Source organism: Paracidovorax konjaci (assembly GCF_900112675.1).
In the GTDB taxonomy this organism is placed as follows: Bacteria; Pseudomonadota; Gammaproteobacteria; order Burkholderiales; family Burkholderiaceae_C; genus Paracidovorax; species Paracidovorax konjaci.
On sequence record NZ_FOMQ01000008.1, the window covers coordinates 1 to 55,228 of the forward strand.

Consider the following 55,228-nt stretch of genomic DNA (forward strand, 5'->3'; position numbering starts at 1 on the left):
AGTTTTTACCACCAGCGCAACTCTCAGCAATCTTTCTTCAACCACCCCCACCAACCAGAACCACCGCGCCTTCGTCTCCTACAGCACTCTCAGCAATTCCTCTTAGCGAAGCCCGCTAGTATACACACGAACCCATGGCCGTCAGGAAATTTCCAATTCTTTTTCCAAGGCGTCAATGAATAGCGCCGGCACATCACATCCAGTCTGCTCCAAGATCTCCTGAAAGCAGGTGGGGCTGGTGACGTTGATTTCCGTCACGCAGTCTCCGATTACGTCGACCCCGGCGAGCAGCATGCCACGCTCCAGGAGCACAGGGCCTAAACGTTGCCCTATTTCGATGTCCCGGTCGGTCAGTGGCCGCGCAACCCCTTTCCCGCCTGCGGCGAGATTTCCGCGCACTTCCGAGCCCTGCGGAATGCGGGCCAAGCAATATGGGACCGGTTGGCCTCCGATGATGAGAACACGCTTGTCCCCCTCAGAGATCTCGGGAAGGAATTTCTGGACCATGATGGTCTGGGCGCCGTCCCGATTGAGGGTTTCGATGATGCTGCCCAGATTCAGGCCGTCGGCCTTGACGCGGAAGATGCCCATCCCGCCCATGCCGTCGAGCGGCTTGAGGATGATGTCTCCGTGCTCTGCGTGAAACTTCCGCACGTCCTGCGCGTCGCGCGTGACGAGCGTGGGCCCGATCAGGTCAGGAAACTCCATGATGGCCAGCTTCTCGGGATGGTCTCGCAACGCCCGGGGCTTGTTGAATACCCGGGCCCCTTCCCGCTCCGCCTGCTCCAGCAGGTGCGTGGCATAGAAGTACTCGCTATCGAAAGGTGGGTCCTTGCGCATGAGCACTGCGCCAAAGCCAGACAACTCCGCCTCGCGCTCGCCCGCCACGGAGAACCAGGCGTCCGTCTCGCCCGTCAGATGGATGTCACGGACCCGCGCAAGCACCTTGGTGCCCTTGGCCCAGCGGATGTGCCGCGGCTCGCACACGCTAATGGTGTGTCCGCGGCGTTGGGCCTCCCGCATCATGGAGAAGGTGGTGTCTTTGTAGATCTTGAAGTGTTCGAGAGGATCCGCAACGAAAAGGAGGTTCATGGTCGTCAAGCTGCAAAGAAGGGCATCAGGCGCCGCTGGCGCGGCGGCGCCCGTACTGTTGCACAAATAGCGTGAGCACGCCGGCGACGACGCCCCAGAACGCCGAGCCCACGCCGCCGATGACGACACCGCTGAGGGTCACGAGGAAAGTGATGAGCGCTGCCTCCCGGTACGCATCGTCGCGCAGGGCCGACGTGAGCCCGGAGCCGATGGTCCCCAGCAACGCCAACCCGGCGATGGCAACGACGAGTTCCTGGGGAAAGGCCGTCAGCAACCCGGTGACGACGGCGCCGAACAGGCCAATGACGATATATAGCGCGCCGCAAGCCACCGCCGCGGTGTAGCGGCGCGAGCGGTCTTCGTGCGCCTCGGGGCCCATGCACATGGCCGCGGTGATGGCGCTGAAATTGAGCGCGAAGGCACCGAACGGGGCCAGCACCAGGGTGGCCAGGCCCGTCATGGTGACGAGGCGCGAGATGGGCAGCGGATACCCCGCGGCGCGGATGGCGGCGACGCCCGGCAGGTTTTGCGATGCCATCGTCACGATGAAAAGGGGCAGCGCCAGGCCGACGAAGGCGCCGAGGCTGAATTCCGGTGGTGTGAAAACCGGCACGGCCCACTCCAGAGGGATGGCAGACACCGCCACCTGCCCCCGCCCCGCCGTGTAGGCGACGGCCACCGCGAGCGTGGCGACGATGGCATAGCGCGAGACCAGGCGGCGCGCGAGCAGGTAGCTCACCAGCATCAGCACCACCAGCGGCAAGGCCGTCTGGGCCGCGGCGAACGCCTGCATGCCGAACCGCGCCAGGACCCCGGCCAGCAGGGCCGAGGCGATCTGCACCGGGATGCGGTCCATGGCGCGCTCGAACCAGCCCGTGGCACCGACCAGGACGATCAGACCGGCGCACAGCATGAACGCGCCGATGGCTTCGCCCATGGAATACCCGCCGGCAAGGCCCGCGGACGCCAGCACGGCCGCCCCGGGCGTGGACCACGCCACCATCACGGGCTGCCGCAGGATCAGGGAAGGCACCAGGGAGCACAGCCCCATGCCCAGGCCGAGGGCCCACATCCACGAACTGATCTGGGCATGGGTGGCGCCGAACGCCTGTGCCGCCTTGAACACCAGGGCCACGGAACTGGTGAAACCGACCAGCACGGCCAAGAAACCGGCCGTTGTCGTCGAGAGGCTGGAATCTCTGAAGAAGGAACGCATAAGGGGGCGCATTCTGTCACCCCGGCCGATCGCTACATTTTTGATAGCGAAGTATCGAATGGATCCGGCGGCATGGGGCCACTCGGGCTCAAATCTCGATCTTGGAACCCAGTTCGACCACCGAATTGCTCGGCAGATTCAGGAAACCCGCCGCGCCGCTCGCGTTGTGGTGCATCTGGGCGAAGAGCTTCTCCCGCCAGGGCGCCATGCCGCTGCCGATGGTGGGGATCACCACGTCGCGCGACAGGAAGTAGCTGGTGGTCATGGCTTCGAGTTCGCACCCGCGGCCCCGCATGAGGGCCAGCGCACCGGGCAGGTCGGGGTCGTTCTTGAAGCCGTAGTGCACCATGACCTGCCAGCAGTCGCCACCCAGCGGTTCGACCTGCAGGCGTTTGTCGAGGCCGATCCAGGGCACCTCGTGGCTGCGCACGGTGACGAAGAGGTTCTGCTGGTGCAGCACCTTGTTGTGCTTGAGGTTGTGCAGCAGCGCGTTGGGAACGGCACCGGGCTCGGCCGTGAGGAACACGGCCGTGCCCTCCACCCGCGTGGGGGGGCTCACGAACACGGCGGTGAGGAAGTCGCGCAGGTCGATGGCGTCATCGCGCAGCTTTTCGTTGAGCAGTGCCCGGCCGCGCTTCCAGGTCATCATCAGCGTGAAGACGATCGAGCCGATCATGAGCGGGAACCAGCCGCCCTGCAGCAGCTTGAGCAGGTTGGAGCCAAAGAAGGCCAAGTCGACGACGAAGAAGAAGCCGGTCGCGCCGATGCACAGCGCCAGCGGATAGCCCCAGCCGTACCGGACCACGAAGAAGGTGAGCACGGTGGTGATGAGCATGTCCAGCGTGACCGCGATGCCGTAGGCGGCTGCCAGGTTGCTGCTGGAGCGGAACATGACCACGGCCACCACGATGGCCAGGAACAGCGCCCAATTGACGAAGGGGATGTAGATCTGCCCGGTATCGCGCACGCTGGTGTGCACGATGTTCAGGCGCGGCAGATAGCCCAGCTGGATGACCTGTTTGGTCACGCTGAAGGCGCCGGTGATGAGGGCTTGCGAAGCGATGACGGTGGCCATGGTGGCGAGCACCACGAGCGGGATCAGCGCCCAGTCGGGGGCCATCATGTAGAACGGGTTCTTGACGGCTTCGGGGTCGGCCAGCAGCAGCGCGCCCTGGCCAAAGTAGTTGACCGTGAGCGCCGGCATGGCCACGCTGAACCAGGCGAGGCGGATCGGCTTCTTGCCGAAGTGGCCTAAGTCGGCGTACAGCGCCTCGGCGCCCGTCACGCACAGCACGACGGCGCCGAGGATGATGAAGCTGGTGCCAGGGTTGTTCCAGATGAAGCCGAGCGCGTAGTGCGGGCTCAGCGCTCCCAGGATCTCGGGGTGGCCCACGATGTGCGGCACGCCCAGGGCCGCGATGGAGGCGAACCATACGAGCGTGACGGGCCCGAAATAGCGCCCGATGCCGCCCGTGCCGCGCTTCTGGACGACGAACAGGCAGAACAGCACGACCAGCGTGAGCGGGATGACGGCCGTGCGGAAATGCGGCGAGACCACCTCCAGGCCCTCCACCGCGGAAAGCACCGAGATCGCGGGGGTGATGACGCCATCGCCGTAGAAGAGGGAGGTGCCGAAGATCCCGATGCCCAGCAGCGACGCCCGCAGCCGGGGTTTGTCCTTCACGGCCTGCGAGGCCAGCGCCAGCATGGCGATCAGGCCGCCCTCGCCGTTGTTGTCGGCCCGCAGCACGAGCACGACGTATTTCAACGAGACGATGGTGGTGAGTGTCCAGAAAAGGATCGAGAGAACGCCGTAGACGTTCTGGGGCGTGAAGGCCACGTGGCCCGAGCCGAACACTTCCTTGACCGCATACAGCACGCTGGTGCCGATGTCGCCGTACACGACGCCGATGGCGCCGAGGGTGAGCGCCGCAAGCGAGGATTTGGAGCTTTGCACTGCAGGGCCCGCCGGCACGGCGCCGGGCGGGGTTCCGGTATTGGGGGACCGCTATTGTGACAAGGTGTGGCTGCCACACCCAGTCGGGCCGGGCCTTGTTGCAACGCAACAACTGTCCCTGGCGCCCCGCGCTCCGCCGTGGCAGGGCGAGCGGGGCGGCTCAGTCAGTCGTAGATCTCGGCCTCGGGGTTGGTGGCTTCGAGTTCGTAGCTGGCCGCGAGCATGGCCAGGCGCGCGATCACGCCGTACATGTAGAAGCGGTTGGGGGCGCTCGCGCCGGGGCGGGCGCCGGGCTGCGGCAGGTGCGTGCTGTGTTCGAAGGCCAGCGGCACGAAGCTGGCGCCGGGGGCGTTGAGGTTCTCGTCCACGCCGCGTTCGGCATGCATGCGGTAGAAGCCGCCCACCACGTAGCGGTCCATCATGTAGACGACGGGCTCGGCCACGGCCTCGTGCACACGCTCCTGGGTCAGCACGCCTTCCTGGATGATGACGTCGCTCACCGTCTGGCCGTCCTTGATGATGGCCATCTTGTTGCGGGTCTTGCGGTTGAGCGCGTCCAGGTCCTTCGCGTCGCGCACGGTCATCACGCCCATGCCGTAGGTGCCGTTGTCGGCCTTGACGATGACGAAGGGCTTCTCGTTGATGCCGTATTCCTTGTACTTGCGCCGCACCTTGGCCAGTTGCGCGTCCACGGCCGAGCGCAGGGCCTCCACGCCGTTGCCCTCGGCGAAATCCAGGCCTTCGCCGTGGCTGAAGAGCGGATGGATGAGCCAGGGGTCGATGCCCAGCAGCTTGCCGAAGCGCTTGGAGACTTCTTCATAGCTCTGGAAATGGCGGCTCTTGCGGCGCACGCTCCAGCCCGCGTGCAGCGGCGGCAGCAGGTACTGCTCGTGCAGCTCTTCCAGGATGCCCGGCGGGCCGGCGGAGAGGTCGTTGTTGAGCAGGATGGTGCAGGGGTCGAAGTTCTTGAGGCCCAGCCGCCCTTTCGTGCGCACCACGGGCTCGAGCGTGACGGAATCGCCGTTGGGCAGCGTCACGGTGGTGGGCTTCTTGATTTCGGGGCTGATGGAGCCCACGCGCACGTTGAGCCCGGCCATGTTGAAGATGCGCTGCAGCTGGATCACGTTCGCGAGGTAGAACGTGTTGCGGCTGTGGTTCTCGGGCACGATGAGCAGGTTGCGCGCCTCGGGGCAGATCTTCTCGATCGCAGCCATGGCGGCCTGCACGGCCAGGGGCAGCATCTCGGTGGTGAGGTTGTTCCAGCCGCCCGGGAAGAGGTTGGTGTCGACCGGTGCGAGCTTGAAGCCGGCGTTGCGGATGTCGACCGATGTATAGAAAGGCGGGGTGTGCTCCATCCACTCCAGCCGGAACCAGCGCTCGATCGCGGGCATGGCGTCGAGGATGCGCTGTTCGAGCTCGTTGATCGGCCCCGTGAGGGCGGTGATGAGATGCGGAACCATGGAAGCCCTCGGAAAGCAGGGAAGGCGGCGGAGCGCCGAAAGTGGAGTCGATTGTAGGGATTTGGGGGCGCGGAGCAGGTTCGCAAGCCCTGCCCGCGGCCGCCCGCGCCGGTCACCGCCGCCAGAACGCGGGCGTGAGCAGGGCCATGAAGCTGAGGATCTCCAGCCGGCCGAGCAGCATGGCCAGCGTGCACACCCAGAGCTGGAAATCGGTCAGCACCGAATAGTTCGCGGCCGGCCCGACCAGGCCGAGGCCCGGCCCCGTGCAGTGCACGCTCGCGATCACGGCGCTGAAGGCCGTGACCACGTCGAGGTCGGTGAGCAGCAGCACCATGCTGAGCACCGTGATCGTGGCGGCGTAGACCAGCATGTAGGCCAGCACGGCGAAGATCATGCGGTTCTCGACCACCGCGTGGCCCAGCCGCACGGGCTGCACGGCGCGCGGATGCACGAGCCGCGTCATCTCGCGCCGCGCCTGCTGCAGCAGGATGAGCACGCGCACCATCTTGATCCCGCCGCCCGTGGAGCCTGCGCTCGTCGCCACGCCCGAGAGCATGAGCAGGAACACGGGCGCGAACACCGGCCAGCCGAGGTAGTCGGTGGTGGCGAAGCCCGTGGTGGTGGCGACGGACACGGTGTGGAAGAGGCCGTGCCGCAGGGCATCGAGCGGGCCGTATACGCCCTTGGCCCACAGCAGCAGCGCCACGAAGACGCCGCTGCCCAGCAGCGTGCAGACCGTGGCGCGCAGCTCGGGATCGCGCCAGCAAGTGCGCCAGTGGCCCTTGCGCAGCGCAACGAAGTAGAGCGCGAAATTGCAGCTCGCGAGCACCATGAAGACCACGGCGACCATCTCCAGCAGCGGCGACTGGAAATGCCCGAAGCTCGCGTCGTAGGGCGACAGCCCGCCCAGGCTCACGGTGGCGAACATGTGCATGAGCGCGTCGGGCATGGCCATGCCGCCGGCCCAGAAAGCCAGTGCGCAGGCCAGCGAGAACACGACATACACCCCCCACAGCCCCTTGGCGGTCTGGGTCATGCGCGGCGTGAGCTTGGTGTCCTTCACGGGCCCGGCGGCCTCGGCCTTGAAGAGCTGGCTGCCACCCACGCCCAGCAGCGGCAGCACGGCGACGGCCAGGATCAAGATGCCCATGCCGCCGATCCATTGCATGAAGGTGCGCCAGAGGTTGATCGACAGCGGCAGGCTGTCGAGCCCGGCCAGCACCGTGGAGCCGGTGGTGGTCAGCCCGGACACCGCCTCGAAATACGCGTGCGTGAATCCGATCGGCCGGTCGATGGCATGGAGCGTCAGCAGCAGCGGCAGCGACGCGAACAGCGGCAGCACGAGCCAGACCAGCGATACCAGCATCACGCCGTGGCGCGGCTGCAGTTCGCGCGCATGCCGGCGCAGGCCGTACCAGAGCGCGCCGCCGCACACGAGCGTGAACCCGAGGCATGCGGCATAGATCGGCCACAGCCCCTCGCCGCCCCACCAGGCGGCCGCCAGTGGCACGCCCAGCGCGAAGGAGAACATCGCCAGCAGCGCGCCGAACACGCGCAGCACGGGCAGCAGGTCCGGCAGGGCGTCGGAGAGCGCGGAAGGGATCGCCATGCGGATCAGAAGAACGTCGCGCTCACGCGGAAGGCCTTTTCCACCTCGCGCACCAGCCGCTTGTGCGGCAGGAAGAAGACCACGTGGTCGCCGCTCTCGATCACGGTGTGGCTGTGCGGGATGATGACCTCCGGCTCGCCCGGCGGCACCGACTGGCCCTCGCCCGCCACGGCCGACGCGCCTTCGCTGAGGCCGCGCACGATGAGGCCCATGTGCACGTCGTGCGGCAGGTGGATGTCGGCCACCTTGCGGCCGACCACGCGCGAGCTCTTGCGGTCGCCGCGCGCCACGATCTCCAGCGCCTCGGCCACACCGCGGCGCAGGCTGTGCACCGCCTGCACGTCGCCGCGGCGCACGTAGGCCAGCAGTTCGCCGAGCATCGCCTGCGCGGGCGAGAGCGCGATGTCGATCTGCGTGCCGTGCATGAGGTCGGCGTACGAGCGGCGGTTGATGAGCGCCAGCACCCGGCTCGCGCCCATGCGCTTGGCGAGCAGGCAGGCCATGATGTTGTCCTCGTCGTCGTCGGTGATCGCAAGGAAGAGGTCCACGTCCTCGATGCACTCGTCGCCCAGCAGGTCCTCATCGGTGGCGTCGCCCTGCAGCACCAGCACCTCGGGCGGCAGCACCGAGGCCAGCGCGATGCAGCGGTCGGGATCCGATTCGAGGATCTTGATGTGGAAGCCGCCCTGCTGCGCGAGCTGCCGCGCGAGCCGCAGGCCCACGCGGCCGCCGCCCGCGACCATGATGCGGCGCACCGGCCGCGTCGCCAGGCCGTCGCGCTGGTGCAGCGCCGCCAGCACCTGCGGAATGCGCTCGCGCGCCGCGAGCACGAACACCTCGTCGCCGGCCTCGATGCGCGTGGCGCCGTCGCAGGCCACGAACCGGTCGGGCTCCTCGGGAAAGCGCCGGTAGATCGCCACCACGCGCATGGCCACATCGGGCGCGCTGGCACGCACATCGGCAATGCGCATGCCGACCACGGGCGCACCGCCGCGCGCGCGCACCGAGACGAGGCAGGCGCGGCCACCGGCGAATTCGCGCACCTGCAGCGCTTCGGGATACTGCACGAGCTTGCCGATGTAGCGCGTGAGCGATTCCTCGGGGCAGATGATGCGGTCGACCGCGAAGCCTTCCTTGCCGAGCATCGCGCCGCCGCGATCCTGCGAGGCGTCGAAGCCGGAGGAGCGCACGCGCGCGATGCGCGTGGGCACGTTGAAGAGCAGGTGGGCGATCTTGCAGCACACGAGGTTGGTCTCGTCCAGCGCGGCACAGGCGATCAGCAGGTCGGTGTCGGCGGCGCCGGCCTCGGCCAGCACTTCGGGGTCGATGCCGCTGCCCACCACGCCGCGCAGGTCGAAGCGGGCCTCCAGGTCGCGCAGGCGCTGGCCGTCGGTGTCGATGACGGTGATGTCGTTCTGCTCGGACACCAGGCTGTCGGCCACGCTCTCGCCCACGCGGCCCGCGCCCAGGATGATGATCTTCATGCGGAAAGGACCGGAGAGGAAAGGAAGGGAGAGGGGTGGGGGCGCAGGCCGGTGCGGCCCGCTCCGGCCTCAGGTGCGGATGTCGCCCTCGCCGAGCACCACCCACTTGAGCGACGTGAGCCCCTCGATGCCCACGGGGCCGCGGGCATGGAACTTGTCGGTGCTGATGCCGATCTCGGCCCCCAGGCCGAACTCGAAGCCGTCGGCGAAGCGCGTGCTCGCGTTCACCATCACGCTGGCCGAATCCACCTCGCGCAGGAAGCGCTGCGCATGCATGTGGTCGCGCGTGAGGATGGCGTCGGTGTGGTGGCTGCCGTAGCGGTTGATGTGGGCGATGGCCTCGTCCAGGCCGTCCACCACCTTGATGCTGATGATGGGCGCGAGGTATTCCTCCGACCAGTCCTGCTCGGTGGCGGGCACCAGCAGCGCGCCCGGCACGTCGGCCAGCAGCGCCAGCGATTCGGGGCAGCCGCGCATCTCCACGCCCTTGGCGGCATAGACGGCGCCGATCTGCGGCAGGAACCCGGCCGCCACGCCGCGCGCGACGAGCAGGCCCTCACTCGCATTGCAGGGGCTGTACTTCTGGGTCTTGGCGTTGTCGGCCACCTTCACGGCCATGGCGACGTCGCAGGGGTCGTCCACGTAGGTGTGGCAGTTGCCGTCCAGGTGCTTGATGACGGGCACCTTGGCCTCGCGGCTGATGCGCTCGATGAGGCCCTTGCCTCCGCGCGGGATGATCACGTCCACGTACTGCGGCATGGCGATGAGGTGGCCCACGGCCTCGCGGTCGGTGGTCTGCACGAGCTGCACGGCATCGGCGGGCAGGCCGGCCTCCAGCAGCGCCTCCTGCACGAGCCGCGCCAGCGCGCGGTTGGAATCGATCGCTTCGGAGCCTCCGCGCAGGATGCAGGCGTTGCCGCTCTTGATGCTCAGGCTGGCGGCCTCGATGGTCACGTTGGGGCGGCTCTCGTAGATCATGCCGAACACGCCGATCGGCACGCGCATCTGGCCCACGCGGATGCCGCTGGGCTGCTCGCGCATGCCGGAGATCTCGCCGATCACGTCGCCCATGGCGGCGAGCTGCTCGCAGCCGAGCGCGCAGGTCTCCAGCACCTTGGGGGAGAGCTTGAGGCGGTCCACCATCGGCTCGGCCAGGCCCGCGGCCCGGGCACGGTCCAGGTCGCGGGCGTTGTCCGCCTGCAGCGCGTCGGTGCTCTCGCGCAGGCGGCGGGCCAGTGCCAGCAGCGCCCGGCGCTTGACGGCAGACGGCGCCCGGGCCATCAGCGCGGAGGCGGCCTTGGCCTGGGAACCGAGGGCATGGAGGGTTTCGGCGATGTGCGGCGCGTTCATGGGGCGTGATTTTGACGCATCGGCGCTGCCACCTGCCCGGCCCGGGTTTCCGCGCGGCCCGCCACGCCCCGGCTTTGCTACCCTCGCGCGCCATGACGACGACTCCACCCCACGCCGCCCGGCCCGCCGACGCACTGGCCACCCTCACCGCCGCCCTGGCAGAGCTGCAGGCCGCCCGCATGGCGCCGCACGCCTTCAGCCAGCTCGCGCGCAGCCAGCCGGCGCTGCTCACCGCCCTGCCCCCGCGCTACGCCCAGGTGCTCACCGACCTGCTGGACCGCCTCGAATCCTCCGCCCTCTTCTCCGAGGAAAGCTGCTCGTTCAGCCAGAGCGGCCTCATCGACAACCTGCAGACCTGGATGGACAGGGCAAGCGGCCAGATCGCCGAAGCCACGCCCTGAGGCCGGAGGCGACCCACGGAGGGGAAGCTACCGCACGGCTTTGCACAGCTGCAGCGCCAGCCGGTGCAGGGCCTGCCAGCCGTTGGCGGGCCAGTCGGGCACCTTCAGGCCCTTGACGATGCCGTCCACGGCATGCGCGGACTGCAGCAGCCGCGCCGCGGAGGCGTCGGAGAAGCGCGGCACGATGCGCTCGAAGAGCCGCTCCTTCGGGCCCCAGACGCGGTTCTCGCGCAGGGCCATGGGCAGCGGCTTGCCGGCATTCACGGCGTCCTTCACGCGCTTGAGCGAGCGGATGTCCTCCGCCAGCGTCCAGTGGACCAGCACCTCGGCCTCGCCCTCGGCCTGCAGGCCGTCGAGCATGCGCTGCATGCGCGCCACCTGGCCCGAGAGCACGGCCTCGGAGAGCTTGAAGACGTCGTAGCGCGCCACGTTGAGCACCGCGGCCTCGACCTGGCTCCACGAGAGTTCGCCGGGCGGGTGCAGCAGCGCGAGTTTCTGGATCTCCTGGTGCGCGGCGAGCAAATTGCCTTCCACGCGGTCGGCGAAGAACTGCAGCGTGCGCTGCCCTTCCTCTCCGGCCGCCACCCGCTGGCCCTGGACCGCGAGGCGCTGGGCGATCCACTGCGGCAGCGCGCCGCGCTCCACGGGGTCGATCTGCACGCTCGCGCCTTCGCGGTCGAGTGCCGAGAACCACGCGCCGGTGCGGGTGGCCTTGTCGAGCCGCGGCAGCAGCACCAGGGTCAGCGTGCTGTCGTTGCCCGCCGCGCTGGCGGCGATCTGCTGCAGCGCCGCGCCGCCGTCCTTGCCGGGCTTGCCCGAGGGGATGCGGATCTCCACGATCTGCTTGTCGGCGAAGAGCGAGAGCGAGCCGCCCGCGGCCAGCACGGCGCTCCAGTCGAAGTGCGCGCCGGCCACCGTGTGGCTGCTGCGCTCGGTGTAGCCCTGCGCGCGCGCGGCCGCACGGATCGCGTCGGCCGCTTCCTGCTGCAGCAGCGGCTCGTCGCCATGCACGGTGTAGAGCGGGCGCACCCCCTTCTGGAGGTGCGCGGCCAACTGGTTCAGCGCAATTTGCATGGCACGGTGGCACTCATGGCAAAAACCCCTTCATGCCGCCTATTCCATTGAATAGTTTGCTATTAAATACATAGCAATCACCCCTGTGGGCGCGCGGCGGCGAGGCGCCGCAGCAGCTGCTGCACGAGGTCGGTCTGCATGTTGCGGTAGAGCAGCGCCTCTTCGGCTTCCTTGGCGAGCGCGATGCTTTCGTTGTAGCTCACGTCGCGCTGCTGCAGCAGCTCGGTCGGCGGGATGAGTTCCACGCCCTGCTGGTTGCGCAGCTTGAAGCGGATGCGCAGGCGCAACTGCAACTCGCGCACCTGGCCGGACGCGTTGTAGCCCACGACCACGCGCTCGCGCTGCTCCGAGAGCAACTCGAACACCGTCTCGGCCTTGGGCAGGTCGGCGGGCTCGCGCAGCACCGTGAGGTTGCCGCCCGCGCCGCGCAGGGTGCGCTCCAGTTCGCGCGCCAGCAGCGAGCCGCCGCCGGCCTGGATGTACATGGTGCGGAACTGGAATTCCGGCGCGCCGCGCAGGCGGAAGCCGCAGGCGGTGAGGCCGGCCGCCAGGGGCGCCGTGGCCAGCAGGGTCAGGAGCGTGCGTTTGCGCAGCAGCATGAAGCGGGCTCTCTTCTCTATGCGGTGGGTTCGGTAAACGGGGCGCAACGGGTCAGACAACCACGTTCACCAGCCGGCCCGGCACGACCACGACCTTCTTGGGCGTGGCGCCGGCGGCGTGCTTGTGGAAGTCCTCGCTCGCGAGGGCGAGGCGCTCGATCTCGGCCTTGTCGGCCGAGGCTGGCACGCGGATCGCGCCGCGCAGCTTGCCGTTGACCTGCAGCACCAGTTCGATCTCGTCCTGCACCAGCGCCGCAGCATCCACCTGCGGCCAGGGCGCATCGAGCAGGTCGCCGAGGGCGCCCGCGTAGCCCAGCTCGCTCCAAAGGCCGTGGGCGATGTGCGGCGTGGCCGGGTAAATCGCGCGCAGCAGGATGCCGAAGCCCTCGATGAGCGCGACGAGGCCGCCGGGCGCATCCACCGCCTTGAAGTCCTCCAGCGCGTTGAGCATCTTCATCGCGCCGGAGACGACGGTGTTGTATTGCATGCGCTGGTAGTCGTAGTCCACCTGCTTGAGCACCGTGTGGATCTCCAGGCGCAGGGCCTTGGCCTCCTTGCCGAAGGGCACGTCCTGCAGGCTGCGCGCGCCCTGGATGGCCGCCTCGGTGGCCGCGGCGTCGATGCCGGTGAGCTTGGCGCCGAAGTTCCACACGCGGCGCAGGAAGCGGTAGCTGCCCTCCACGGCGGCATCGTTCCACTCCAGCGTGGCCTCGGGCGGCGCGGTGAACATGGTGTAGAGCCGGGCCGTGTCGGCGCCGTACTTCTCGATCAGCTCCTGCGGATCGACACCGTTGTTCTTGGACTTGGACATCGTGCCCACGCCCTCGTAGTCGATCGGCGTGCCCACCGGCAGGCCGCCCACGGCGTTCTTGAGGCGCGCACCGGTGACCTTGCCGGCCTCGTCCACGAGGTTCTCCACGTCGTGCGGCCAGAAATACTCCTTGCCGCCCTTGTCGTTGCAGCGCGAGTAGATGTGGTTGAGCACCATGCCCTGCGTGAGCAGCTTGGTGAAGGGCTCGTCGACCTTCACCAGGCCCAGGTCGCGCATGACCTTGGTCCAGAAGCGTGCGTAGAGCAAATGCAGGATCGCGTGCTCGATGCCGCCGATGTATTGGTCCATCGGCATCCAGTAGTCGGCGCCGCCGGCCACCATGGCGTCGGCGTTCTTCGGGTCGCAGTAGCGCATGAAGTACCACGACGAATCCACGAACGTGTCCATGGTGTCGGTCTCGCGGCGCGCGGCCTTGCCGCACACGGGGCAGGTCACGCCCGCGTGGAAGCCTTCGTGCTTGTGCAGCGGATTACCCGAGCCGTCCGGGATGCAGTCCTGCGGCAGCACCACGGGCAGGTCCTTTTCGGGCACCGGCACCGCGCCGTGTTCGTCGCAGTGGATGATCGGGATCGGCGTGCCCCAGTAGCGCTGGCGCGAAACGCCCCAGTCGCGCAGGCGCCAGGTGGTCTTCTTCTCGCCCAGGCCCTTTTCCTGCAGCGAATGGGCCACGGCCGCCACCGCGTCCCGGTAGGAAAGGCCGCTGAAGCTGTCGGAATTGATGGTGACGCCGTTCTGCTTGTCGCCGTACCAGTCCTGCCAGCGGTGGTAGTCGAAGGTCTCGCCATCGACCAGCACTACCTGCTTGATCTCGATGCCGTACTTGAGCGCGAAGGCGAAATCGCGCTCGTCGTGCGCAGGCACGCCCATCACGGCACCGTCGCCATAGCCCATGAGCACGTAGTTGCCCACCCACACGTCCACGGGCTCGCCCGTGAGCGGGTGCGTCACCGTGAGGCCCGTGCGCACGCCCTTCTTCTCCTGCGTGGCCAGCTCGGCCTCGGTGGTGCCGCCGCTCTTGCACTCTTCGACGAAGGCCGCCACCTCGGGCCGGGAGCGCGCGGCATGCGCGGCCAGCGGGTGCTCGGGCGCGACGGCGCAGAAGGTCACGCCCATGATGGTGTCGGCACGCGTCGTGAAGACGTACATGCGGCCATCGCCGATCAGCAGGCCGTCGTCGCCGCGGATGTCGTGCGTGAAGGCGAAGCGCACGCCCTCGCTCTTGCCGATCCAGTTCTCCTGCATGAGCCGCACCTTGTCGGGCCAGCCGGTGAGCGAGGCCTTGGCATTGCCCATCTGCACGTGGTCGAGCAGCTCCTGCGCGTAATCGGTGATCTTCAGGTAGTAGCCCGGGATCTCGCGCTTTTCGACCAGGGCGCCGGTGCGCCAGCCGCGGCCGTCGATCACCTGCTCGTTGGCCAGCACGGTCTGGTCCACGGGGTCCCAGTTCACCACCTGGGTCTTGCGGTAGGCGATGCCCTTTTCGAGCATCTTCAGGAACAGCCACTGGTTCCAGCGGTAGTAGTCGGGGTCGCAGGTGGCGACCTCGCGCGACCAGTCGATGGCCAGCCCCATCGCCTGCATCTGCTTCTTCATGTAGGCGATGTTGTCGTAGGTCCACTGCGCGGGCGGCACGCCGTTCTTGAGCGCCGCATTCTCGGCCGGCAGGCCGAAGGCATCCCACCCCATGGGCATCAGCACGTTGTGGCCGTTCATGCGCAGGTAGCGCGTGAGCATGTCGTTGATCGTGTAGTTGCGCACATGGCCCATGTGCAGCTTGCCGCTGGGGTAGGGCAGCATCGAGCAGGCATAGAACTTCTTCTTGCCCGCGTCTTCGGTCACGCGGTAGGCATCGCGGGCGGTCCAGTGGCTGTGCGCGGCGCGCTCGACCTCGGCAGGGGTGTATTTGTCTTGCATGGAAAAAGTGGGGCCGGGCCGCACGCGCGGCCACCGTCATGTCGGAGGGAGGATTCGGCGGGGATTTTAGGCGCGATGCGCTGCCAGCCCCGCGGCTTTACCGGCTGCCCGGGGCAGGCAGTGCCGGCGCCGGCCCGGGATCGGCCACGAAACCGATGCGGTGCAGGCCGGCGGCATGCGCCGCGCCCATCACCTCCACCACGCGGCCATAGGGCACGGCCGCGTCGGCGCGCAGCTGTACCTCGGTGTCCGGCCGCTCGGCCGCGATGCGGCGCAGGCGCCCGGCGAGCGTGCCGCCGTCCATCGGCTCGTCGGCCAGGTACACCTGCCCCTGCGCATCGATCGCCACGGTCACCGCGCCGGCCGGCGCGCCCGCGGAAGTGCCGTCGGCGCGCGGCAGGTCGAGCCGGATGGCGCTCGCCAGCAGCGGTGCCGTGAGGATGAAGATCACCACCAGCACCAGCATCACGTCCACCAGGGGCGTCATGTTGATGTCGCTCATCGGCTTGGGAGCCGTGGTGCGTTCGAGGCGGCCGAATGCCATGGCGTGGGTACGGGCGTGCGTGAAGGTCGCGGGGTTCAGTCGCCGGAGGGCGCATCCAGCAGGAGTTCGCGCAGGTCGCGCGCGAAGCCCTCGAGGTCGGCCTCGACACGCCCGATCCAGCGCCCGAAGAGGTTGTAGGCCAGCACGGCGGGAATCGCCACCGCCAGCCCCGCCGCAGTCATCACGAGCGCTTCGCCCACGGGGCCCGCGACCCGTTCGATCGTGACCTGCCCGCCACCGGCCAGCGCCGTGAGTGCATGGTAGATGCCCCAGACCGTTCCCAGCAGCCCCACGAAGGGCGCCGTGGACCCGACGGTGGCCAGCAGCACCTGCCCGAACTGCAGGCGGCCCAGCACGCGGTGCAGCGCGTCCCGCAGCACGCGGGTGAGCTGCTGCGCCCGGTGGCCGCTCGCGGCCAGGGTGCCGGCCTGCGCCCCGTCCGCCACGCGGGCCGCGGCATCCACGAGCGGCAGCACGAGGCCGTCGCGGTCGAACGATTCCAGGCGCTGCGCGGCCACGGTCAGCGAGGGCGCCTGCCAGAACGCCGCCGTACTGCGCTCCACGCCGGAGACCGCGCGCCGCAGCAGCCGCGCCTTCCAGAGGATGACGACCCAGCTCGCCACCGACATGGCGAGCAGCAGCACCGCCGAGATGCGGGTGACCATGTCTCCCTGGTGCCACCAGTGCCAAGCGTTCATGGATGCGCCACTGCGAAAAAAAGGGGGAGGGAAAGGTGCGCGGGCTGCGAAGCGTGCCGCAGGCCGCGCGGTGGATCAGCCGTGCAGGCCGAGCACGTCGAACATGTCGAACAGCCCCGTGCGGTGGTCCGCCAGGAAACGCACCGCGCGCAGGCTGCCCTGCGCATAGCCGGCCCGGTTCGAAGACTTGTGCGTGATCTCGATGCGCTCGCCGGTGCCGGCGAACAGCACGGTGTGGTCGCCCACGATGTCGCCGCCGCGCACCGCCGCGAACCCGATGGTGGACGGATCGCGCTCGCCCGTTACGCCCTCTCGGCCGTACACGGCGCAGTCCTTCAGGTCTCGGCCCAGGGCCCCGGCGATGACCTCGCCCATCTTGAGCGCGGTGCCCGAAGGCGCATCGACCTTGTGGCGGTGGTGGGCTTCGATGATCTCGATGTCGTAGCCGGTGGAAAGCGCCTTCGCGGCCATCTCCAGCAGCTTCAGCGTGACGTTCACGCCCACGCTCATGTTGGGCGCCATGACGATGGCCGTGCGCTGCGCGTATGCGGCGATCTCGGCCTTCTGGGCCTCCGTGAAGCCCGTCGTGCCGATCACGGCCTTCACGCCGCGTTCCGCGCAGACGGCCAGGTGGGCCAGCGTGCCTTCGGGCCGCGTGAAATCGATCAGCACGTCGGCCCGGGCCAGGCCTTCGTGCAGGTCGGCGGTGATCGCGACGCCGCTGGCGTGGCCCAGGAACGCCGTGGCGTCCGAACCGATGGCCGGGCTGGCCGCGACATCGAGCGCGCCCGCGAGCACCAGATCGCCGCCGCTGTCGCGGATCGCCTCGACGAGCATGCGGCCCATGCGGCCGGACACCCCCGCCACGGCCACGCGGCACGGGGCCGCGCCAGCGGCAGAAGAGGAAGACGGGGACGGGGAGGCAGGCACGGTCATGGCGCGGTGGGGCAAAAGGGGCGGACGGGAAGCGGATCCGGCGTTGCCGGCGCAGCGGGGATCCGTGGGGACCCGCGCGCCTGCGCCTGCGGACCGGTCAGCGGTTGGTGGATTCCAGCGGCGGGTAGCTGGAGGGCGGCGGCGGCACGGCGGAATCGGCCGGCTCCGGCAGCGTCGCAGCGGCGGCCTTGGGATACTTGGCGAGCTGCTCGGGCGTGGCTTCGAGCACCGGCACCTTGGGCGGCGACTTGCGCGCCGAGCCCAGCGTGGCGACGAACTCGGCTTCGGTGGGCATCTCGTCGCCCACGGCGCGCTCGAAGGCATCGCCCTTGAAGTAGACCGTGAGCTTGCGCGACTGCGCATCGACGCCGGGACGCTTGAGCGTGAAGACGTATTCCCAGCGGTCGGCGTGGAAGAGGCTGGTCAGGAGCGGCGTGCCCAGGATCTCCTTGACCTGCTGGCGCGACATGCCGGGCTGCAGCGCCTCGACCTGCTCGCGCGAGACGAAATTGCCCTGGACGACCTCGACCTTGTAGGGTGTGACCATGCTCACGACGCGGTTGCTGGCGCCATTGAAACTGCCGCAGGCCGAGAGGCCCGCGCCGAGCAACAGGATCAGGCCCATTCGGGCGCTGCGACGGGCGTGGACGGACATGGAAATAGGCATAGACGATATGATCGAACCATTGTAGCGGCTGGTCTCCCAGGCCTTGGCGCGCGCCCTCAGGCACACGAACGACCCTGTCATGACGAACATCGACGAACTCAAGAGCACCGGGCTCAAGGCCACCCTTCCACGCCTGAAGATCCTGGAGATCTTCCAGAAGGGCGCGCAGCGCCACATGACGGCCGAAGATGTCTTCCGCGTTCTCCTCGACGAGCGCTCGGACATCGGCCTGGCCACCGTCTACCGCGTGCTCACGCAGTTCGAGCAGGCCGACATCCTGATCCGCAGCAATTTCGAGAGCGGCAAGGCGGTGTACGAGCTCAACGAAGGCCAGCACCATGACCACTTCATCTGCATGGTCTGCGGCAAGGTCGAGGAATTCTTCGATCCCGAGATCGAGAAGCGCCAGCAACTGGTGGCCAAGGCCAAGGGCTGGGTCGTGCAGGACCACTCGATGGCGCTCTACGGGCAATGCGCCACCTGCGCAAAAGCGTCCAGCACGCGCCGGCTGACCGACTGATTTCCTGAAGGGCGCCCGATAGGCGCCCCACCCGCGGCAGCCGCCGCCGCGGGGCCTCAGGAGCCGTCGCGCTGCTCCATGGCACGGCGGTGGCGCTCGACGAATTCCTGGTAGGTATCGATGCCGCGCAGGTTGAGGATGGTGTTGCGCACCGCCGCCTCCACCAGCACGGCGATGTTGCGGCCGGCCACCACCTGAATCACCACCTTGAGCACAGGTACGCCGAGCACATCCTGCGTCAATGGCTCGTAGGGCAGGCGTTCGTATTCGCGCTCCAGCGTTTCCTTGCGCACCAGATGGACGATGAGGCGCAGCCGCATCTTGCGGCGCACCGCCGTCTCGCCAAAGATGGCGCGGATGTCGAGCAGGCCGATGCCGCGCACTTCGAGCAGGTTCTGCAGCAGATCGGGGCACTTGCCCTCGATCGTGGTCTGGTTGATGCGGAAGAAATCCACCGCATCGTCGGCGACGAGCCCGTTGCCGCGCGATATGAGTTCCAGTCCCAGCTCGCTCTTACCCAGGCCCGACTCCCCGGTGATGAGCACCCCCAGCCCCAGGATGTCCATGAACACGCCGTGCATGGTGGTGCGGTCGGCGAAATGCTTGGACAAATAGGCCCGCAGCACATCGATCACGAAGGCCGACGACTCGTGCGTCGAGAACATCGGGATCTGCGCGCGCTCGCACATCGACAGCAGCGCATCGGGCGCCATCTGGTTGTCGGCGAGCACCAGCACCGGCGGCTCGAGGGTCACGATGCGTGCGATGCGCCGCTTGCAATCCTCGGGCGTGGCATTGGTGAGGTAGGCGATCTCGCGCTCGCCCAGGATCTGCACCCGGTAGGGATGGATGTAGTTCAGGTAGCCGACGAGATCGGCGCCGGAGCGCGCAGAGCGTACGGCCACCTCGTCGAAGCGGCGCTCGGAGGCGCCCAGACCCGCCACCCATTCCCACTTCAGGGGAGAACGGAATTCCTCGAAGAGGACATCGGCGCTGACGACGTTGGGCTTCACAGGGTGCGAGCCATCAGGTCGGGAGAGGCCGCCGGATCAGGCCGTGGCCTGGGCCGATTGCCAGCCGGCGATGAGGCCGTGCAGCTCGGCGGCATCGGTCGAGCCCTTGATGCGCTCTCGCAGCGGACCGTCGCTCAGCAGCTCGGCGATCTCCGAGAGGATTTCCAGGTGCTTCTGGGTTGCCGCTTCCGGCACGAGCAGGAAGATCAACAAGCCGACCGGCTGCTCGTCCGGAGCGTCGAACCCGATGGGATGTGCCAGTTGGAAGACGGCGGCCATGGGCGCCTTCAGCCCCTTGATGCGGCCGTGGGGAATCGCCACGCCATGTCCCAAGCCGGTCGAGCCCAGGCGTTCGCGGGCGAAGAGGCTGTCGGTGATGAGCGCGCGCGACAGGCCGTGCTGGCTCTCGAACAACAGCCCGGCCTCCTCGAATGCACGCTTTTTGCTGGTGGCATCGACGCTCACGAGCACTTGAGCGGCCGGCAGTATGGAAGCAAGACGGTTCATGGTGAAGGGTTGCGATTATGCACCCCCTAGCATAAACCCTGAGCCCTTGATAAAGGGCATGAAAAAGCCGCCTTTCACGGCGGCTTTGCGGGCAATGCGGGGATCGGGTGTCAGAAAACCCCGCCCACCCGGGGTGCGGCAGGGTGCCCGGTCAGGCGGGCTGGGCGCGCTTGAGCGGGCAGTGGTGGTCCTGCAGGCGGTCCTTGTGGCGCACGACCTGCCGATCGAGCTTGTCCACGAGTTCGTCCACCGCGGCGTAGAGGTCGGAATGCGAACTCTCGGCGAACAGGTCGCTGCCCTTGACGTGTACGTTGCATTCCGCGCGCTGGCGCTTGTCCTTCTCCTTCTGCTTTTCGACGGTTAGAAGCACCTTCACATCGACCACCTGGTCGAAATGCCGGCTGATCCGGTCCAGCTTGCCCGTCACATAGTTGCGCAGTGCGGGGGTGACATCGAGGTGGTGGCCGCTGATCGTCAGGTTCATAAACAAGTCTCCTTGGCACGTTGAAATAAACGCCGTCGCCTCGGGACATCGAGGTGGCGGCCCGACGGATGGGGGAGCTCATGCATGCGCTGTCAAATCCACTATGCGCCCCACTGCCTCGAATTGCAATCCCGACCGCGGGGCGCCCGGGGATACTGCTGTTACAGATGACCGGCGCGCCCGGCGGGGCCAAAATGGGCGGGCTGTACAGGAGGGGGCGCCCTAGAATCCGGCAGTCACCCGCCCTCCGCCGCGCGGGCTCCGGATTACCGCTTGCAACCCTTTCACACCATGACCCTGTCCAGCTCCCCCGCCCTGCACACCTCGTCCCTGGCTTCGCTGCCGCTTCTCGCGCGGGGCAAGGTCCGCGACAACTACGCCGTGGGCGACGACCGCATCCTCATGGTGGCCAGCGACCGGATCTCGGCGTTCGACGTCATCATGGGCGAGCCCATTCCCGGCAAGGGCGAGCTGCTCACGCAGATGGCGCTGTTCTGGTTCGACAAGCTCGGCCACCTGTGCCCCACGCACCTGACCGGCGAAGCGCCGGAGAGCGTGGTGTCCGCCGAGGAAGCCGCGCAGGTGCGCGGCCGCTCCATGCTCGTGCAGCGCCTGCGCCCGATCCCGGTGGAGGCCGTGGTGCGCGGCTACTTGGCCGGCAGCGGCTGGAAGGAATACCAGGCCACCCGCTCGGTCTGCGGCGTGCAGTTGCCCGAAGGGCTCACGAATGCGTCGCGCCTGCCGCAGCCCATCTACACGCCGGCCGCCAAGGCCGCGATGGGCGAGCACGACGAGAACATCACGTTCGAGCGCACCGTGGAGATGGTGGGCATCGAGCTGGCCACGAAGATCCGCGACACCAGCATCGCGCTCTACGAAGCGGCAGCGGCCATCGCGCTGAAGAAGGGCATGATCATCGCCGACACCAAGTTCGAGTTCGGCCTGGCGCCCGACGACACGCTGGTGCTGATGGACGAGGTGCTCACGCCCGACAGTTCGCGCTACTGGCCCGTCGAAGGCTACGAGGCCGCCCTGGCCGCCGGCGAGAACCCGCCCAGCTACGACAAGCAGTTCGTGCGCGACTGGCTGGAGCAGGCCCAGGTGAATGGCGCGCCGTGGAACAAGAGCGCGCCGGCGCCGCGCCTGCCGCGCGAGGTGGTCGAGAAGACGGCCGCCAAGTACCGCGAAGCCCTGGAACGCCTGACCGCCGCCTGAAGCCTGCGCCTGCCGGCCGTGCCGCCCGCTCAACGCGCGGCGGAATGCGGCTCGGGCGCCTCGAAGCGCAGCAGGGCCCGGTCTTCGTTGGCGCCGCGGCCCAGGAGCGTCAGTTCGCGCCCTTCGATGCGGTAGCGCTGGGCCGCGCGCAGCGCTTCCAGGAAGAGTCCTTCGGCCAGCCCCGTGTCCAGGCAGAGCTGCAGCCCCGATTCGACCGCGCCGATCCGCAGGCCCTCCCCCGCCACTTCATAGGCCCCCACGAACCGGTTGCACCCCCCGGAGCCCGCCACACGCCCCTCCTCCGGCAGCAGCACCAGATGCGCATCCGTCCGGCCGGCCGGCGTGGGCGGCATGGCCAATCCATCGATCTCGACGAGCTTCCAGTAGGTCTGCGCGAGCGGCACGGCCGCCTGCGCGGTGGCGGCGTTGCGCGGCAGCGGCTGCAGGGACACGTCGACCCGCCGGTAGGCCGGATCGCGCTGCAGCGGGTGCACGCCGTCGCTGGACATCCAGGCGACGCCGTTCAAGGACACCTGCGCCCGCACCACGTAGCGCCGGTCGGGCCGCACCTGCGCGGCACGGTAGGGAATGCGCAGGTCGACCGGCAGGCGCTCGAACGGATCGACGATCTGGCGGCCCACGACGGTGGGCGGGGCTTCGGCGTCGGACACGTCGAGCAGGACCGCTTCGAACGTTCCGCCCGGGGGCAGTTGGAAGCGCAACCGGGAGAAAGCGGTGCCGGTGACCACCGCATCGGGCGGCGGCGGCAACCCCGCACAGCCCGCCAGGCACAGGGCCAGCACACCTGCCAGCCACGGGAGGCCGCGGCGAAGGCCCCCTGCCCGCCCGGTGTGGGCACCCGTGCCGCCGCCCGAAGCCGGCGCGGGGGCCTGCGCCATGCGCATCGCCAGGGTCACATCAGCTCAGCACCACGCTGGAGAGGCGCCGCCGGTAGGTGGCCACGACGGGGTCTTCGGGCGGGATCTGGCCTTCGGCGACCTTGATCCGGGGCGGCTCGATGACTTCGAGCACGGCCACATAGGTCTTGCGGGCGGCTTCGTCGTTCCAGGCCTTGTCGCGCATGAGGATTTCGAGCAGCTCGTCCATGGCGTCCGTCCAGCGCTGGTGGGCGATGAGCCAGCGGGCGCGCCCGAAGCGCGCATCGAAATCGCGCTTGTTGGCCGCGATCCTGGCATCGAAACCCTCCGATGCCGCCGGATCTATTGAATCTTTTGCTACGAAATCAATAGCATCCATCCAGACCTTGAGTGCGCCCAGCTTGCGCGACGTGGCGGCCTTGGCGATGACCGGAGCGAACGCGACCTTGGCATCGTCCACACGGCCGAGCTGGAGCAGGAGCTTCACGTAGTCGAAGCGCGCATCGTCGTTGGCCGGGTCGGTGGCCACCGCGTGCTGCAGCTTCTCGAGGGCCGTGTCGGTGTCGCCGTCCTCGAGCGCCTCCTGAGCGGCCTCTTCCTCGGCCTCGGCCAGCGCTTCCTCGGGGCTCGGCACGTGCTTGTCGAGGAAGGCCCGGACCTGCCCCTCGGGCTGCGCGCCCATGAAGCCGTCCACCGGCTGGCCGTTCATCAGGAGCACACAGGTGGGAATGCTGCGGATGCCGAACATCGCGGCGATCTGCTGCTCCTGGTCGGAATCGATCTTCACGAGCTTGAAGCGGCCCGCGTACTCGGTCTCCAGCTTTTCCAGGATGGGACCGAGCGATTTGCACGGGCCGCACCACGGGGCCCAGAAGTCCACCAGCACGGGGACTTCCATGGAGGCGGCGATGACTTCGGCTTCGAAATTCTCTACGGTGACGTCGATCATTGGTGTCCAGGGGGGCGAAGGCGCACCGGGCGGCGCGCCAAAAGTAAAATCGCGGGTTCCACTTCGGCGGGCGTGCATGGCGCGCGCGCCCCAACTCCACATGAAACCCATCCAGATCGGTGTGGTCATGGGCTCCAGCAGCGACTGGGAGACCATGCAGCACGCAGTGCAGATTCTCCAGCAATTCGACATCGCCCACGAAGCGCGCGTGGTCTCGGCCCACCGCATGCCCGACGACATGTTCGCGTATGCCGAATCCGCCGCACAGCGTGGCCTGAAGGCGATCATCGCCGGGGCCGGGGGCGCGGCCCACCTGCCGGGCATGCTCGCGGCCAAGACCCCCGTGCCGGTGCTCGGCGTGCCGGTGGCCAGCCGCCATCTGCAGGGCGTCGATTCGCTGCACAGCATCGTGCAGATGCCCAAGGGCATCCCTGTCGCCACCTTCGCGATCGGCACGGCCGGCGCGGCCAACGCAGCGCTCTTCGCCGTCGCCCTGCTGGCCAACGAAGACCCGGCCCTGCGCGGGCGCCTGGAGGCCTTCCGCCGCGAGCAGACCGAAGCGGCACGCGCGATGGCGCTTCCGCCGGTGGCCGCATGAGCGCGCCCGACGACACGCAGCAGCGCCCGCTGCTGCCCGGGGCCACGCTGGGCGTGCTGGGCGGCGGCCAGCTGGGCCGCATGTTCGCGCATGCCGCGCAGGCCATGGGCTATTTCACGGCGGTGCTCGACCCGGATGCCGACAGCCCCGCAGGCCGCATCAGCCACCACCATGTGCAGACGGCCTACGAAGACCCGGACGGGCTCGCCCGGCTGGCCGCGCTGTCGGACGCCGTCACCACCGAATTCGAGAACGTGCCCGCGCAGGCGCTGCGCATGCTGGGTGCCGAGCGCCCTGTGGCGCCGGCCGCCGACGCCGTGGCCATCGCGCAGGACCGGGCACAGGAAAAAGCCCATTTCGTGCGCTGCGGCGTGCCCTGTGCGCCCTATGCCGTGATCGAGGCGGCAGACCAGCTCGAAGCCGCCTCCGCCGGGCTGCTGCCCGGCATCCTGAAGACCGCGCGGCTCGGCTACGACGGCAAGGGCCAGGCCCGTGTGGCCACGCCCGCCGAACTCGCCGCCGCCTGGAGCGGCATGGGCGGCGTGGCGTGCGTGCTCGAAAAGCGCCTGCCGCTGGCTTTCGAATGCTCGGTGATCGTGGCCCGCGGCCGGGACGGCGCCTGCGTGCACCTGCCGGTGCAGCGCAACCTGCACCGCGACGGCATCCTGGCCGTGACCGAGGTGCATGAAGGAAATGTGCCCGATGCCGTCGCGAAACAAGCGGTTTCTGCTGCGAAATCGATAGCAGACGGCCTGGCTTACGTCGGCGTGCTGTGCGTGGAGTTCTTCGTGCTGGACGACGGCGCGCTGGTGGTCAACGAGATCGCGCCCCGCCCCCACAACAGCGGGCACTACAGCCAGAACGCCTGCGACGTGTCGCAGTTCGAGCTGCAGGTGCGCGCCATGGCGGGGCTGCCGCTCGTGCAGCCGCACCAGCACAGCGCGGCCGTGATGCTGAATCTGCTGGGCGACCTCTGGTTCACGCAGGGCGCGGCGGCCCGCACGCCCGCCTGGGAAGCGGTGCTGGCCCTGCCCGGCATCCACCTGCACCTGTACGGCAAGGCGGACGCCAAGCCGGGCCGCAAGATGGGCCACCTCAACATCACCGCGCCCACCGCCGACGCCGCGCGCGCGACGGCGCTGCAGGCCGCGGCGCTGCTGGGCATCGCGCCGTTCTGACCGAAGAAGCCATTGCCATGATCCTCGACGGCCAGCTTTCCACCTCCGTCGCCGCGGCGGCCCGGGCGCTGCGGGCGGGCGAACTGCTCGGACTGCCCACGGAGACCGTCTACGGTCTCGCCGCGGATGCCGCGAGCGATGCCGCGGTGGCGCGGATCTTCGAGGCCAAGGGGCGCCCGAGCGACCACCCGCTGATCGTGCACGTGGCCGGCCCCGAGGGCATCGCGCACTTCGCGCAGTCGGTTCCGCCGTTCGCCGAAGCGCTGGTGCGCGCGTTCTGGCCCGGGCCGCTCACCCTCATCCTGCCGCGCCGCCCGGGCGTGGCCGCCGCGGCGGCGGGCGGGCAGGACAGCGTGGGCCTGCGCTGCCCCTCGCACCCGGTGGCACGCGCCGTGCTGCAGGCCTGCGCCGCGGACGATCCCGCCCTGGAGGGCGCCCCCGTGTGGGGCGTGGCCGCGCCCAGCGCCAACCGCTTCGGCCGCGTGAGCCCGACCACCGCCGGACATGTGCGCAGCGAATTCGGAGACGCCCTGCTGGTGCTCGATGGCGGCGCGTGCGATGTGGGCATCGAGTCCACCATCGTCGATTGCACGCGCGGCGTGCCGGTGCTGCTGCGCCCCGGGGCGATCACGCGCGCGCAGATCGAGTCGGCCTGCGGCCTGGCGCCGCTCTCGAAGGAAGACCTGCCCTCGCACACGCCCCGCGCCTCGGGCACGCTGGAGGCGCACTACGCGCCCCATGCCAAGGTGCGCCTGATGGAGGCCAAGGCGCTGCAGACCGGGCTGGAGCTGCTGGGCGCCGACGCGGCGCACTTGGCCGTGTATGCGCGCACTCCGCTGCGCTCGCCCTCGCCGCGCGTGCTGGTGCGCCGCATGCCCGCGCACGCCGCGGCGGCCGCGCAGGAACTTTTCGCCGCCCTGCGGGACTTCGATGACGCGGGTGTGAAGCTCATCTGGATCGAGACCCCGCCCGCAACCCCCGATTGGGAGGGCGTGCGTGACCGGCTGCAAAGGGCAGCGGCCGCGTAGCCCGAGGGCACACGCGCCGCCAAAGCCCGCCGGTGACACGCCCGGTTGCAAAGCCTTACGGCGCCAGTCGTTACACTCTTGCTCAATTTTTCTGGAGAACCAACCCATGGCAGCAAATTGGATGCGCCGCTCTTTCCTGGTCGCCGCCTGCGCGTCGGCTGCCCTCGTGGCGGCCTGCGGCTCCAGCACCACGGAATCGGCGCTGACGCCGGACCGCATCGTCACTTTCGGTGACGCCTTCACCGACGTCGGCCAGAACGGCGCCCGCTACACCGTCAACGACGGCTCCATCAACAACTGGACGCTGCAGATCGCCAACAACTACGGCCGCACGCTCACGCCTTCCTCCGCAGGCGGCACGGCCTACGCGCGCGGCAATGCGCGCGTGACGGCTTCGACCGACGCCGCCGGCGGCTCGGCGCCGTCCACCACCCAGCAGATCACCACCTTCCTCGCGTCCAACACGCTGGGTGACAACAACGTGGTCCTGATGAACGGCGGCATCAGCGACATCATCGCGGGCATGGCGGCCGTCACCGCCGGCACGATGACGAGCGACCAGTTCCTCACGGCCTCCGCCACCGCGGGGCGCGAACTCGCCGCGCAGGTGCGCCGCCTGTCCGACGCGGGCGCCAGGCACGTGGTGGTGATCGGCACGTACGACCTGGGCAAGAGCCCCTGGGCCGTGTCGATCAACCAGCAGAGCCTGTTGAGCACCGCCAGCACCCGCTTCAACCAGGCGCTGCTCGTGGCCATCGAAGACCTCGGCAAGACCGTGCTGTACGTGGACCTCGAGTACTACGGCAATCTCTTCATCAACTCGCCGGGCGGCTACAGCTTCGAGAACAAGGACGTCCCGGTCTGCACCTCGGTGGCCTCGGACAACGCCATCGGCATCGGCACCGGCCAGGTCAGCTCGCTGCAGTGCAACACGGGCACGCTGGTGAGCGGCGCCTCGCAGGACCGCTACGTGTTCGCCGACCGCGTGTACTTCACGCCGTCCGCCCACCGCCAGTTCGGCACCTACGCCTACGACCGCCTGCGCGCCCGCTGGTGATGCGCCTGCCGGCCGTCGGCCGGCACGCAGAGCCCCCAAACCCCAAAGAAAAAGCCGACCCTTGGGTCGGCTTTTTGCATGGTGCGCGGCGCGCCGGTCAGAAGCGGTAGCCGATGCCCACCGAGAACACGTTGGGATTGAGCCGGATGTTGATGGACTGCCCGCTCGACAGGTGCGTCGTGGTCTTCAGGAAGCTCTTGTAGTAGGCCGCATCGACGAACCAGCGCTCGTTGAAATTCCACACGAAGCCGACCTGCGGCGTGATGCCCCATTTGTCGTCAATGGAGGCCGTCGTGGGGTTCGCAGGCGTGCCGCCCGTGAGCCCGTTCAGCGCGGCGGTGGTGCGCTCCTTGAAGAACTTGGCGTAGGTCACGCCCAGTCCCACGTAGGGACGGAACGCGGAATTCGCCTCGCCGAAGCGGTACTGCGCGAACACCGTGGCCGGGATCACCTTGGTTTCGCCGACCTTGCCCACGCCCGCGATCGCGCCGGTGCCCTGGAACTCGTGCTTGAACGGCAGTCCCAGCGGCACGTCGATGGCCCAGTTGTCGGTGACCATGTAGTTGATGCCGCCCGTCAGCGCCGTGTCCGAGCCCACGTCCACCGTGGTCCCCGGAAAGCTCGGGGCCGAGAGGTTGCCGCTCTTGACCTGGGGTGCGATGTGGGTGAAACCGGCACGCACGCTCCAGGTGCCGGCGACCTGCGCGGATGCGCTGCCGCAGGCCAGCAGGGCCAGTGCGCCGGCTGCGAGCGCAGCGGCGGTGCGGGGGGAAGGAGAAGAGAAGATTTGGGCCATGGGAATCACTCCGTTCCGCTTCAGAGCCAGCCCGCCGATGCGAGCGAACGTGCCACCAGCTGGGCCATCAGTTGGTGGCCGTAGGGCGTGGGATGGAAGCTGTCGGCGAAGCCATAGCTCTTCCACCAGTCGGCGCCGCCGGTGGCTCCCGCGGGCGGAGTGGTGGCCGAGAGCGCGGCGGACGTGCAGGTCGGGAAGGTGTAGGTCGGCAGGCCATCGCTGCCGGTGCCCGTGACCGGGCAGGCCGGCGTGGTGGTGTTGGTCAGCTGGTACTGCGACGGGTTGGTCGCCTGGTCCTTGAACGAGGCGTAGAAGTCCACCACGGTGAGGCGGCTGTCCGAACCCAGGGCCGTGACCAGCCGCGCGTTGAATGCCTGCACCCAGCCGTCGAACACCGCTTCGGCCTGCGCGGCCGCGGCCGCGCCGTTGGCGGCGGAAATGCGGGCCAGCACCGAGCGGAAACGCGGCGTGAGCGTGATGCCGGGGGCGTTGAGCACGGCCACCCGCTTGGCGCCCTTGTCCAGGACGTTGGTGCGGATCGTGCCGGCGAATTGCGTGGCCAGCGCCTGCATGTACAGCCCGCCCACTTGCGCGAGGCCGGTGGCGCCGCCCGCGAACGCATTGGTCACGGTGGTGGCGTCGAGCACCGTCAGCAGCAGCGCGCGGTACGAGGCGCCGCTGTCGGTGGAGACGCGCAGGTAGGCACCGATGAGGTCGGCCGCATCGTTGCCGCCGCCGTCGATCAGGACGAGATCGCCGTCCGCGAAGCCCGCCGTGCCCGCATCCCGGATCTGCTGGGTGATCGATGCGGGCGACGTGGGCGCGGAGAAATTGTTGATGCGCCCGCCGCCCACTGCGTAGTTGGTGCAGTTGGCGCGTGCCGCGAAGGTGGTGCCGTTGGACTGGTAGTGCGCGCACAGGGTCTGGTCATAGTTCGCGGCGACGCGCTCGGGCCAGATCGCCGTGGAACCCGAGCCCGTGGGCGCCGAACCCTGCACGGTGAACTTGAAGCCGAAGGTGCCGCTGTCGGCCAGGCTGTCGCCCATGACCTTCACGGAGGTCACGCGCGCCGCGGGCGTGGTGTCGGACCCGCCGCCGCCGCAGGCCGCGAGAAGACAGGCCGCGGCCAGTACGGACCAGGACGCTCTGTTGTGGATGGTTTTAGAGATCACGTTTGCTCCGTCAGGTTACAAAAAAGCACGACCGTGCGTTTTACGGGGACCCATCGTAATCCCGCAGGCCGCCCGGCACGACAGGGGAACTACCGATATCCGTGCCGCCGCCGTGCAGGGCGCCAGCGCTGCGCGGGACCGGCCATGTTGCACCCTCCCGGGCCGGCGCGCCCTGCACCTGCCGCCCCGCAGCGAAACGCCCGTTGATCGCTGGCATGAACGAAGAACGAAGGCGGTCAGCGTTCTCCCGCGGCCCAGTCCACCAGGGCTTCCATGGCCGCCCGGGCGGCCAGCGCGTTCGGGTGGTTGGCCAGGGCCACGACCACGTAGCGCCGCCCGCCCGCCGCGTGCACCACGCCGGCCAGCGCCGAGACGTCGCGCAGCGTGCCGGTCTTGAGGTGCGCCGCACGCGCGGCGCGTCCGACCTGGCTGCGCCGCAGCGTGCCGTCGGCGCCGGCGATGGGCAGCGACGAAAGCAGTTCGGGCATGACGGGCGAGGCCCATGCCACCTGCAGCATGCGCGCGAGCGATGCGGCGCTCACGCGCGCCTCGCGGCTGAGCCCGGCGCCGTTGTCCAGCACGGGCGGCTCGGCGGCCGGCATGCGCTGGCGCCACCACTGCGCCACGGCGTTGCGCGCGCCATCGAAGGTGGCCGTGCCGTTCTTCTGCAGCGCGATGGTGAGGAAGACCTGCTGCGTCATGACGTTGTTGCTGTATTTGTTGATGCTGCGCACCGCCTCGGCGAGCGAGGGCGATGCCACGGTGAAGGCCGGCGCCAGGCCCTGCGGCACCCGCCCTTCGCGCACGCTGCCCGTGAGCTTGCCGCCCAGGTCGCGCCACAGGCCCTCGATGGCGCGGGCCGCGAAACCGTTCGGATCCGGAGGCGCCACGGGCCAGACGCGCTCGCCACAGGCGGCCGGAAACACGCCCTGGAACGCCACGCGCGCCGGGTCGGTCCAGTCGGGCTTGAGCGCCGTGCGCCAGTCGCCGCATTCGGCGCCCGGGGCGGCCAGCGGCACGGTGGCCGGCCAGGGCGCACCCGCCAGGGGCGGCTCGACCTGCACGCGCGCCACGCCCGCGGCCGTGTCGGGCACGAAGGTCAGCGCCACCGACTTGAAATTGACGAGCAGCGCGTCCGGCGCCGCGTTGTAGGGCCGCAGGGGCTCCCCGTCGAACACGGCGGCATCGTGCGCCGGCAGGTCGAAGGCGCTGCGGTCCAGCACGATGTCGCCGACGATGACCTGCACGCCCTGGGCCTGCAGGCGCCGCAGCATCAGCCACAGGCGCTCCACCACCAGCTGCGGGTCGCCCACGCCCTTGATGTACACGTTGCCGCGCAGGCTGCCGCCCTGCGGCCGCGCATCGAGGTAGACCGGCGTGTCCCAGGTGAACGCAGGGCCCAGCAATTCGAGCGCCGCGTAGGTGGTGACGAGCTTCATCACCGAAGCGGGGTTCATGGGCTCCTGGGCGCGCCAGGCCAGGCGCGGCGCCTGGCGCCCTTCGGCATCGACCACCACGAAGGAGACGGCATCGAGCGGCACCTTGGCGCGCAGCAGGGCGGCCTCCACCGCCGAAGGCAGCGGGGTGGCCGCGGCCGCGGGCCGCACGGCGGCCGGCGCGGCACCCTTCTGCGCCAGGGCGGCGGGGCCGGGCAGCGCCAGCAGCGCCGCGCAGGCCCAGAGGGAGAGGGCACCCGGGCCCACCCCGAACCGGGCGGGCCCCGGAGCCCCGGACGAACGGAAACAACAGCGCAGGAAAGAAAGCATGGCCGGGAGTCTAGGCCGAGTCGCCCACGGGTCCATCCCCTGCCGCGCACCCGCTCCGGGGCCGGTCCGCCGATAATCCCCCGCTGCCCCGCGCGCGCCTGCCGCCTTCTCCACCCGCGCCTCTTTCGCGGGGCACTGCCTTTTCCGCCACCATGCACCTGCTCGCCTTCGACACCAGCACCGACACCCTCTCCATCGCCGTGCAGCGGCAGGACGGGGACGGCACTGCGCGCCTCTGGCAGCGCAGCGCGCCTGGCGGTGCCCAGGCCTCGGCCGGGCTGCTGCCCGCGATCCGGGCCCTGCTGGACGAGGCCGGGCTGTCGTTCGACACGCTGGAGGCGATCGTCTTCGGCCGTGGGCCCGGCTCCTTCACGGGCCTACGAACGGCCTGCTCGGTGGCGCAGGGCCTGGCTTTCGGCGCACGCGCCGGCGCCGGCGTGCCCGTGCTGCCCGTGGACACCCTGCTCGCCCTGGCCGAAGAGGCCCGCGCCGCGCACGGCTGCACGCGCGTGGTGGCCGTGCTCGACGCCCGCATGGACGAGGTCTACACCGCCCGCTACGACTGGCACCCGGACCGGGGCTGGCACGGCGCCGACGGCGGCGGGTTCGGCCTCTGCGCCCCCGAGGCCGTGGAGGCGCCGCCAGGCTATGCGGTGGCCGGCAATGCACGCGCGGCCTATGGCGAGCGTCTTGCACCCGGTGCCCCGGAGTCCGCGCACCTGGCCGCACTGCCGACCGCCGCCGCGCTGCTGCGCCTGGCACCCGCCGTGCTGGCCGCCGGCGGCGCCGTGCCGGCCGCGGAGGCGCTGCCGCGCTACGTGCGCGACAAGGTGGCCCAGACCACGGCCGAGCGCGCGGCCGCGCGGGAGGCTGCCGCTGCAGCCGCATCCGCCGCCCCCCCTTCCACCGCGGCCCCGGCTTCCGTATCCTCGCGGCCATGAGCGCCGTCATCCACACCCCCGACCAGGTCCGCTTCGAGCCGCTCACGCTCGCGCGCCTGGACGCGCTGCTGGAGGTGGAACAGCTCGCCTACTCCCACCCGTGGACGCGGGGCAATTTCACGGATGCGATGGCCGCGGGCTACGAGGTGCAACTGCTCATGGCGGGCGATGACGAACTGATCGGCTACTTCGTGGCCATGCGCGGCGTGGACGAGGTGCATCTGCTCAACTTCACCGTGGCGCCGCCCCACCAGCGCCAGGGCTGGGCCCGCATCCTGCTCGATGCGCTCGCGCTGTGGGCGCGCAGCCAGCGGGCCCAATGGCTATGGCTGGAGGTGCGCAGGAGCAACCAGCGCGCGCGCGACGTGTACCTGGCGCGCGGCTTCCGCACCGTGGGCGAGCGCAAGCGCTACTACCCGGCGGACGGCGGCGACCGGGAAGACGCCATCGTGATGAGCCTTGCCCTGTGAGCCCCCGCCCGCCCGCCCCCACCGGGGCCCGCACCGCCGTGCGCCGCACGAAGACGACCCCATGAGCCTCGACCTCGATCCCCGCCAGCGCGCCATGTTGGCCGAAATGGGCATCACCGTATGGCAGCCCGCTGCCGAGCCGGCCCCGGCTGCCGCAGCCGCCACGGCCGCGGTGCCGGCGGCTGTCGCAGCCGGAGCCCCTGCGGCCCCCCCGCCACCGGCGGCGCCCCGCACGCCCGATGCCGGCGCCGGCCCGGCGCTGCGCCTGCATGCGCCGCAGCCGCTCTACCCCCAAGCCGACCCTGCCGCCACGCCCGTGGCGCTGGGAGCGGGCTGGCTGGTGGTGGCGGAGAGCGCGGCGCCCGATGCGCCGCTCACGGGCGACGCCGGCAAGCTGCTGGACAACATGCTGCGCGCGATGCGGCTGCACCGCCATCCACGCACCTTCTTCGCTGCCGTGGAGCGGGCCGCGCCCGGCCCGGCCGAGGCCGCCGCCGCCGCGGACGTGGCCGACGCGCTGCAGGCCGCCATCGCGGCGCTGCGGCCGTCGATGGTGCTGGTGCTCGGCCTGTCGGCCGCCCGCGCCGTGCTCGGCAGCCGCGAGCCGCTCGGGCGCCTGCGCGCCACCGCCCACCAGTTGCCAGACGGCACGCCGGCCGTCGTCACCTACGACCCGGCCTACCTGCTGCGCGCGCCCGACGCCAAGGCCGCCGCCTGGTCCGACCTGTGCCGCGCGCTCGCACGGGTGCGCAGCAGCGGCGCTGCCCCCGCGCCCGCGGCCCCCTCCGGCCACTGAGTCGCCGCGAACGGGGCCGCCGCGCCCCCGCAAAACGGCCCCACGCACGGCCCCCGCTGACACGCGCCCGTCACGTAACGGGCGTGCCGCAATGCCATAATCCGCCGCTTGCTTTTTTGGAGAGAGCTTCGTGGAAACCTACCCCAGTCGGTAGCTTTCAACTCCCGGTGTGCACAGGCCTTGGGGGATTGAAAGCGCCTCAACGCCCCCTTATCGCCAACGGCGCCATCGCGCCAACCCACCGGGAGTGAGCCCATGCTCAACATCTTCACGCTCGCCAACGGCCGCCTGGTCCAGGAAGAAATCGATTCCCTGGAAGACCTGGCCCGGTTCCAGCCCATCTGGGTCGACCTCGAATCCCCCACGCTCGAAGAAAAGCGCTGGATCAAGCAGCACTACGGCCTGCAGATCCCCGCCGACGCGATGGACGAGGACATCGAGGAATCGGCCCGCTTCTACGAAGAAGACAACGGCGAAGTCCACATCCGCAGCGACTTCCTGATCGACGACGAAGACAACCCGCGCTCGGTGCGCGTGGCCTTCATCCTGAACCTCGTCAACGACACCCTCAAGAGCAAGGGCGTGCTGTTCTCGATCCACGACGAGGACCTGCCCGTCTTCCGCCTGCTGCGCATGCGCGCGCGCCGCGCGCCCGGCCTGCTGGAAGATGCCAAGGAAGTGCTGCTCAAGCTCTTCGACCTGGACGCGGAATACTCCGCCGACACGCTCGAAGGCATCTACGACGAACTCAAGGAAGTGAGCACCCAGGTGCTCTCGGGCGACGTGACCGACGCGCGTGCCGGCGAGGTGCTGGCCGCCATCGCACGCCAGGAGGACCTGAACGGCCGCATCCGCCGCAACGTGATGGACACGCGCCGCGCCGTGAGCTTCATGATGCGCAGCAAGATGCTCAATGCCGAGCAGTTCGAGGACGCACGGCAGATCCTGCGCGACCTGGAATCGCTGGACAACCACACCGCCTTCCTCTTCGAGAAGATCAACTTCCTGATGGACGCCACCGTCGGCTTCATCAACATCAACCAGAACAAGATCATCAAGATCTTCTCGGTGGCCAGCGTCGCGCTGCTGCCCCCGACGCTCATCGCGAGCGTGTACGGCATGAACTTCGAGTTCATGCCCGAGCTGAAGTGGACCTACGGCTACGTGTACGGCATCCTGCTGATGGTGGCCAGCGCGCTGGGCCCCATGTGGTACTTCCGCCGCCGCGGCTGGCTCAAGTGACCGCGGGCGCCCCACCGGCGCCTGTGCGGAGGGCTCAAGAGCGTTTCATGCTCCATGCCGCCGGAAACATTGAATAGTCTGCTATTAAAAATATAGCAAATCAAAGTTTCTGCAGCAGCCGCCCGACGATGCCGTCGGCATAGCGGCCCGCCACCGTCCGCACGAAGTGGGCGAAGTCGCGCGGCGCATCGTCGTCCGCGCGGTCGGAGATGGTGCGCACCGCCGCGAAGGGCACGCCGTGGTCGGCGCACACCTGGGCCACCGCGGCGCCTTCCATCTCGACGGCCAGCACGTCGTGGCCGGCGGCCCGCAGCGTCCGCGCCAGCGCATCGGCCTCGGCCGCGCCGGACACGAAGCGGTCGCCGCTCGCCACCAAGCCCGCATGCACGGCCGCGGCGCGCACCGCCCGCTCCTGCGGCATCGAACCGCCCGCGGCGGCCGCCAGGCATTCGTGCGCGGCCTCCAGCAGCCGGCCCGTGAGCGCCGGGTCGCAGGCCATGCGCACGCGCCCGTAGCCCGGCACCTCCCAGCGCGGAAAGAGCGGCGAGGCATCCATGTCGTGCTGGAGCATCTCCTCCGCGACGACCACATCGCCGATCCGCACGCCCTCGCCCAGCCCGCCCGCCACGCCCGTGAAGACGATGCGCTCCGCACCGAAGCGTTCGATCAGCGCAGCCGCCGTGGTGGCGGCCGCCACCTTGCCGATGCCCGAGAGCGCCAGCACGGCGTCGCGGCCGTGCAGTGTGCCGCGCTGGAACGTGCGGCCGGCGTGCACGATGCGGGCGGCGGGCTGCAGGGCGGCGGAGAGCCCGGCCTGTTCGTCGGGCAGGGCACTGAGGATGGCGATCGTCGGCATGGCAGGGACCGCTGGGCGGCGGCCAAAAAAAGAAGGCCGGCGGCAACACGCCGCCGGCCGGGAACGAAAGGGCCGCGGGTTCCGGGCCGGGCCGTCAGGCCTTCTTGTCGCGCAGTTCGCGCCGCAGGATCTTGCCCACGGGCGTCTTGGGCAGCGATTCGCGGAACTCGATCACGCGCGGCTGCTTGTAGCCCGTGAGGTTGGCGCGGCAGAACTCGCGCACCTGGGCCTCGGTCAGGTCGGCGGCCTTGCGCACCACGACCAGCTTCACGGCTTCGCCGGTCTTGTCGTCGGGCACGCCCACCACGGCGCACTCCAGCACGCCCGGGCATTCGGCCACGACTTCCTCGACCTCGTTCGGATAGACGTTGAAGCCGCTCACCAGCACCATGTCCTTCTTGCGGTCCACGATCTTGAAGAAGCCGCGATCGTCCATCACGCCGACGTCGCCGGTCTTGAAGTAGCCGTCCTCGGTCATGACCTTGGCGGTCTCGTCGGGGCGCTGCCAGTAGCCGGCCATGACCTGCGGGCCCTGGATGGCGATCTCGCCGGCCCGGCCGGGCTCGACCACGTCGCGGCCCTCGTCGTCGATGAGCTTCATGCGTGTGTTGGAGATCGGCACGCCGATGGTGCCCGTGTATTCCTTGTTGGTTACCGGGTTGCAGCTCACGGACGGGCTGGTCTCCGAGAGGCCGTAGCCCTCGCAGATCGGGCAGCCGGTCTTCTCCAGCCACAGGCGCGCCACCGCGCCCTGCACGGCCATGCCGCCGCCCACGGAGACCTTGAGGTTCTTCCAGTTGACCGTGTTGAAGTCGGGGTGGTTCGCCAGCCCGTTGAAGAGCGTGTTCACGGCCGGGAAGCTGTGGAACGTGTGGCGCGACAGCTCCTTCAGCACCGCGGCGAGGTCGCGCGGGTTGGGGATGAGGATGGTCTTGGCGCCCGTGCGCATGGCCAGCATCATGTTCGCGGTGAACGCGAAGATATGGTAGAGCGGCAGCGCGCACACACTGGCCGGCTGCTCGCCGGCAGGCACCTTGGCCATGGCGGGCGCGTTCCAGGCCTCGGACTGCAGCACGTTGGCGATGAGGTTGCGGTGCAGCAGCACCGCGCCCTTGGAAACCCCGGTCGTGCCGCCCGTGTATTGCAGCAGCGCCACGTCGTCGGGCCGCAGGTCGGGTTTGCGCAGGGTGCCGCGCCCGCCCTTCGCGAGCGCATCGTTGAAACGCACGGCGCCGGGCAGCGAGAACGGCGGTACCAGCTTCTTCACCTTGCGCACCACGTAGTTCACGAGCAGGCCCTTCAGCAGGCCGAGCTGGTCGCCCATGGCGCAGAGCACCACGTGCTGCACCTGCGTGGAGCCGATGCATGCCTGCAGCGTGGCCGCGAAATTCTCGATGATGATGATCGCCTTGGCGCCCGAGTCCTTGAGCTGGTGCTCCAGCTCGCGCGGCGTGTAGAGCGGATTCACGTTGACCACCACGTAGCCCGCGCGCAGCACGGCCGCGACGGCGACCGGATACTGGGGCACGTTGGGCATCATGACCGCCACGCGGTCGCCCCGGGCCAGTCCCAGGCCCTGCAGGTAGGCCGCCATGTGGCGGCTCTGCACCTCGGTATCCGTGAAGCTCACGTCCTTGCCCATGAAGCTGTAGGCCGTGCGGTCCGCATGCTTCTGGAAGGCTTCCTCCATCAGGGCGACGAGCGACGGGTACTGGGTCGGGTCGATGTCGGCCGGCACCCCAGCGGGGTAGGCGGCGAGCCACGGACGGTCGTTCATGCTGTATGTCTCCAGAACCTGCTGTTACAAAAAGAACCCGCATTCTGCGGGCGCCGGGCCGGTACGCGTGTCTGGGCTTTCCCTAGCGCCTCTGCCTCGGGGCTGCCGGCATGACGGGCCCCGAGGCCCGCTTGTTCACGGCGCGATGGGCACCGGAAAGGGCGGAATGACCAGGCGGCCGTCCATCATCGACGTGCTCACGCGCGCGGCCGCGGCCAGCTTCTCGCTCCACTCGAAGGCGGGGCGCCCGGCGACCAGGAATTCGTCGTTGTTGCGCGTGACGGGCCGCAGCAGGCTCTGGGACGCGATCACGTCGATCGACATGAAGGCGCCGCCGCTGTTCGCGTAGCGGTAGAGCACATGGGAATAGGGGCCGCCCGGTGCGAGGTGCTTCTCTGCCATCCACTGGGCCACCACCGGCCGGCTGCGCACGAGATAGTCGCCCGTATCGGCCCGCCGCTTGTAGCGCAGGCAGTCGGCGCGCGCCGGGCTGCCGCGGGTCTTGTCCTCCACGAACACGCCGTCCTGCTGCCGGCAGGGCGCCGTCCACAGCGTGGTGTCGCGCGGGTAGTTGGTGGCGTTGGTCTGCACGAAGAACAGGGCCAGCAGCGGCCGGTCCTTGCCCGGGCCGCGCAGGCCCAGGACCGTGGTTTCCATCGGCAGGTCGGCCGCGATGTCGTCGGGCAGGACGTCGAGCACGAGGCTGCTGCGGTGCAGCACCTCCCAGTCGCCCGGCGGCAGGTCGACCTGGGCGCGGCCGACGTGCGGCAGCGAGGGCTGCACCGGCGCGCAGCCCGCGAGCGACAGCAGAACGGCGCCTGCAAGCAGGAAACCCCGGCCAGCGCGTGCGGGCAGAAACGTAAATGGCGGCTTTTTCACGGAACGGGCGATTCGGAAGGAATGCGGAAGGACTCGCGGAGGGCTCCGGCCGCGGATGCGTTGAGCGGCGCGGCCCCGGCCCGGCGGCGGAGTCCGAGCTTAACCCGAACCCGCCGGTGCGGCGCCAGGGGCTGGACCGTGCGGGCCGCGAGGCGCCCCGCAATGCCCGCCACCGCGTCGGCAGGCGGCCCGGCACAGCGCCGTGGCCAAGGGGATGCGGGCCGGTGGGCGGCATGGGTGCCGCCCGGGCACAGCCCTCAGTTCACCAGCTGTGCCAGCGCGCCCGAGGCGTATTGGCCGGCGATCGCCTGCAGCGTATGGCCCTTGATCTTGGGCGCCTGGCCTTCGCAGCCGAACTCGATGTAGCGCTGCTTGCAGATGGCCTTGGCGGCTTCGCGCGCGGGCTTGAGCCATTCGCGGGCATCGAACTTCTCGGGATTCTCGTGCAGGAACTTGCGCACCGCGCCGGTCATGGCCAGCCGGATGTCGGTGTCGATGTTGATCTTGCGCACGCCGAACTGGATGGCCTTCTGGATCTCCTCGACCGGCACGCCGTAGGTTTCCTTCATGTTGCCGCCGTACTGGCGAATGATCTCCAGCAGTTCCTGCGGGACGCTGGAGGAGCCGTGCATGACCAGGTGGGTGTTGGGCAGGCGGGCATGGATTTCCTTCACGCGCTCGATCGAGAGGATGTCGCCCGTGGGCTTGCGCGTGAACTTGTAGGCGCCATGGCTGGTGCCGATGGCGATCGCCAGTGCGTCGAGCTGCGTGGCCTTCACGAACTGCGCGGCTTCCTCGGGGTCGGTGAGCATCTGGCTGTGGTCGAGCTTGCCCACCGCGCCGATGCCGTCTTCCTCGCCGGCCTCGCCGGTTTCCAGGGAGCCCAGGCAGCCCAGTTCGCCCTCGACGGTCACGCCCACCTTGTGGGCCATCTCGACCACCTTGCGGGTCACGTCCACGTTGTATTCGAACGAGGCCGGGGTCTTGCCGTCTTCGCGCAGCGAGCCGTCCATCATCACCGACGAGAAGCCGAGGTCGATGGCACCCTGGCAGATGGCCGGGCTCTGGCCGTGGTCCTGGTGCATCACGACCGGAATGTGCGGGTAGGCCTCGACGGCCGCCTGCACCAGGTGCTTGATGAACGCTTCGCCCGCGTACTTGCGTGCGCCGGCGCTCGCCTGGAGGATGACCGGCGCGCCCACTTCGTCGGCCGCGGCCATCACGGCCTGCACCTGCTCCAGGTTGTTCACGTTGAAGGCAGGGATGCCATAGCGGTTTTCAGCAGCATGGTCGAGCAGTTCGCGCATCGAGACGAGTGGCATGGGGGTGGTTCCATTCAAGGGTGGGGATGGACGTCGCGGCCCGTGCAGAGGACCGGCGCATTCGGCAGGGGCCGGCGGTGGTAACCGCTTGGTAACCGGATCATTTTAGCCGGTGGCATCCAGCGCCGGGCCGGTCCTCAATTCCACACCGTAACACGTGGTGAAAGGCGCGGGCGCAGGCATTTCGCGGAACCGGCCGCCGTGCGCCTCGGCCACGCGGGCGATGATTTCGTGCCCCAGGTGCAGGCTGTCCACGGGCGCGCGCGCCGGGGCGGGCGTGCCGGTTTCCCCGGTGGCCGCACGGCGGCCGTCGTCGCACACCTGCAGGCAGGCGCCGCCGCCCTCCAGGGGAGCGGCCCGGATCTCCACGTGCGTGCCGGCGGGCGTGTGGCGCAATGCGTTTTCCACCAGGTTGCGCAGCGCCATCTCCAGCAGCACGGCATTGCCGCGCACGGCCACCGGGCCCGAAGCCGCGACGCCGAGGGTGGCGCCGTGCTGCCACGCCACCTGGGCATGGTCGGCCGCCACATCGCGCGCCAGCGCCGCGAGGTCCACCTCGGCCTCGAGTTCGTCCAGGCGGGTGCGGCTGGCGCGGGCCAGTGCCAGCAACTGGTTGAGCACATGGCCGGCGCGCAGCGCGTCCTGCCCGATGCGCGCCAGCGCCTCGGCCTGCGCCGCGCCGTCCAGGCCGCCGCCCAGCGCACGGGCCTGCAGCACGATGGACGAGAGCGGCGTGCGCAGTTCGTGCGCCACCTCGTTGGCCAGGCGCCGCTCGCGCACCAGCGCCGCCTGCTGCCGGTCGAGCAGCGTGTTGATGGAAGCCACCACCGATTCGAATTCGCGCAGCGTGCCGCCCGTGGAGAGGCGCTCGGCCCCGGCCACGTCCAGCGCCGCCACGTCGTGCGAGAGCGTGTAGAGCGGCCGCAGCCCGCGCCGCACCGCAAAACCCAGCACCAGCATGACCACGGGCAGCAGCCACAGGCCGGGCTCCACCATCTGCCCGGCGATGTCCTCCGCCAGATCGTCGCGCTCTTCCAGATCGAGCAACACGACCACCTTGCGCGAGCGTGTCCCGTCCCATTGGGAGAAGCTGCGCCAGGGCGTGGGCTTTGCGCCCAGGTGCAGCGTGGCGAAGCCGTCGGGCGTGTCGAAGGGCGGCAGCGGCGCGTCGCCGCTGTGCGACAGCAGGCGGCCATCGGCGTCCCACTGCACGACATTGAGCGACTGCTGGTAATCGTGCGCCTTCAGCCAGGGCGTCGGCGCGCGGCGCGTGGCCTCGGCGGGCGTGACGGTTTCGCCCGGCCGCAGGTTCAGCAGCAGCGCGGCCACGCTGGCCAGGTGGCCGTCGGTCAGCTCGTCGGCCTCCTCGATGCCGGTGAGGTAGGCCATGCCCACGAAGCTGGCCCAGACGGCCAGCAGGGCGCCCAGGGTCCAGAGCAGCAGGCGCCGCGTGAGGGAGGGAATGCGCGCGGAAGCAGGAGACAGCGTCGCCACGGTGCGCCTCATTCCTGCGGGATGAAATAGCCCACGCCGCGCATGGTCTGGATACGCTCGCTGCCGAGCTTCTTGCGCAGGTGGTGCACGTGGACCTCGATGGCGTTGCTTTCCACACCGCTCTGCCAGTTGTAGAGCCGCTCTTCGATCTGCTGGCGCGAGAGCACGCGGCCGCGCGCATCGAGCAGCACCAGCAGCACGGAGAACTCGCGCGGAGACATTTCCACCAGTTGCCCCGCACGCCGCACCGTGCGCGCCGCGGGGTCCAGTTCGAGATCGTGCAGGCGGATGACCGGCGAGGCACGCCCCGCCGCGCGCCGCAGCAGGGCCCGCAGGCGCGCCTCCAGTTCATCCACGTCGAAGGGCTTGGCGAGGTAGTCGTCCGCGCCCTGGTCCAGGCCCGCGATGCGCTGGTGCACCTGGTCGCGCGCCGTGAGGATCAGCACCGGGGTGGCCGGGTCCGGCAGCCGCGCGGGCTGGCCGCCGGGCACGGCCGGAGGCGCCTGGCGCAGCCGCGTCAGCAGCTCGGCGCCATCGCCGTCGGGCAGGCCGAGGTCCAGCAGCACCGCATCGAAGCGCTCGGCGCGCAGCGCGCTCCAGGCCTCGGTCATGGTGCCGCACACGTCCACCGCATAGCCCCTCTGCTGGAGGTTGGCCCGCAGGCCCGCGGCGATGCCGCCGTCGTCTTCGACCACGAGGATTCTCATGGCGCCATTGTGGCGGTGCCAGCGCTCCGCGGCCATGGGCGGCGGCCCGCCGTGGGGCGTTAAGGCGATGTTAAGAGGGGGCCCCTAAGGTCGCGACCCATGACCGCTCCGATTGCTCCGCCGTCCGCGCCCCGCGCCCCGGCTGCCCCGCCCCATCCGTTCGCCCCCCTTTTCTGGACAGCCCTGGCCCTGGGCCTGCTGATCGCCTGGGACACCACCGCCTTCGACCTGGCGCTGGCCCGGGTGTTCGGCAACAGTGGGGGATTCCCGCTGCGCGACGACTGGTTCTTCGCGTCCGTCATGCACGAAGGCGCGCGCCGCGCGGCCTGGGTGCTCATGGTGCTGCTGGCCGCATCGGTCTGGTGGCCCGCCGGATGGCTGCGCCGGCTCTCGACCGCCGAACGCGCGCAGATGGCCGCCAGCGCCCTGGTCGCGCTGGGCGTGGTCACGGCCTTCAAGCAGGCCAGTGCCACCAGCTGCCCCTGGGACCTGGCGGAGTTCGGCGGAATGGCCCGCTATGTCTCGCACTGGTCGCGCGGCATCTTCGATGGCGGCAGCGGCCACTGCTTTCCGGCGGGGCACGCCTCGGCCGGTTTTGCGTTCCTGGGCGGCTATTTCGCGCTGCGCCACCGGCACCCGGGTGCGGCGCGCTGGTGGCTGGCGGCCTCGATCGCGGCGGGGCTGGTCCTGGGCGCGGCCCAGCAGATGCGCGGAGCGCATTTCATGAGCCACACGCTCTGGACCGGCTGGCTCTGCTGGACCGCGGGTTGGGCCTGCGATCTGGCAGCGGGCCTGCTGTGCCGCCGCCATGCCCTTTCCGACAGCGTCCTGCCATCCGAAGGCGCATCGCATGTTCGCCCTTGATACCACCCTACCACCCTCTTCCTGGCACTGAACGCCACGCCGGCCACGCCGCCGGCCGTGGTCGCCGTGGCGCGGTGGCTGTCGCAGGACCTCCCCGTCTTCGCGGGGCTGCTGATGGTGCTGGAACTGGCGCGCGGGCAGCACGCCACGCGGCGCGCCGTGGTCTGGGGCGCGCTCTCGCTGCTGGTGGCCTGGTGCGCCGTGCGCGGGTTCCGCGCGGTGGTGCCCATCGCGCGCCCGGCGCAGTGGGGCCTGGGCCTGCATGCAGTGGATCGACATGGGCGCGCGCCCGGGCTTTCCCAGCATGCACGCGGCGACCGCCTTCGCGCTGGCGCGCGGCCTCACGCTCGGACTCGCGCGCGGCCAGGCGCCCGGCTGGCGGTGGCTGGCCTATGCGCTGGCGGCCGCGATGGGCTGGAGCCGCATCTGTCTGGGCGTGCACATGCCGTCGGATGTGCTGGCTGGCGCATTGGTCGGTGCCGCCAGCGCCTGGCTGGCCGGCCAGGCCGTGCGGGCCTGGATCAGCCGGCGCGGCAGATCTTCAGCATATTGGTTCCGCCCGGAGCACCCATCGGCTCCCCGCAGGTGATCACGTAGAGGTCGCCCTGCTGCACGATGTTGCGGTTCTTAAGGTGGCCTTCGGCCTGCTCCAGCGCCGTGTCGCGGTCCACGCTCGTGTCCATGAGCAGCGGCCGCACGTTGCGGTACATCGCCATCTTGCGCTGCGTGGCCACCTTGGGCGTGAGCGCGTAGATCGGGATGTGGATGCGGTGGCGGCTCATCCAGAGCGCGGTGGAGCCGCTGTCCGTGAGTGCCACGAGGGCCTTGGCGCCCAGGTGGTGCGCCGTGAACAGCGCACCCATGGCGATGGACTGGTCGATGCGGCCCAGCGTCTGGCCCGTGAAATCGGAATCGCGCTCGGGGTCTTCCGCAGCCTCGGCGGCGGCGCAGATCTTGGCCATCTCCTCCACCGTCTCCAGCGGGTAGCGGCCGGCGGCCGTCTCGGCGCTCAGCATCACGGCGTCGGTGCCGTCCAGCACGGCGTTGGCCACGTCGCTCACCTCGGCCCGCGTGGGCACGGGGTTGGTGATCATGCTCTCCATCATCTGCGTGGCGGTGATGACGACCTTGTCCATGTCGCGCGCCATGCGGATCATCTTCTTCTGCAGCGCCGGCACGGCGGCATTGCCCACCTCCACCGCGAGGTCGCCGCGCGCCACCATGATGCCGTCGGATACGCGCAGGATCTCCTCCAGGCGCGGCACGGCCTCGGCGCGCTCGATCTTCGCGATCAGGCCCGGCTTGTGTCGGTATTCGGCCGCGGCCACATTGCAGAGCTGGCGCGCCATTTCCATGTCGGTGGCGTTCTTGGGAAAGCTCACGGCCACGTAGTCGGCCTGGAAGCTCATCGCGGTGCGGATGTCTTCCATGTCCTTGGCCGTGAGCGCCGGCGCCGTGAGGCCGCCGCCCTGCTTGTTGATGCCCTTGTTGTTGGACAGCTCGCCCCCCACGCGCACGGTGGTGAGCACCTGCTCGCCGCGCACCGCGTTCACCGTGAGCACGATGAGGCCGTCGTTGAGCAGCAGCACATCGCCGGGCCTCACGTCGCGCGGCAGCTCCTTGTAGTCGAGGCCCACGCCGGCCAGGTCGCCCGGCTCCGTGCGCGAGGCATCGAGAACGAACGGCGCCCCGGGCTCCAGCCAGACCTTGCCTTCTGCGAACTTGCCCACGCGGATCTTCGGCCCCTGCAAGTCGGCCATGATCGCCACCTCGCGCCCCGCGCGCTGGGCCGCTGCCCGCACCTTCTCGGCGCGGTCGATGTGGTCCTGCGCTGTGCCATGGCTGAAGTTGAGCCGCACCACGTTCACGCCGGCGGCGATCATCCGCTCCAGCAGGACCGGATCGCTCGATGCGGGCCCTAGGGTGGCAACGATCTTGGTGGCTCGGCGGATGCGCATCGGGGTGTCTCCTTCGGAAGCGTTCTGGGGATGTAATCGGGTTTCAATTCTGGCACGGAACCAGTTACATGCCGGGTACGGCCGTGTCGCGGCTGGACGGCAGCGGCATCCCGGCCGCACCCACCGCAGCCGGGCCCTGGGAGTTCAGTGGCCGCCCTTGCCTGCGGCTGGCGGCATGGCCCGCGCCTGCGCGGCCAGCCACTGGCAAAAAGTATCGAGCCGTGGATGGGCGGCAGTGGTGCGCCGCAGCGCGAGGTAGTCGTAGCCCGAGGCGGCAAAGCCGAAGGGCGCCACCAGGCGCCCGGCCTGCACGTCGTCCACCACCAGGTGCCAGGGGGCCAGGGCAATGCCCAGGCCGCGCACGGCGGCCTCCAGCGTGAAGTAGTAGTGCTCGTACACCGGGCCGGCGGCGGCCGCCTCCGGGTGCCAGTCCGCACCGGCGGATGCGGCCCAGGCGGCCCATGCCCCGCGACGCGCGCGCGTGTGCAGGAGGGGCTGGCCCTCCAGGTCGGTGGGTGTGCGCAGCACCCCGGTGCGCGCGGCCAGCGCGGGGGACAGCACCGGACCCAGGCGCTCGGAGAACAGGTGCAGAGACGTGCCGGCATCGCGCCGTGCGCCCGTGGCGTCCTCTGCGGTGATAAGCAGGTCGCAGCCCTCGGAGGCGGCATCGGTGCCCGTGTCGGTGGTGCGCAGGCGGACTTCGATACCGGGGTGTTGCGCATGGAAGTCGAACAACCGCGGGATCAGCCATCTGGCCGTGAAGGTGCTGAAGCAGGCCACGTCCAGCGGGCCCTGGCGGGCATCGCCCAGGGCCCGCACCGTGTCCTCGATCTGCTGGAAAGCGGTGGTCAGCACGGGCTGCAGCGTGCGCGCCGCGGCGGTGAGGGTCGGGCGCGCCTTGGTGCCGCCGAACAGCGGCAGGCCCAGGTGGTCTTCGAGATGGCGCACCTGGCGGCTGATCGCGCCCGGGGATACCGACAGCTCCTCGGCGGCTGCCGTCATGCGGCCCAGGCGGGCCGCAGCTTCGAAGGCGCGCAGGGCACCCAGGGGCGGAAGACGACGTGGCATCGTTTCTATGTGATCTGGCTGCACATAGCGCGGGAGGATAAATCGCTTTTGGCAGGGGAGGGAACTGAGAAGAATCCACAACCGCGGCCTGAGCGGTCGCCCTTGCTTATTTTCCGGACAGGAACATACCTCCATGCCTTTCATCCACACTTACCTGCCCCAAGCAACGCCTCCCACCGAACGTGAGGCCGTTGTCCAGGCCATCCACCAGGCCCTGGTCGATGGCATCGGCATGCCGCAAGACGAGCTGTTCAACATGGTGACCGCCTACGCGCCCGGGCAATTCGCTTTCAGCCGCAGCTTCAACGGGGTGGCGCGCTCGGAGGACGTGGTGGTCGTGGAGATCACCTTGCGCCGCGGCCGCAGCGACGCCATGAAGCGCGCGCTGTATGCCGGCATTGCCCGCAACCTCGAGGTGATGGCGCACGTGGCCCCGGCCGACGTGTTCATCTTCATGCACGAGAACGACTATTCCGACTGGTCGGTGGGGCATGGCCGCTTCGCCATGCAGCTGGTCCAGCAGGTCGGCGCAGCGGCTTGACGGGAAACGAAGCCTCCTGACCAGCCGCCGCATGTTTCGTGCGGTTCCATGAAGCCGCGCCGGCCGGGTGCGCGCGCGGCCGACGGCCGCACGGTGAGGGCGTGCGCGGTTCAGCCGCGCATCAACGCCTCGATCTCGTCCGCCTCGACCGGCACGCCGCGCGTGATCAGCTCGCAACCGCCTTCGGTCACGATGGCGTCGTCCTCGATGCGGATGCCGATGTGGTGGAACGCCTCGGGCACGCCGGGCGCGGGGCGGATGTACAGCCCCGGCTCGATGGTCAGCACCATGCCCGGGCGCAGGATGCGGCTGGGGCGGTTGGTGATGGCCTCGCCCGACAGCGGGTCGCGGCGCTCGCTGGTCTGCCCCACTTCCGTGGGCTCCACGTAGCTGCCGCAGTCGTGCACGTCCATGCCGAGCCAGTGGCCCGTGCGGTGCATGTAGAACTGGAAATAGGCGCGCTGCTCGATCACGTCCTGTGCCGAGCCGAAGCGGTTGCGGTCGAGCAGGCCCAGGTCGAGCAGGCCCTGCGCCAGCACGGCCACGGTGGCGTCGTGCGGGTCGTTGAAGCGCGCGCCGGACCGGGTGGCCGCCACGGCCGCATGCTGGCTCGCCAGCACGAGGTCGTACACATCGCGCTGCGGTCCCGTGAAACGGCCGTCGGCAGGGAAGGTGCGCGTGATGTCGCTCGCATAGCCATCCAGCTCGCAGCCGGCATCGATCAGCACCAGCTCGCCCGCGCGCAGCGGCGCGGCGTCTGCGCGGTAGTGCAGTACGCAGGCGTTGGCGCCCGCGGCAACGATGGAGTTGTAGGCCACGGCCTGCGATCCCTGGCGCCGGAATTCGTGCAGCAGTTCGGCATCGAGGTGGTATTCGCGCGCATCCTCTCCCGCGCGCAGCATGCGGGCGCTGCACTGCATGGCGCGGATGTGGGCCCCGGCGCTGATGCGCGCGGCGCGCCGCATCACATCCTGTTCGTGCGCGTCCTTGATGAGGCGCATCTCGTCCAGCAGCGTGCACAGATCGCCCTGCTGCGCAGGGCACAGGGCGCCGTAGCGCACGCGGGCCCGCACCTTCTGCAGCCAGCCGTCCACGCGCGCCGCCAGGCCTTCGTGCGTGGCGAACGGAAACCACACGCGCTCCCGGTTCTCCAGCAGGCGGGGCAGCAGCGCCTCCAGCTGCGTTGCCGAATGCGCGGCATCCACGCCCAACGCGCCGGGCGCGGCCTCGGGCCCGAGGCGGTAGCCGTCCCAGATCTCGCGCTCCAGGTCCTTGGGCTGGCAAAAGAGCGTGGCATGCCCCTCGGCCGTGAGCACCAGCCAGCCCTGCGGCTCGGTGAAACCGGTCAGGTAGTAGAAGTAGCTGTCGTGCCGGTACAGGTAGTCGGTATCGCGGTTGCGAATGCGCTCCGGGGCGGTGGGTACGATGGCGATGCCGCCTTCGCCCAGCAGGGAGGCGAGGTGGGCGCGGCGCTGGGCGTAGAGGGCGGGGCTGGCGTGGATTGCGGTCATCGGTCTGCCTGTGGTCGGTGCATAAAGTGGGGACAGGCCGACCTTCGCCGCGCTGCCGGCACCCAGGGCCGGCGGAGGCTGCGTACAGGGCCTGTTCCAATACCATCGGTTCTACCACCGCCGCGTCCTCCCCGGCAGGCTCCACAGCGGGTACCTGCGGTTATTTTCCAGTCCGCCCCGCGGCCTTCCCCGTCCATGCCTGACCTGTTTTTCGCGCTCACCCCATTCGTTCTGGGAACGTTTCTCCCCTTGCTCGGGATGGCGCTGACGGCCGCACTGCTGGTCTACGGCCTGTACGCCCGCGCCATCGACTTGCCATACAAATGGCGGCTGAACGGACGCGCCTTGATCGCGCTCTGCGTCCTGGCGGCGCTGTGCGACGCATGGATCGCGGCACGCCTTTACCTGGCGCACCGCGCACGCCAGGCCTGGGAGGACAGTGCGCCGGTGCGCGCCAGCCGCGAGCGTTTCGTGCTGCCGCAGGATTTCCGGTACGGCGAGCTTTCGCTGCCCGCCGGCAGCCTGGTCAACCGGCGCGACCCTTTCGACAAAGGCGAGCCCTCCCGGCCGCTGGCATTGCACGGGCTGGAGGCTGTGCGGTTCGCGCAGCCGGTGCAGGTGGCTGGCGTATGGGCCAGCGCTCTCGATGTGCTGGCCACGCGCGTGGAACTGGCGCAGGACCAGCGCATCGGCCCCCTGCACCGTTACGACGCGGCCAACCAACGCTGGGCCGTCAATCCGGTCGTGCCGGCACTCGCCTGCCGGCGCGGACAAGTTGCCGTTTTCCATGCGCCCCACATTCCCTACGATCTGCAAGCAGAACTCGGCCGCCCTCCTCCGGACGGCCCCTCGGCCCGGTTCCTGCCCAGCCAGTGGTTGTTCCTCCGATGCGAGAGCGGCCCCCCGGTAGAAGTGCAGCCCGCCGCGGCGGCGCCCGGGGTCAGCGGTTGAGTTCCGCCAGACGTTCCGGCGTGCCCACGTCGGTCCAGCGCCCCGTGTAGAGCGCAGCCGTCACCCGGCCCTGGTCCATGGCGCTGCGCAGCAGCGGCGCCAGCGGGGCCGCAATGCCGTCCGGGTTGCCGGTCGGGATGTCGCACCAGGGCGCGGCGAAGAGGTCGGCGCGCAGCAACGCCAGCGTGCTGTAGGTATAGCGCGGCGCGGGGTCATGGGCGGGCAGGTTGAGCGCGCGTCCCTCCGCCGACAGCCCGAAGTCGCCGCGCGGATGGTGCGCGGGGTTGGGCACGAGCCAGAGGTGGGCCAGCGCGTCGCTGGCGGCGAAGGCGGCGGCATCCTCGGCCGCGAAAGTGAAATCGGGCGTGAACACATCGCCCGCGGCGAGCCAGAACACCGGCCCCAGACCGGGCAGCGCACGCGCGATGCCGCCGGCCGTCTCCAGCGCGCCGCCGAAATCGCGGCCCTCGCGGGAGTATGAAATTGATAGCACTCCAGGTCCATTTTGCAGCGGCATGGAGGTGATTTCACTGCCAAAGCGGTCGCTGATCTGCTCGCCCAGCCAGGCCGTGTTGACCACCGCCGAGTGCACGCCGGCCGCCGCCAGGGCATCCAGGTGCCACTGCAGCAGCGGGCGCCCGCGCACGGTGAGCAGGGGTTTGGGCGTGGTGTCGGTGAGCGGGCGCATGCGCTCGCCCCGGCCCGCGGCCAGGAGCATGGCCGGCGGCTGCGCGCCCGGTGCGGGCGCGGCGGAGGAATGCGGCAGGGAAGTCATTCGGATATCAGACAGGAAAAGCGCCGCCCGCAGCCGCCGGTTCGCCGCGGCGCAAAGCGTGGCGCTGCACGGTGGCGGGCTCGAACAGCGCCAGCAGCGCGTCCATCAGCGCCTGGGCCTGCGCGGAGTGGTCGGCGCCGAAATTGCACACATAGACGTCGAGCGTGACGGCACGCTGCTCCGGCCAGGTGTGGATGCACAGGTGCGACTCGGCCAGCAACACCGTGGCGGTGACGCCGCCGGGCCCGTGCGCGGTGGCCGGAAACGGATGGAAGAGCTGGCCGACGGCCTGCAGGCCCGCGCCGCGCACGGCATCCAGGCACGCCTGGCCCAGTGCGCCGGCATCGAGCAGCCACTGCGCGGCGCAGCGGCATCCGTGGAGATCGGCGGTGAGGTGCAGGCCTTGCATGGCCCGCACTGTAGTGCAGCGCGGCGGGGTGGAGCCCGGGGTGCCGGGGTGGGCCGGTAAAATGCGCGGTTTTCCCTCCCCGCCCCCTTCCGGAGCCGCCCCTGATGGCCAATTCTCAACAGATGGCGAATGCGATCCGCGCACTCGCAATGGATGCAGTTCAACAGGCCAATTCCGGCCATCCCGGCGCCCCGATGGGCATGGCCGACATGGCCGTCGCGCTGTGGGCACGCCACCTCAGGCACAACCCTGCCAACCCGCAGTGGGCCGATCGCGACCGCTTCGTGCTCTCCAACGGCCATGGCTCGATGCTGCTGTACGCGCTGCTGCACCTCACGGGCTACGACCTGCCCATCGAAGAGCTGAAGAACTTCCGCCAGCTGCACAGCAAGACGGCCGGCCACCCCGAATACGGCATCACCCCCGGCGTGGAAACCACCACCGGCCCGCTGGGCCAGGGCATCACCAATGCCGTGGGCTTCGCGCTGGCCGAGAAGCTGCTCGCACGCGAGTTCAACCGCAAGAACGGCGATGTGGACCACACCATCGTGGACCACCACACTTACGTGTTCCTCGGCGACGGCTGCCTCATGGAAGGCATCAGCCAGGAAGCGATCTCGCTGGCCGGCGCCTGGAAGCTCGGCAAGCTGATCGCGCTGTACGACGACAACGGCATCTCCATCGACGGCCAGGTCGCACCCTGGTTCCTGGACGACACGCCGGCCCGCTTCCGCGCGAGCGGCTGGAACGTGATCGGTCCGGTGGACGGCCACGACGTGGAGGCCGTGGCCGCCGCGGTGCAGAGCGCCAAGACCAGCCTCGACAAGCCCACGCTGGTGGTCTGCAAGACGGCCATCGGCAAGGGTTCGCCCAACCGCGCCGGCACCTCCAAGGCGCACGGCGAGCCGCTCGGCGCCGACGAAATCACGCTCACGCGCAACGCCATCGGCTGGAGCCACGTGCCCTTCGAGATCCCGGCCGAGGTCTATGCCGACTGGAACGCCAAGGACACCGGCGCCCAGGCCGAGGGCGAGTGGCAGCAGCGCTTCGACGCGTACGCCGCCGCCTATCCCGAGCTGGCCGCCGAGTTCCTGCGCCGCATGGCGGGCGACCTGCCCAAGCACTTCGCCCAGACCGCCGTGGATGCCGTCGTGAACGCCCACACCAAGGCCGAGACCGTGGCGAGCCGCAAGGCCAGCCAGATCGCGCTGGAAGCCTTCACGGCCGCACTGCCCGAACTGCTGGGCGGCAGCGCCGACCTCACGGGCTCCAACCTCACCAACACCAAGAGCACGCCCGCGCTGCGCTTCGATGAGCACGGCGACGTGGTGCAGGTCGAAGTCAACACCGGCGGCACCGAGACCGCCAAGCTGGGCGGCCGCCACATCAACTACGGCGTGCGCGAGTTCGGCATGGCCGCGATCATGAACGGCATCGCGCTGCACGGCGGCTTCGTGCCCTACGGCGGCACGTTCCTCACGTTCAGCGACTACAGCCGCAACGCCATCCGCATGGCCGCGCTCATGAAGCTGCGCGTGGTGCACGTGTTCACGCACGACTCCATCGGCCTGGGCGAGGATGGCCCCACCCACCAGTCGATCGAACATGCCGCCAGCCTGCGCCTGATCCCGGGCCTGGACGTCTGGCGCCCCGCCGACACGGCCGAAACCGCCGTGGCCTGGAGCGTGGCCCTGTCCAACCGCAACAAGCCCACGGCGCTGCTGCTCTCGCGCCAGAACCTGGCCTACGCTCCCAAGCGCGACCTGGGCGACATCAGCCGCGGCGCCTATGTGCTCTCCGAGCCCGGCGACGTGGGCATCAAGAAGAAGCCCCAGGCCGTGATCATCGCCACCGGCTCCGAAGTGCAGCTGGCCCTGGCCGCGCAGAAGCTGCTGGCCGAGAAGAAGATCGCCGTGCGCGTCGTCTCCATGCCCAGCACCACCACCTTCGACCGCGAAGACGTGAAGTACAAGGCCAGCGTGCTGCCGGCCGGCGTACCCCGCATCGCTGTGGAAATGGGCGTGACCGACGGCTGGTGGAAGTACGGCTGCGCTGCCGTCGTGGGCATCGACACCTTCGGCGAATCGGCCCCGGCGCCCGTGCTGTTCAAGCACTTCGGCTTCACGCCCGAGAACGTGGCCGACGCCGTGCGCGTGGCCGTCGGCGCTGCGCGGCTGAAGAAGTCCCGCTGACACTACGGCACGACACGCTCCCATCGTAGAGATGCCATCCAGCAGGAAAATCGTCAAGGTGCTGGTGCTTGTCTCGGTGGGAGTGGTAGGTACCGCAGCGCTGCTCTTCATCGGTGCATGGGCCACTTTCGACATCAGCGACGTCGGCCGCGGCTCGATGACCTACCGGCTTGCGGCGCCCCGGTCACTCAAGTCGGTTGAAACCATCGGCGAGTGCAGGCCACCCATGGCACGCTGGAAGGGCCGCGATGGCGAGGGTGTCCCGTTCAGTTCCCTGACCTACGGCAGTTCGGCGTCCACGCTGGACATCCTGCGGTTCTATGAAGCAGCCTTCGCGAAACAGGCGTGCGAAGTGGAGACATCTGCTTCCGGTTCAGGAGCGGCCCCCCTGCTCGGCATGCTCTGCCGCAATCCCGAATTTGCGTCGGTGCAAGTCTTTGTCGACAAGGAAGGGGCCTGCAGGGATGTCACCGTCGGGTTCACAGAGAACGACTAGCCCACCGGAAGCACCACCATGAGCAAACGGGCCGACATCATCGAAGGAGCGCAAGCGTCCGCCGCGAAGTACGGGCTCGTCTATACCTGCAACCTGGGCTGGCTCGACCTGGGGCACATGGACCCGCAGTCCACCAGGCCGCATACCGGCGCATCGTCGCTGTGGAAAGAAATCAATGCGGGGGGACCGGAGGTGCGGCAATGCCGTGGCGCCCACCGGCATATATGCACCCAGCCAACCAACGCCAGCCGTTTTCCTGCGGTGACGTTTGCTGACGGCAAATCGACCGGATTCAAGCTGACTTACAAGCAGGACATGCAGAAACGACTGCTCGGCGTGACTGCGTCCTCAGAGGTCAAGCGGGAATACATCGTTCGACACAATCTCTCACTCGCCGAGAAGAGGTCAGTCGCCCTGGCGATCTTCATGGAAGTGAGCTTGGCGTTCGAATCGCACCAGACGCACTTCCCGAGGTTCATCACCGACAGCGGATTCAGCCAGGAAGACCTCGTGTCCAACCTGATCGGATTCCACATCGCAGTGGGAACGGTGAGCAAAGCGCAGGTTCTCGCCATGGCGAAACCCGTCTCCAAGGCCGCGGCGCTTTCCATCTGGGACCGACATGGCTCCGTGGGCAGCAACAAGAATCGGGGCTTCAAACCCTTGTTCAGCCCTGACACCTGGATGATCACCGACAAGGCCTGCACGGATGAATGTGCTGGAATCGTTCCCCATGCCCCGGAGTTCCTGGGCAGCATCAGGCCTGCCGAGAAGGGAGATCTCTTCATGAACAACGTGCTGGGCAGCTCTTGATTACCGAATTCAAAGTTTCTTTCATCTCACTTCATAAAGGGTAAGACCATGACGATCAAGATTGGCATCAACGGCTTCGGCCGCATCGGCCGCAACGTGCTGCGCTCGGCGGTGCAGAACTTCAGCGACATCGAAGTCGTGGGCATCAACGACCTGCTGGAGCCCGACTACCTCGCCTACATGCTGCAGTACGACTCCGTGCACGGCCGCTTCGAGGGCACCGTGTCGGTCGAAGGCAATACGCTGGTGGTGAACGGCAAGAAGATCCGCCTCACGCAGGAGCGCGACCCCGCCAACCTGAAGTGGGGCGAGATCGGCGCCGAGGTGGTGATCGAGTCCACAGGCCTGTTCCTCGACAAGGTGACGGCGCAGAAGCACCTGGATGCGGGCGCGAAGAAGGTGGTGCTGTCGGCGCCGTCGAAGGACGATACGCCGATGTTCGTCTATGGCGTCAACCACGACACCTACGCCGGCCAGGCCATCGTCTCCAATGCCTCGTGCACCACCAACTGCCTGGCCCCCGTGGCCAAGGTGCTGAACGACAAGTGGGGCATCAAGCGCGGCCTGATGACCACGGTGCATGCCGCCACGGCCACGCAGAAGACGGTGGACGGCCCCTCCAACAAGGACTGGCGCGGCGGCCGCGGCATCCTGGAGAACATCATCCCCTCCTCCACGGGCGCGGCCAAGGCCGTGGGCGTGGTGATCCCCGCGCTGAACAAGAAGCTGACGGGCATGTCGTTCCGCGTGCCCACCTCCGACGTGTCGGTGGTGGACCTGACGGTGGAGCTGGAGAAGGCCGCCACCTACGACGAGATCAAGGCCGAGATGAAGGCCCAGTCCGAAGGCGCGCTCAAGGGCGTGCTGGGCTACACGGAAGACAAGGTGGTGGCCACCGACTTCCGCGGTGACGCACGCACCTCGATCTTCGACGCCGACGCCGGCATCGCGCTGGACGGCACGTTCGTGAAGATCGTCTCCTGGTACGACAACGAGTGGGGCTACTCGAACAAGTGCCTGGAAATGGTGCGTGTGGTGGCGGCCAAGTAAGCCCTCCCCCGCGATCCGCGCAGAAGCCAGAACCGCCCGCCGGTTCTGGCTTTTTTCATGGCGCCGGCCCGGCGGGTCCGTGGCCCGCAGCACAGGCGTTGCGCGACATTTCCCATGCGGGCGCCCGGGCACCATGCAGGCATGACCGATGCCGCCGCCACGCCCCTGCCCCCGATCACCTGGAACGATTTCGCCAAAGTGGAGCTGCGCGCCGGCCGCATCGTGGCCGCCGAACCGTTTCCCCAGGCCCGCAAGCCGGCCTACATCCTGCACATCGACTTCGGGCCCGGCATCGGCGTGCGCAAATCCAGCGCCCAGATCGCGGTGCACTACACGCCAGAGACGCTGGTGGGCCGGCAGGTGGTTGCCGTGCTGAACTTCCCGAGCAAGCAGATCGGCCCGATCCGGTCCGAATGCCTGGTCACCGGCTTTCCCGATGCCGATGGCCACGTGGTGCTGTGCACGCCCGCGCAGGACGTGCCGCTGGGCGCGCGGCTGTTCTGAGCAGCCGGCCCGCCGGAACCTGCGCCGTCGTCATTCGATGCGCACGTCGGCGGCCTTCACGGTCCGCCCGGCGGCCACCGCATCGTCCTTCAGCAGTTGCTGGAACTCGGCCGCAGGCAGCGTGCCTGCCTCCACGCCCACGCGCGCCAGCCGCTCCTGCACGGCCGGGTCGGCCAGCACCTTGCGCACGGCGGCGTTGATGCGCTCCACCTCGGCGGGCGGCGTCGCGGCCGGCGCCAGCAGCCCCAGCCAGGTGTCGAAGGTGTAGCCCGGCACGCCGGATTCGGCCACGGTGGGCAGATCGGGCAGGAAGCGAGAGCGGGTGGTGCCCGAATAGGCCAGCAGCTTCACACGCGGGTCGCTGCGCAGCGGGAGCATGCCCATGGTCGCGCCCGTCACCACCTGCACGCGGCCGGCCAGCAGCTCGGTGGTGGCGTCGCCCGTGGACTTGAAGGGAATGTGCTGCAGCTGCACGCCCGCCTGGGCGGCGAGCGACGCGGTGGCGAGGTGCGACGCGCTGCCGTTGCCGGCCGACGCGTAGTTCAGCACGCCGGGCTGCGCCTTCGCCTTGGCCAACAGATCGGCGATGGAGGCGATGCCCGAAGCCGCCGGCACGCC

At 69.4% G+C, this 55,228-nt stretch carries 54 protein-coding genes (1 of these 54 cut by a window edge); 20 read left to right on the plus strand and 34 right to left on the minus strand.

From position 1 onward, the window contains the following. Positions 1–141: 141 nt before the first annotated feature. From gshB to BM144_RS13340, 7 genes are all read right to left on the minus strand, one after another. A complete protein-coding gene (gshB, locus tag BM144_RS13310) occupies positions 142–1,092 on the minus strand; it encodes a glutathione synthase (protein WP_092953030.1) in 951 nt (316 codons plus the stop codon). Between the two features lie 25 nt (positions 1,093–1,117). Beyond that, positions 1,118–2,308 (minus strand): benzoate/H(+) symporter BenE family transporter, encoded by a 1,191-nt coding sequence (locus BM144_RS13315; RefSeq protein WP_092953032.1) that lies wholly within the window; start codon positions 2,306–2,308, stop codon positions 1,118–1,120. An 88-nt stretch (positions 2,309–2,396) separates the two neighbouring features. After that, entirely contained in the window at positions 2,397–4,265 is a 1,869-nt protein-coding gene (locus tag BM144_RS13320) for a potassium transporter Kup (protein ID WP_092953034.1), read from the minus strand. Between the two features lie 164 nt (positions 4,266–4,429). Next, the gene (gene gshA / locus BM144_RS13325; RefSeq protein ID WP_092953036.1) at positions 4,430–5,725 is read right to left on the minus strand and encodes a glutamate--cysteine ligase; all 1,296 of its coding nucleotides are present in this window, start codon (positions 5,723–5,725) and stop codon (positions 4,430–4,432) included. Between the two features lie 112 nt (positions 5,726–5,837). Next, complete coding sequence (locus tag BM144_RS13330) at positions 5,838–7,304, minus strand: TrkH family potassium uptake protein (RefSeq protein ID WP_092953352.1); 1,467 nt, start codon at positions 7,302–7,304, stop codon at positions 5,838–5,840. A gap of 35 nt (positions 7,305–7,339) precedes the next feature. Then, positions 7,340–8,818 (minus strand): Trk system potassium transporter TrkA, encoded by a 1,479-nt coding sequence (trkA, locus tag BM144_RS13335; RefSeq protein ID WP_092953038.1) that lies wholly within the window; start codon positions 8,816–8,818, stop codon positions 7,340–7,342. Positions 8,819–8,887: 69 nt separating this feature from the next. Continuing rightward, complete coding sequence (locus BM144_RS13340) at positions 8,888–10,168, minus strand: glutamate-5-semialdehyde dehydrogenase (protein ID WP_092953040.1); 1,281 nt, start codon at positions 10,166–10,168, stop codon at positions 8,888–8,890. Positions 10,169–10,260: 92 nt separating this feature from the next. Between BM144_RS13340 and BM144_RS13345 the strand changes: the two genes are divergently transcribed. Then, the gene (locus tag BM144_RS13345; protein WP_175526016.1) at positions 10,261–10,569 is read left to right on the plus strand and encodes a hypothetical protein; all 309 of its coding nucleotides are present in this window, start codon (positions 10,261–10,263) and stop codon (positions 10,567–10,569) included. 27 nt (positions 10,570–10,596) lie between these two features. Here the strand turns inward: BM144_RS13345 and holA are convergent, their stop codons facing one another. The 7 genes from holA to BM144_RS13380 form a co-directional block, all read right to left on the minus strand. Next, entirely contained in the window at positions 10,597–11,643 is a 1,047-nt protein-coding gene (gene holA, locus BM144_RS13350; RefSeq protein WP_092953042.1) for a DNA polymerase III subunit delta, read from the minus strand. Positions 11,644–11,720: 77 nt separating this feature from the next. Further along, positions 11,721–12,242, minus strand: coding sequence for an LPS-assembly lipoprotein LptE (locus tag BM144_RS13355; protein ID WP_175526017.1), 522 nt, complete (start codon positions 12,240–12,242; stop codon positions 11,721–11,723). Between the two features lie 52 nt (positions 12,243–12,294). Next, positions 12,295–14,988 (minus strand): leucine--tRNA ligase, encoded by a 2,694-nt coding sequence (gene leuS / locus BM144_RS13360; protein ID WP_092953044.1) that lies wholly within the window; start codon positions 14,986–14,988, stop codon positions 12,295–12,297. Between the two features lie 97 nt (positions 14,989–15,085). Then, positions 15,086–15,532, minus strand: a complete 447-nt coding sequence (locus tag BM144_RS13365; RefSeq protein ID WP_092953046.1) for an ExbD/TolR family protein — start codon at positions 15,530–15,532, stop codon at positions 15,086–15,088. Between the two features lie 35 nt (positions 15,533–15,567). After that, positions 15,568–16,230 (minus strand): MotA/TolQ/ExbB proton channel family protein, encoded by a 663-nt coding sequence (locus BM144_RS13370; RefSeq protein ID WP_092953048.1) that lies wholly within the window; start codon positions 16,228–16,230, stop codon positions 15,568–15,570. Positions 16,231–16,305: 75 nt separating this feature from the next. Continuing rightward, entirely contained in the window at positions 16,306–17,166 is an 861-nt protein-coding gene (dapB, locus tag BM144_RS13375; RefSeq protein WP_092953050.1) for a 4-hydroxy-tetrahydrodipicolinate reductase, read from the minus strand. A gap of 97 nt (positions 17,167–17,263) precedes the next feature. Further along, positions 17,264–17,821, minus strand: a complete 558-nt coding sequence (locus tag BM144_RS13380; protein WP_092953052.1) for an outer membrane protein assembly factor BamE — start codon at positions 17,819–17,821, stop codon at positions 17,264–17,266. 91 nt (positions 17,822–17,912) lie between these two features. Between BM144_RS13380 and fur the strand changes: the two genes are divergently transcribed. Further along, a complete protein-coding gene (gene fur / locus BM144_RS13385) occupies positions 17,913–18,353 on the plus strand; it encodes a ferric iron uptake transcriptional regulator (protein WP_092953054.1) in 441 nt (146 codons plus the stop codon). Between the two features lie 56 nt (positions 18,354–18,409). Here the strand turns inward: fur and hprK are convergent, their stop codons facing one another. The 3 genes from hprK to hpf form a co-directional block, all read right to left on the minus strand. Beyond that, complete coding sequence (hprK, locus tag BM144_RS13390; RefSeq protein ID WP_092953056.1) at positions 18,410–19,366, minus strand: HPr(Ser) kinase/phosphatase; 957 nt, start codon at positions 19,364–19,366, stop codon at positions 18,410–18,412. A 36-nt stretch (positions 19,367–19,402) separates the two neighbouring features. Then, entirely contained in the window at positions 19,403–19,873 is a 471-nt protein-coding gene (locus tag BM144_RS13395) for a PTS sugar transporter subunit IIA (protein ID WP_092953058.1), read from the minus strand. Between the two features lie 151 nt (positions 19,874–20,024). Then, positions 20,025–20,357: a ribosome hibernation-promoting factor, HPF/YfiA family gene (gene hpf, locus BM144_RS13400; RefSeq protein ID WP_092953060.1), complete on the minus strand. Its 333-nt coding sequence runs from the start codon at positions 20,355–20,357 to the stop codon at positions 20,025–20,027. Between the two features lie 291 nt (positions 20,358–20,648). On the opposite strand from hpf, the gene BM144_RS13405 reads away from it, so the two are divergent. Then, positions 20,649–21,572 (plus strand): phosphoribosylaminoimidazolesuccinocarboxamide synthase, encoded by a 924-nt coding sequence (locus BM144_RS13405; protein WP_092953062.1) that lies wholly within the window; start codon positions 20,649–20,651, stop codon positions 21,570–21,572. A gap of 29 nt (positions 21,573–21,601) precedes the next feature. Here BM144_RS13405 and BM144_RS13410 read toward each other — a convergent pair whose 3' ends face one another. Next, positions 21,602–22,489: an META domain-containing protein gene (locus BM144_RS13410; protein WP_245783657.1), complete on the minus strand. Its 888-nt coding sequence runs from the start codon at positions 22,487–22,489 to the stop codon at positions 21,602–21,604. Between the two features lies 1 nt (position 22,490). Continuing rightward, positions 22,491–23,399, minus strand: a complete 909-nt coding sequence (trxA, locus tag BM144_RS13415; RefSeq protein ID WP_092953064.1) for a thioredoxin — start codon at positions 23,397–23,399, stop codon at positions 22,491–22,493. Positions 23,400–23,499: 100 nt separating this feature from the next. Between trxA and purE the strand changes: the two genes are divergently transcribed. From purE to BM144_RS13435, 4 genes are all read left to right on the plus strand, one after another. Further along, a complete protein-coding gene (purE, locus tag BM144_RS13420; RefSeq protein WP_092953360.1) occupies positions 23,500–23,997 on the plus strand; it encodes a 5-(carboxyamino)imidazole ribonucleotide mutase in 498 nt (165 codons plus the stop codon). Further along, positions 23,994–25,175: a 5-(carboxyamino)imidazole ribonucleotide synthase gene (locus tag BM144_RS13425; RefSeq protein ID WP_092953066.1), complete on the plus strand. Its 1,182-nt coding sequence runs from the start codon at positions 23,994–23,996 to the stop codon at positions 25,173–25,175. Before purE ends, BM144_RS13425 begins: the two co-directional genes overlap by 4 nt. 17 nt (positions 25,176–25,192) lie before the next feature. Further along, positions 25,193–26,203, plus strand: coding sequence for an L-threonylcarbamoyladenylate synthase (locus BM144_RS13430; RefSeq protein ID WP_092953068.1), 1,011 nt, complete (start codon positions 25,193–25,195; stop codon positions 26,201–26,203). A 106-nt stretch (positions 26,204–26,309) separates the two neighbouring features. Further along, on the plus strand, positions 26,310–27,260 hold the full coding sequence (locus BM144_RS13435; RefSeq protein WP_092953070.1) for an SGNH/GDSL hydrolase family protein: 951 nt from the start codon (positions 26,310–26,312) through the stop codon (positions 27,258–27,260). 97 nt (positions 27,261–27,357) lie between these two features. Here BM144_RS13435 and BM144_RS13440 read toward each other — a convergent pair whose 3' ends face one another. The 3 genes from BM144_RS13440 to dacB all read right to left on the minus strand — a co-directional run bounded on the left by BM144_RS13440 (position 27,358) and on the right by dacB (position 30,994). Next, positions 27,358–28,056, minus strand: a complete 699-nt coding sequence (locus tag BM144_RS13440; protein ID WP_092953072.1) for an OmpW/AlkL family protein — start codon at positions 28,054–28,056, stop codon at positions 27,358–27,360. A 20-nt stretch (positions 28,057–28,076) separates the two neighbouring features. Next, positions 28,077–29,228 (minus strand): SGNH/GDSL hydrolase family protein, encoded by a 1,152-nt coding sequence (locus BM144_RS13445; protein ID WP_092953074.1) that lies wholly within the window; start codon positions 29,226–29,228, stop codon positions 28,077–28,079. A gap of 236 nt (positions 29,229–29,464) precedes the next feature. Next, positions 29,465–30,994: a D-alanyl-D-alanine carboxypeptidase/D-alanyl-D-alanine endopeptidase gene (dacB, locus tag BM144_RS13450; RefSeq protein ID WP_092953076.1), complete on the minus strand. Its 1,530-nt coding sequence runs from the start codon at positions 30,992–30,994 to the stop codon at positions 29,465–29,467. 152 nt (positions 30,995–31,146) lie between these two features. Between dacB and tsaB the strand changes: the two genes are divergently transcribed. The 4 genes from tsaB to corA all read left to right on the plus strand — a co-directional run bounded on the left by tsaB (position 31,147) and on the right by corA (position 34,443). After that, the gene (tsaB, locus tag BM144_RS13455; protein WP_092953078.1) at positions 31,147–31,935 is read left to right on the plus strand and encodes a tRNA (adenosine(37)-N6)-threonylcarbamoyltransferase complex dimerization subunit type 1 TsaB; all 789 of its coding nucleotides are present in this window, start codon (positions 31,147–31,149) and stop codon (positions 31,933–31,935) included. After that, positions 31,932–32,405, plus strand: a complete 474-nt coding sequence (gene rimI, locus BM144_RS13460) for a ribosomal protein S18-alanine N-acetyltransferase (protein ID WP_092953096.1) — start codon at positions 31,932–31,934, stop codon at positions 32,403–32,405. Before tsaB ends, rimI begins: the two co-directional genes overlap by 4 nt. Before the next feature lie 61 nt (positions 32,406–32,466). Continuing rightward, positions 32,467–33,201 carry a uracil-DNA glycosylase family protein gene (locus tag BM144_RS13465; RefSeq protein WP_092953099.1) on the plus strand — a complete coding sequence of 245 codons (735 nt, stop codon included), beginning with the start codon at positions 32,467–32,469 and terminating at the stop codon, positions 33,199–33,201. A 255-nt stretch (positions 33,202–33,456) separates the two neighbouring features. Continuing rightward, positions 33,457–34,443, plus strand: a complete 987-nt coding sequence (gene corA / locus BM144_RS13470) for a magnesium/cobalt transporter CorA (RefSeq protein WP_092953101.1) — start codon at positions 33,457–33,459, stop codon at positions 34,441–34,443. A 100-nt stretch (positions 34,444–34,543) separates the two neighbouring features. Here corA and BM144_RS13475 read toward each other — a convergent pair whose 3' ends face one another. The 6 genes from BM144_RS13475 to BM144_RS13500 all read right to left on the minus strand — a co-directional run bounded on the left by BM144_RS13475 (position 34,544) and on the right by BM144_RS13500 (position 41,478). Continuing rightward, positions 34,544–35,299, minus strand: a complete 756-nt coding sequence (locus tag BM144_RS13475; RefSeq protein ID WP_092953103.1) for a 5'-methylthioadenosine/adenosylhomocysteine nucleosidase — start codon at positions 35,297–35,299, stop codon at positions 34,544–34,546. 94 nt (positions 35,300–35,393) lie between these two features. Further along, complete coding sequence (locus BM144_RS13480) at positions 35,394–37,076, minus strand: long-chain-fatty-acid--CoA ligase (protein ID WP_092953105.1); 1,683 nt, start codon at positions 37,074–37,076, stop codon at positions 35,394–35,396. A gap of 135 nt (positions 37,077–37,211) precedes the next feature. Continuing rightward, complete coding sequence (locus BM144_RS13485) at positions 37,212–37,955, minus strand: hypothetical protein (protein WP_092953107.1); 744 nt, start codon at positions 37,953–37,955, stop codon at positions 37,212–37,214. 257 nt (positions 37,956–38,212) lie between these two features. Beyond that, positions 38,213–39,277, minus strand: coding sequence for a class II fructose-bisphosphate aldolase (gene fba, locus BM144_RS13490; RefSeq protein ID WP_092953109.1), 1,065 nt, complete (start codon positions 39,275–39,277; stop codon positions 38,213–38,215). Between the two features lie 105 nt (positions 39,278–39,382). Further along, a complete protein-coding gene (locus BM144_RS13495) occupies positions 39,383–40,783 on the minus strand; it encodes a histidine kinase dimerization/phospho-acceptor domain-containing protein (RefSeq protein WP_175526018.1) in 1,401 nt (466 codons plus the stop codon). After that, positions 40,780–41,478, minus strand: coding sequence for a response regulator transcription factor (locus BM144_RS13500; RefSeq protein WP_092953364.1), 699 nt, complete (start codon positions 41,476–41,478; stop codon positions 40,780–40,782). Before BM144_RS13500 ends, BM144_RS13495 begins: the two co-directional genes overlap by 4 nt. Before the next feature lie 99 nt (positions 41,479–41,577). On the opposite strand from BM144_RS13500, the gene BM144_RS13505 reads away from it, so the two are divergent. Both BM144_RS13505 and BM144_RS23595 read left to right on the plus strand, forming a co-directional pair. Next, on the plus strand, positions 41,578–42,342 hold the full coding sequence (locus BM144_RS13505) for a phosphatase PAP2 family protein (protein ID WP_245783658.1): 765 nt from the start codon (positions 41,578–41,580) through the stop codon (positions 42,340–42,342). Between the two features lie 262 nt (positions 42,343–42,604). Beyond that, positions 42,605–42,931, plus strand: a complete 327-nt coding sequence (locus tag BM144_RS23595) for a phosphatase PAP2 family protein (protein WP_139225715.1) — start codon at positions 42,605–42,607, stop codon at positions 42,929–42,931. On the opposite strand, the gene pyk is transcribed toward BM144_RS23595, so the two are convergent. Together pyk and BM144_RS13520 are read right to left on the minus strand one after the other, a co-directional pair. Further along, positions 42,864–44,300 (minus strand): pyruvate kinase, encoded by a 1,437-nt coding sequence (gene pyk / locus BM144_RS13515; protein ID WP_092953111.1) that lies wholly within the window; start codon positions 44,298–44,300, stop codon positions 42,864–42,866. The two genes, BM144_RS23595 and pyk, sit on opposite strands and share 68 nt — an antisense overlap. Positions 44,301–44,444: 144 nt before the next feature. Beyond that, positions 44,445–45,368, minus strand: coding sequence for a LysR substrate-binding domain-containing protein (locus BM144_RS13520; RefSeq protein ID WP_092953113.1), 924 nt, complete (start codon positions 45,366–45,368; stop codon positions 44,445–44,447). Between the two features lie 133 nt (positions 45,369–45,501). Between BM144_RS13520 and BM144_RS13525 the strand changes: the two genes are divergently transcribed. Beyond that, on the plus strand, positions 45,502–45,909 hold the full coding sequence (locus tag BM144_RS13525; RefSeq protein ID WP_092953115.1) for a tautomerase family protein: 408 nt from the start codon (positions 45,502–45,504) through the stop codon (positions 45,907–45,909). A gap of 110 nt (positions 45,910–46,019) precedes the next feature. Here BM144_RS13525 and BM144_RS13530 read toward each other — a convergent pair whose 3' ends face one another. Further along, positions 46,020–47,420: an aminopeptidase P N-terminal domain-containing protein gene (locus BM144_RS13530; RefSeq protein ID WP_092953117.1), complete on the minus strand. Its 1,401-nt coding sequence runs from the start codon at positions 47,418–47,420 to the stop codon at positions 46,020–46,022. A gap of 195 nt (positions 47,421–47,615) precedes the next feature. On the opposite strand from BM144_RS13530, the gene BM144_RS13535 reads away from it, so the two are divergent. Further along, positions 47,616–48,371, plus strand: a complete 756-nt coding sequence (locus tag BM144_RS13535; RefSeq protein ID WP_092953119.1) for a hypothetical protein — start codon at positions 47,616–47,618, stop codon at positions 48,369–48,371. Here BM144_RS13535 and BM144_RS13540 read toward each other — a convergent pair. Further along, positions 48,361–49,146, minus strand: a complete 786-nt coding sequence (locus BM144_RS13540; RefSeq protein ID WP_092953121.1) for a nucleotidyltransferase family protein — start codon at positions 49,144–49,146, stop codon at positions 48,361–48,363. The two genes, BM144_RS13535 and BM144_RS13540, sit on opposite strands and share 11 nt — an antisense overlap. A 7-nt stretch (positions 49,147–49,153) precedes the next feature. Continuing rightward, on the minus strand, positions 49,154–49,555 hold the full coding sequence (locus BM144_RS13545) for an S-adenosylmethionine decarboxylase family protein (protein ID WP_092953123.1): 402 nt from the start codon (positions 49,553–49,555) through the stop codon (positions 49,154–49,156). A 104-nt stretch (positions 49,556–49,659) separates the two neighbouring features. Here BM144_RS13545 and tkt point away from each other — a divergent pair, with 104 nt between their 5' ends. The 5 genes from tkt to BM144_RS13570 all read left to right on the plus strand — a co-directional run bounded on the left by tkt (position 49,660) and on the right by BM144_RS13570 (position 54,610). Then, positions 49,660–51,747 (plus strand): transketolase, encoded by a 2,088-nt coding sequence (gene tkt / locus BM144_RS13550; RefSeq protein ID WP_092953125.1) that lies wholly within the window; start codon positions 49,660–49,662, stop codon positions 51,745–51,747. Positions 51,748–51,778: 31 nt separating this feature from the next. Further along, positions 51,779–52,243 (plus strand): hypothetical protein, encoded by a 465-nt coding sequence (locus tag BM144_RS13555; RefSeq protein WP_092953127.1) that lies wholly within the window; start codon positions 51,779–51,781, stop codon positions 52,241–52,243. An 18-nt stretch (positions 52,244–52,261) separates the two neighbouring features. After that, complete coding sequence (locus BM144_RS13560) at positions 52,262–53,056, plus strand: hypothetical protein (protein ID WP_092953129.1); 795 nt, start codon at positions 52,262–52,264, stop codon at positions 53,054–53,056. A 48-nt stretch (positions 53,057–53,104) separates the two neighbouring features. After that, complete coding sequence (gene gap, locus BM144_RS13565; protein ID WP_092953131.1) at positions 53,105–54,106, plus strand: type I glyceraldehyde-3-phosphate dehydrogenase; 1,002 nt, start codon at positions 53,105–53,107, stop codon at positions 54,104–54,106. A 141-nt stretch (positions 54,107–54,247) separates the two neighbouring features. Then, positions 54,248–54,610, plus strand: coding sequence for a tRNA-binding protein (locus BM144_RS13570; protein ID WP_217644343.1), 363 nt, complete (start codon positions 54,248–54,250; stop codon positions 54,608–54,610). Between the two features lie 30 nt (positions 54,611–54,640). On the opposite strand, the gene BM144_RS13575 is transcribed toward BM144_RS13570, so the two are convergent. After that, positions 54,641–55,228, minus strand: partial view of a tripartite tricarboxylate transporter substrate-binding protein gene (locus tag BM144_RS13575; RefSeq protein ID WP_092953133.1) — the 3' portion only. 405 nt of this gene lie beyond the right edge of the window; the window shows 588 of its 993 coding nt (coding positions 406–993); its start codon lies off the right edge, out of view; its stop codon occupies positions 54,641–54,643.

Excerpts from the sequence above, each read along its gene's own strand:
- gshB (WP_092953030.1), bottom strand. The coding sequence starts at position 1,092 with ATGAACCTCCTTTTCGTTGCGGATCCTCTCGAACACTTCAAGATCTAC.
- BM144_RS13315 (WP_092953032.1), bottom strand. The coding sequence starts at position 2,308 with ATGCGTTCCTTCTTCAGAGATTCCAGCCTCTCGACGACAACGGCCGGT.
- gshA (WP_092953036.1), bottom strand. The coding sequence starts at position 5,725 with ATGGTTCCGCATCTCATCACCGCCCTCACGGGGCCGATCAACGAGCTC.
- trkA (WP_092953038.1), bottom strand. The coding sequence starts at position 8,818 with ATGAAGATCATCATCCTGGGCGCGGGCCGCGTGGGCGAGAGCGTGGCC.
- BM144_RS13340 (WP_092953040.1), bottom strand. The coding sequence starts at position 10,168 with ATGAACGCGCCGCACATCGCCGAAACCCTCCATGCCCTCGGTTCCCAG.
- BM144_RS13345 (WP_175526016.1), top strand. The coding sequence starts at position 10,261 with ATGACGACGACTCCACCCCACGCCGCCCGGCCCGCCGACGCACTGGCC.
- holA (WP_092953042.1), bottom strand. The coding sequence starts at position 11,643 with ATGCAAATTGCGCTGAACCAGTTGGCCGCGCACCTCCAGAAGGGGGTG.
- BM144_RS13355 (WP_175526017.1), bottom strand. The coding sequence starts at position 12,242 with ATGCTGCTGCGCAAACGCACGCTCCTGACCCTGCTGGCCACGGCGCCC.
- leuS (WP_092953044.1), bottom strand. The coding sequence starts at position 14,988 with ATGCAAGACAAATACACCCCTGCCGAGGTCGAGCGCGCCGCGCACAGC.
- BM144_RS13365 (WP_092953046.1), bottom strand. The coding sequence starts at position 15,532 with ATGGCATTCGGCCGCCTCGAACGCACCACGGCTCCCAAGCCGATGAGC.
- BM144_RS13370 (WP_092953048.1), bottom strand. The coding sequence starts at position 16,230 with ATGAACGCTTGGCACTGGTGGCACCAGGGAGACATGGTCACCCGCATC.
- dapB (WP_092953050.1), bottom strand. The coding sequence starts at position 17,166 with ATGACCGTGCCTGCCTCCCCGTCCCCGTCTTCCTCTTCTGCCGCTGGC.
- BM144_RS13380 (WP_092953052.1), bottom strand. The coding sequence starts at position 17,821 with ATGTCCGTCCACGCCCGTCGCAGCGCCCGAATGGGCCTGATCCTGTTG.
- fur (WP_092953054.1), top strand. The coding sequence starts at position 17,913 with ATGACGAACATCGACGAACTCAAGAGCACCGGGCTCAAGGCCACCCTT.
- BM144_RS13395 (WP_092953058.1), bottom strand. The coding sequence starts at position 19,873 with ATGAACCGTCTTGCTTCCATACTGCCGGCCGCTCAAGTGCTCGTGAGC.
- hpf (WP_092953060.1), bottom strand. The coding sequence starts at position 20,357 with ATGAACCTGACGATCAGCGGCCACCACCTCGATGTCACCCCCGCACTG.
- BM144_RS13405 (WP_092953062.1), top strand. The coding sequence starts at position 20,649 with ATGACCCTGTCCAGCTCCCCCGCCCTGCACACCTCGTCCCTGGCTTCG.
- trxA (WP_092953064.1), bottom strand. The coding sequence starts at position 23,399 with ATGATCGACGTCACCGTAGAGAATTTCGAAGCCGAAGTCATCGCCGCC.
- purE (WP_092953360.1), top strand. The coding sequence starts at position 23,500 with ATGAAACCCATCCAGATCGGTGTGGTCATGGGCTCCAGCAGCGACTGG.
- BM144_RS13425 (WP_092953066.1), top strand. The coding sequence starts at position 23,994 with ATGAGCGCGCCCGACGACACGCAGCAGCGCCCGCTGCTGCCCGGGGCC.
- BM144_RS13430 (WP_092953068.1), top strand. The coding sequence starts at position 25,193 with ATGATCCTCGACGGCCAGCTTTCCACCTCCGTCGCCGCGGCGGCCCGG.
- BM144_RS13435 (WP_092953070.1), top strand. The coding sequence starts at position 26,310 with ATGGCAGCAAATTGGATGCGCCGCTCTTTCCTGGTCGCCGCCTGCGCG.
- BM144_RS13440 (WP_092953072.1), bottom strand. The coding sequence starts at position 28,056 with ATGGCCCAAATCTTCTCTTCTCCTTCCCCCCGCACCGCCGCTGCGCTC.
- dacB (WP_092953076.1), bottom strand. The coding sequence starts at position 30,994 with ATGCTTTCTTTCCTGCGCTGTTGTTTCCGTTCGTCCGGGGCTCCGGGG.
- tsaB (WP_092953078.1), top strand. The coding sequence starts at position 31,147 with ATGCACCTGCTCGCCTTCGACACCAGCACCGACACCCTCTCCATCGCC.
- rimI (WP_092953096.1), top strand. The coding sequence starts at position 31,932 with ATGAGCGCCGTCATCCACACCCCCGACCAGGTCCGCTTCGAGCCGCTC.
- BM144_RS13465 (WP_092953099.1), top strand. The coding sequence starts at position 32,467 with ATGAGCCTCGACCTCGATCCCCGCCAGCGCGCCATGTTGGCCGAAATG.
- corA (WP_092953101.1), top strand. The coding sequence starts at position 33,457 with ATGCTCAACATCTTCACGCTCGCCAACGGCCGCCTGGTCCAGGAAGAA.
- BM144_RS13475 (WP_092953103.1), bottom strand. The coding sequence starts at position 35,299 with ATGCCGACGATCGCCATCCTCAGTGCCCTGCCCGACGAACAGGCCGGG.
- BM144_RS13480 (WP_092953105.1), bottom strand. The coding sequence starts at position 37,076 with ATGAACGACCGTCCGTGGCTCGCCGCCTACCCCGCTGGGGTGCCGGCC.
- fba (WP_092953109.1), bottom strand. The coding sequence starts at position 39,277 with ATGCCACTCGTCTCGATGCGCGAACTGCTCGACCATGCTGCTGAAAAC.
- BM144_RS13495 (WP_175526018.1), bottom strand. The coding sequence starts at position 40,783 with ATGAGGCGCACCGTGGCGACGCTGTCTCCTGCTTCCGCGCGCATTCCC.
- BM144_RS13500 (WP_092953364.1), bottom strand. The coding sequence starts at position 41,478 with ATGAGAATCCTCGTGGTCGAAGACGACGGCGGCATCGCCGCGGGCCTG.
- BM144_RS13505 (WP_245783658.1), top strand. The coding sequence starts at position 41,578 with ATGACCGCTCCGATTGCTCCGCCGTCCGCGCCCCGCGCCCCGGCTGCC.
- BM144_RS23595 (WP_139225715.1), top strand. The coding sequence starts at position 42,605 with ATGCAGTGGATCGACATGGGCGCGCGCCCGGGCTTTCCCAGCATGCAC.
- pyk (WP_092953111.1), bottom strand. The coding sequence starts at position 44,300 with ATGCGCATCCGCCGAGCCACCAAGATCGTTGCCACCCTAGGGCCCGCA.
- BM144_RS13520 (WP_092953113.1), bottom strand. The coding sequence starts at position 45,368 with ATGCCACGTCGTCTTCCGCCCCTGGGTGCCCTGCGCGCCTTCGAAGCT.
- BM144_RS13525 (WP_092953115.1), top strand. The coding sequence starts at position 45,502 with ATGCCTTTCATCCACACTTACCTGCCCCAAGCAACGCCTCCCACCGAA.
- BM144_RS13530 (WP_092953117.1), bottom strand. The coding sequence starts at position 47,420 with ATGACCGCAATCCACGCCAGCCCCGCCCTCTACGCCCAGCGCCGCGCC.
- BM144_RS13535 (WP_092953119.1), top strand. The coding sequence starts at position 47,616 with ATGCCTGACCTGTTTTTCGCGCTCACCCCATTCGTTCTGGGAACGTTT.
- BM144_RS13540 (WP_092953121.1), bottom strand. The coding sequence starts at position 49,146 with ATGACTTCCCTGCCGCATTCCTCCGCCGCGCCCGCACCGGGCGCGCAG.
- BM144_RS13545 (WP_092953123.1), bottom strand. The coding sequence starts at position 49,555 with ATGCAAGGCCTGCACCTCACCGCCGATCTCCACGGATGCCGCTGCGCC.
- tkt (WP_092953125.1), top strand. The coding sequence starts at position 49,660 with ATGGCCAATTCTCAACAGATGGCGAATGCGATCCGCGCACTCGCAATG.
- BM144_RS13555 (WP_092953127.1), top strand. The coding sequence starts at position 51,779 with ATGCCATCCAGCAGGAAAATCGTCAAGGTGCTGGTGCTTGTCTCGGTG.
- BM144_RS13560 (WP_092953129.1), top strand. The coding sequence starts at position 52,262 with ATGAGCAAACGGGCCGACATCATCGAAGGAGCGCAAGCGTCCGCCGCG.
- gap (WP_092953131.1), top strand. The coding sequence starts at position 53,105 with ATGACGATCAAGATTGGCATCAACGGCTTCGGCCGCATCGGCCGCAAC.
- BM144_RS13570 (WP_217644343.1), top strand. The coding sequence starts at position 54,248 with ATGACCGATGCCGCCGCCACGCCCCTGCCCCCGATCACCTGGAACGAT.